Genomic DNA, 57,671 nt, shown 5'->3' with positions numbered 1-57,671 from the left:
CTGATCCTGCCCGAAGACCGCGCCACCGCGCCTTCGCGGCCCTACGATCCCGCCTACGACCCGCTGGTCGCGCCCACCCCTGGCCAGGGGCGCGAGTACGCGCCCACCTACTGGATCGGCACTGCCGGCGAGCCGCCGCCCGACGACGGTCCGATCACCCACGATATCGACGTGGACGTGGCCATCATCGGCTCCGGCTTCACCGGCCTGACCTGCGCGATCTTCCTCGCGCAGGAACACGGCATCAAGGCCACCGTGCTGGAGGCAAACCGCGTGAGCTGGGGCTGCAGCACGCGCAACGGCGGCCAGGCGCAATGCGCCTCGGGCCGGCTCAAGCGCTCGCAGTGGATCCAGCGCTACGGCCTGGACACCGCGCTGCGCCTGCACGAGGAAGTCTGCGACGGCATGGAGACCTTCAAGGGCCTGATCAAGGACATCGACTGCGATCCGCAGCCGGGCGGCCATCTCTATATCGCCCACCGCGCCAAGGTCATGCCCGCGCTGGAGAAGGAAGCCAAGGTGCTGCGCGACGTGTTCAAGTACGACGCGCGCATCCTGGACGCCGACACCGTCAAGCGCGAATACGTCGACGACAAGGAAGCGGCAGGCGCCATGCACGAGCCGGAAGGCATCGGCATCCACGCCGGCAAGCTGGCCTTCGGCTACTTGCGCCGCGCGCGCGCGCTGGGCGCCAGGGTGCATCCGTCCAGCCCGGTGCTGAGCTGGGAGACCCGTGGCGGCGTGCATTACCTGAAGACGCCGGGCGGCATCGTGCGCGCCCGCGCGGTCGKCGTGGCGACCGGCGGCTACACCTCGCCGGACCTGCACGCCCAGCTCAAGAACCGCCTGTTCCCGATCCTCTCGAACTCCATCGTCACCCGCCCGCTGACGCCCTCGGAGCGCGCCGCGTGCAATTTCCGCACGACCCAGGTCATCACCGATACCCGCATCCTGCGGCACTACTACCGGCTGATGCCGGACGGGCGCCTGCAGATCGGCAGCCGCAGCGCCATCACCGGCAACGATGCACCGCAGCACAAATACAAGGACAAGCTGGTCAGCGACCTGCACCGCAAGTTCCCCGCGCTCGAAGGCATCCAGATCGACTATTCTTGGTGGGGCTGGGTGGATGTCAGCCACGACATGATGCCGCGCATCTTCCAGCCCGACCCGGCCCAGACCATCTATTACGCAATGGGCTACGGCGGCAATGGCGTGATGTACTCCGCGCAGGCGGGCAAGCGCATGGCGGCGCTGATCGCGGGCAAGAGCGCCGGGCCGGAGCTGCCGATCTTCCGCTCGGCGCTGCCGTTCCCGAATGTGCGCGAGATGGTGGAGGCGCAGGCGTTCGCGCCGTTCCGCCGCTTCGGGCAGTGGTTCCTGTATCGCTGGTATCACATGAAGGATKAAGTGATCTAGCCGATCACGGGCTGGCACCAAGACCCAAGACCATAAGAAGACGAGGAGACAGGCATGGACCAAAAGCACCATCCCGCACCATCCCGGCCAGGCCGCCGCGGCGCGCTGCGCGCCCTCGGCGCGCTGGGCGCAGGCGCGGCGCTGACCCATCCCGCGCTCGAAGCGCTGGCGGCCGGCGCTGCCGGTGCGCGGGTCGAGATGCCGTTCGAGAATGGCGAGCGCGAGCTMATCGCCTTTCCCCAGAAGCGGCCGCTGATCCTGCTCACCAGCCGGCCGCCGCAGCTCGAAACGCCCTTTGCCGTGTTMAACGACGGCGCGATCACGCCCAACGACGCCTTCTTCGTGCGCTACCACTGGAGCGGCATCCCCACCAGCATCGACCCGCAGGCTTACCGCCTGCGCGTAGGCGGCAAGGTCAACACGCCGCTGGAACTCTCGCTCGACGAGATCAAGCGCCTGTCCACCCCGGTGGACCTGGTGGCGGTCAACCAGTGCTCGGGCAACAGCCGCGGCTTCTTTTCGCCGCGCGCCAACGGCGGCCAGCTGGGCAACGGCGCCATGGGCAACGCGCGCTGGACCGGCATCCCGCTCAAGGTATTGCTGGAGAAGGCCGGAGTGCAGGCCGGCGCCTTGCAGGTGAGCTTCGACGGCATGGACCGCCCACCGCTGGAAGGCGGCCCGGACTTCGTCAAGGCGCTGGCCATCGACCACGCGCTCGACGGCGAGGTGATGCTCGCATGGGCCATGAACGGCGCGGACCTGCCCATGCTCAACGGCTACCCGCTGCGGCTGGTCGTGCCCGGCCACTACGGCACCTACTGGGTCAAGCACCTGGCCAACATCCAGGTGCTCGACAAGCCGTTCGACGGCTTCTGGATGACCGCCGCCTACCGCATCCCCGACAACGCCTGCGCCTGCGTGGCGCCCGGCACCGCGCCCGCCCGCACGGTGCCGATCAACCGCTTCAACGTGCGCTCCTTCATCACCAGCCTGGCCGATGGCGCCAGGCTGCATGCCGGGCGCCAGACCGTGCTGCGCGGCATCGCGTTCGACGGCGGCTTTGGCGTGGACGAGGTCGCCTTGTCCACCGACGGCGGCCGCACCTGGCGCGCGGCGCAACTGGGCAAGGACCTGGGCCGCTACTCCTTTCGCGAATGGACCGCGACGTTCACGCCGCCGAAGAAGGGCGAGTACGAGCTGAAGGTACGCGCCAGCAATCGCATCGGGCAGAGCCAGCCGCTTGCCGCCCTGTGGAACCCGGCCGGCCATATGCGCAACGTGGTGGAAACCACCCGCGTGGTGGCGGCATGAAGGAGGCAGCCATGCAACTCGTCAAACCCGGGCGCCGTGCCGGCTTCATGCTGGCGCTGGGCTGCCTCGCCGGCGTGCCGGCCGCGCACGCGCTGGAGATCACCCTGCCGCCCGAGACGGCGCGCTACACGCCGAGCGAATTGCCCGGCTACCGGCTGGTGCAGCAGAACTGCATGACCTGCCACTCCGCGCAGTACGTGCAGACGCAGCCGCCGTCGTCGCCGCGCGGCTACTGGGATGCCACCGTCAAGAAGATGAAGAAGCCCTTCGGCGCGCCCTTCCCGGATGAAGACATTCCGGCCATGGTCGACTACCTCAGCAAGACATACGGGGCGGAGCGCACGGCCTACGCGGGCACGGCGGCGCCGCAAGGCGCAGGGGCCGCGGCACCGGCTGCCGTCGCCACCGCCGGCAGTCACGATCCCCTKGCCCTGATGGCGGCCAACAACTGCAGCGCCTGCCATGCCGTCGACAAGAAGATCGTAGGACCGGCGTTCAGGGACGTGGCGGCAAAGTACGCGAACCAGCCCGGCGCCGCGGCGCTGGTGGCGCAGAACATTGCCGCCGGCGGCGCGGGCAAGTGGGGCCAGGTTCCGATGCCGCCCTACCCGGGCCTGGCCAAGGAGGACCTGCAGAGCCTGGCGCAGTGGATCCTCGGCCGTTGAGGGGAGCGCAGCGGCCACGCCATCGCTTCTTGCACGCCGCCCGCCGGCCTGCGGGCAACCCGCATATCGCCGGGGCGCGGCATCGCCCATAATCTGCCGCTCGTCACGACGGTCACGACAACTCAGGCAGGAGCGGGAGCGCAAGCGGCATGGCAAGCATGGGCAAGGCGAACACTTTCTGGAACCGGCTGTTGCAGCTATCTCCCGATTCCGGCGTCAGCCTGCAGGCGCAGTTGCGCCAGCGGCTGGTGTCGGCCATCCTGGCCCGGCAGTTGCCGGAAGGCAGCGCCCTTCCCTCCAGCCGCGAACTGGCGGCCACCCTCGGCATCGCGCGCAATACGGTGATCCTGGCCTTCCAGCAACTGGTCGAGGAACACTTCCTGGAGACCCGCCCGCGGCGCGGCTACTTCGTGGTGGAGCAACTGCCCAGCGCGGCCAGGCCGGCAACGGCATCGTCGCAGGCGGCGTCCACCGGCGCCAACGGCGCCTGCGCGGGCGAGACCGCGGACGGCGCCCAGGGCGGCGGCCCCGACTGGACCGCGCGCCTGCCGGACATGACCGGCAGGCGCGCCATCGTCAAGCCCAGCGAGTGGCAGAACTATCCMTACCCCTTCATCTACGGCCAGTTCKATCCCGCCTTGTTCCCCACCGCCGACTGGCGCGAATGCTCGCGCATGGCGCTGGCCGTGCTGGAGATCCGCGGCTGGGCCTCGGACCTGATCGACCGGGACGATCCGCTGCTGATCGAGCAGTTGCAGAAGCACATCCTGCCCCGGCGCGGCGTGTGGGCCAACCCGGACGAGATCATGGTTACGATGGGCGCGCAAAACGCGCTCTACCTGCTGGCCGACCTGCTGATGCAGGGCGCGCGGGTCGGGCTGGAGGAGCCGGGCTACAACGACGCGCGCCACATCTTCGGCATGCGCGCGCGCGAAGTGGTGCCGCTGCCGGTGGACGAGTCCGGCCTGTGTCCGGATGCCGCGCTGGCGCAATGCGACTACGCCTTCATCACGCCCAGCTACCAGTGCMCCACCACCGTCACCATGCCGCTGGAGCGGCGCGAGACGCTGCTGCGCGAGGCGCGCCGCCACGACGTGGTGCTGATCGAGGATGACTACGATACCGAGAACCCGGCGCTGACCCAGCCCGTCCCCGCGCTCAAGAGCCTGGACCGCGACGGCCGCGTCATCTACGTGGGCAGCCTGTCGAAGTCGTTCGTGCCCGGCATCCGGCTCGGCTATATCGTCGCCCCCGCCGCCGTGATCCGGCAGGCGMGCGCGCTGCGGCGCTTCATGCTGCGCCATCCGCCCGCCAACAACCAGCGCGCCACCGCGCTGTTCATCTCTCTGGGCCACCACGATGCGCTGCTGCGCCGCGTGGCGCCGATCTTCCAGCGCCGCGCCGGAATCCTGCGCGAGATGCTGGCACGCCACCTGCCGCAGGCGCGCGCGCACAACTCGCCCGGCGCTTCGTCGTTCTGGGTGGAAGGCCCGCCGGGGCTCGACGCCCGCAAGCTGGCCGCGACCGCGCTGGCGCACGGGGTCATCATCGAGCCAGGTGACGTGTTCTTCTCCACCGATGCGCCCTCCCCGCATTTCCGCATGGGCYACACCGCCATTGCCGACGAGCGCATCGAAGAGGGCGTCAAGCTGCTCGGGCAGCTGGTCGGCCAGGCGGCGGGCCCGGCCGGGCGCTGATGCGGCCCCTGGCCGTGCGGCCCTGCCGCCGGCACGCACACGGCGGGCAAGGAGTAGCATGACGCCCTGCCCCAGCCATCGATCCAGCTCATGCGTTCCACGCGATCCCTGCCGCCCCTCCTGTCATTGCGGGCCTTCGAAGCCGCCGCGCGGCGGCTGAGCTTCAGCCAGGCCGCGCAAGAACTGTTCGTGACGCAAAGCGCCGTCAGCCACCATATCCAGCGGCTGGAGGCCGACCTGGGCGTGGCGCTGTTCGAGCGCCGCACGCGGGCCGTGGCGCTGACCGAGGCCGGCCAGGCCTACTACGCGCAGGTACACGCGGCGTTCGAGCTGCTGCGCCTTGGCACCGAGCAGGTTCGCGCCCCCGCCGCCGCGCGTACCGCGCTGAGCGTCGGGCTGCTGGCGTCGTTTGCCACCCGCTGGCTGGCGCCGCGGCTGCCGGCGTTCACCGCGGCCCGTCCCGACATCGACCTGCATCTGCGTCCCGATATCGCGCTGGCCGACGTCGCCGGCGGCGAGGTGGACATGGCGATCCGCTATGGCCAGGGCGCATGGCCCGGCGTGCGCGCGCAGCTGCTGATGTCCGAGCGCCTGTCGGTGGTATGCGCGCCCGCACTGATCGCCGGTCCCGCCCGCCCGCGCCAGCCGCAGGACCTGCTGCGCTACCCGCTGCTGGCCTCGCATGCGAAGCAACCGTTCGAGTGGAACGCGTGGGCGCATCGCTTCGGCCTGGACCTGAGGCAGGCGCAGACCGTGCAACTGCACKACTACAACATCGTGGTGGAGGCGGCGCTGGCCGGGCAGGGCCTGGCGATGGGCCGCCACCGCCTGATCGCCCCGCAGMTGGCCAGCGGCAAGCTGGTCCAGGCGCTGCCCGGCACCATGCTGGACGACCCCCGCATCGGCTGGTGGCTGGTCATGCCGCGCGGCACGCCGGGCGAGGCCGCGCAGGCCTTCCGCGCCTGGCTGATGGAGGCCGTGGCGCAAGATCCGGCAGGCGCCATGCATTAGCCCTGCTCATGCATGGTGCGCAAGAACTGGTTTGTCACAGGCTCCCGCTGCCCGTAGGATGAGGCTTTCCCGTCCCGGCCGGCCGAAGCTGCGCCAGCCGGGCTAACCAGGCATCCCCGACATGACCCAATCCCTCGGCGCCCGCGTGGCCGATCTCGGCCTCACCCTGGAACCGGCGGCCGCGCCCGCCGCCAACTACGTGCCGTTCGTGCTGGAGGGCAATGTGCTCTACGTCTCCGGCCAGATCTCGCGCAGGGACGGCCAGCCGGCCTATCTCGGCCGCCTCGGCGACAATATCGCCGAGGACGACGGCGTGCAGGCCGCGCGCCTGTGCGCGCTGGGCCTGCTGTCGCAGATCGCCGCCGCCACCGGCGACCGGCTGGACCGCGTGGCGCGCGTGCTGCGCCTGGGCGTGTTTGTCGCCAGCACGCCTGACTTCCACCGCCAGAGCGCCGTCGCCAACGGTGCCTCGGACCTGATGGTGCAGGTTTTCGGCGAAGCCGGCCGCCATGCGCGCAGCGCGGTCGGCGTGGCGGCCCTGCCCAGCGGCGTGGCCGTGGAAGTCGAGGCCGTGATCCTGCTGGCCCAGCCCTGAACCCTGTCGCGCGCCTCCGGAGGTCCCATGCCTGCTCCMCTCACACCCGCCGCCGTGGAGGCGCTGCGCGCCCGCGCGCCCGGCACCCGCACCACCACGCATTTCAACCATGCCGGCGCCTCGCTGCCGTCCGCCGCCACGCTGGAGGCGATACAGGCCCAGCTCTTGCGCGAAGCCACGGCCGGGCCGATGGAAGCCGGCGTGGCCGCGCGCGCGCAGACGGCACGCGCGCGCTCCCTCGCCGCGCAGCTGGTCAACGCCGAGCCCGCCGAGATCGCCCTGACCACCGGCAACTCGCCCGGCTGGGGCGCGGCATTCGCCGCGCTGCCGTCGTGGCGGCCCGGCGACCGCATCCTGGTCGCGCGCCACGAATGGGGMGGCAACCTCGCGGCCATGCGCCTGGGCGCGCAGCGCGCGGGGGCGACGATCGAGGTGATTCCGTCCGACCACAGCGGCGCGGTCGATCCGCGGGCGCTGGAGGCCATGCTCGATGAGCGCGTGCGGCTGGTCTCGCTGACCTGGCTGCCGGCCAATGGCGGCCTGATCAATCCCGCCGCGGCCATCGGCCAGGTGACACGCCGCCATGGCATCCCGTACTTCATCGATGCCGCGCAGGCCGTAGGCCAGCTGCCCATCGACGTGGCCGAGCTGGGCTGCGACGTGCTGACCGGCGCAGGCCGCAAGGCGCTGCGCGGCCCGCGCGGCACCGGGCTGCTGTACGTGCGCAAGGACTTCCTGCCCCGGCTCACGCCCGCCTTCGTCGACACACACTCGGCGCCGCTGGGCGCGGACGGCGAGCCCGTGCTGCGCGGCGACGCCGCCCGCTTCGAGTCGGCCGAAGCCGCGAAGGCAATGCACTGCGGGCTGGCCAATGCCTTGCAGGAAGCCCTGGAAATCGGCCTCGGGCCCATCCGCGCGCGCATCGACGCCACCGCGCAGGCACTGCGCGCGCAACTGGCGGCGATCCCCGGCGTGACGGTGCTGGACCAGGGCCGCGAGCGCTCCGGACTGGTGGCCTTCAACCTGGCCGGCCATGGCGCGGCAGACGTGCAACGCAGCCTCGCGCAGCGCGGCGTGACGATCGGCAGCAATGGCATTGCCTATACGCCGCTGGACATGAACGCGCGGGGGCTCAGCGAGGTTGCGCGCGCTTCGGTCAGCTACCTCACCACCGAGGCGGAGATCGACAAGTTGATCGAAGCGCTGCGCGCGCTGGCCCGCTAGCTAGCCCGCAAGCCCGGTAGCCCGGCAGGAACCGGCTATGCAAGACCGGAGCCGGGCGTCATGTCAGGCCTTGATTTCATTGCTCAGCGCCTGGCCCGACGCGAATTCGGTCACGTTGCGCAAGGTCGTCTCGCAGATCGTCGTCATGGCTTCCCGCGTGAAGAAGGCCTGGTGGCCGGTCACGATGACGTTGGGAAAAGAGACCAGGCGCTGCACCACGTCGTCCGAAATGATGGTGCCGGAGAGATCGCGGAAGAACAGATCGGCCTCCTGCTCGTACACGTCGAGGGCCAGCCCGCCCAGCTGCCCGCTCTTCAGCGCCTCGATCGCGGCCTCGGTATCGACCAGCCCGCCACGGCTGGTATTSACCAGCAACGCGCCGCGCTTTGCGCGGGCCAGCGAGTCGGCATTGATGATGTGATACGTCTGCGGGGTCAGCGGACAGTGCAGGGAAATGATATYGGCGCTGATGCCGATCTCGCCCGGAACGGCATAGCGAGCCCCCAGGGCCTCGAACTCGGGCGAKGGGAAGGCATCGTAGCCGATGACCTCGCATCCGAAACCGATCATGATCCTGGCGAACACACGGCCGATCTTGCCGGTGCCGACCACGGCGACGGTCTTGCCGCAGAAATCGAACCCCATCAGCCCGTCGAGGGAAAAATTGAAGTCCCGCGTGCGGTTGTAGGCCCGGTGGATCTTGCGGTTGACCGCCAGCAGCAGGGCAACGGCATGCTCGGCGACCGCGTTGGGCGAGTAATTGACCACGCGTACCACCTTCATGCCAAGCCCTTGCGCGGCCTTCAGATCAACGTTGTTGAATCCGGTGCAGCGCAGTGCGACCAGGCTCGTTCCGCCACGCTTGAGCGCATCGAGCACCGCGGCATCCGCCGTGTCGTTCACGAAGATACAGACCGCGTCGCAGCCMGCGGCAAGGCCGACCGTGTCCATATCCAGCAGGTCATCGAAGTACTTGAGCTGATGCCCCTCGGCGGCGTTGGCCGCATCGAGATACTCGCGGTCGTAGGGCTTGGCGCTGAATACGGCAATTTTCATCGCGTGTCTCCCAGGAGGATGGAGGTTCGCTGTTCCGGGGAACGTGACGACCTGGCGAGGCTAGCCCCCGGCCAATGCCCCGACGATCTGCACGAACAGGATCTTTGCAATCGTCATCGAAGGAAAAATCATGGCACAGCCGAGGTCGGGCTGGTCCGTGGGGGCCACACGATTGGCAAAGGCCAGGATCGCCGGATTCCCGGTCGCGCCGGAAATGACGCCCACGGTGATGTCGAACGGCAACTTGAAAACCCACAGGCAGATCAACGCCGTGATCAGCACCAGCGCCAGCACGATGGCAATGCTGTAAAGCAGGAAGGAGATCCCCGTCACGCTGATGGTGGCAAAGAACTTCGGCCCCGAGGCGATGCCCACCTGCGCCAGAAAGATGGTCAGGCCGAAATTGCGCAGAACCAGATTGGCCGACAAGGGCATGGTCCACACGAACGGCCCGGACCGGCGGATCTTGCCAAGATAAAGCGCGACCAGCAGCAGCGMGGCCAGCCCGAGGCTCAGCTTGCCGGCGCCCGGAATCGGCAGCGGGATCATGCCAGCGAGCAGCCCCACCGCCGCACCGATGCCGATCGAGATGAAACTCAGCTCGGCGGTGCCCTTGATGGAGTCACCGAAGAACTTGCGCATCGCTTTTACGTGGGCACGATTCACCAGCAGGCCGACGCGGTCGCCGACCTCGAGGACGAGGCCGGGGCCAGGCAGCATGTCGGCATCGCCCCTGCGCAACTGCACGATCGAGCAGACAACCCCCTCGGGAAAGCGGATGTCGCGCAGCGCCAGCCCGACCACCGCGCGGCTCGATGCAAACACGCGGGCATAGTCGAGATCCTCCCGGTGGCTGCTCATCCGCCCCGGCTGCAACTCGCCCAGGAGCGCGGCTGCGTGCTGGAGCACCGCCGGGTCGGTGGCGGTCGCCAGCAGGACATCGTCGGCCCGCAGGACCAGGTCCTCGCTGGGCAACTGGTTATGGTGTTCGCGGCGCACCGCGGCAATTGCCATCCCGGCGGGCAGGCGCGCCTTCAGTTCGGCGAGCTTCAGGCCGATGAACTCTCGGTTCATMAGGGAAATCTCCGCCGTTTCGATGACCTTTTCCGGCGGCGGCTCGATCTTTACCTTGAGCACCGCGCCAAGGACATAAAGGGCCAGGATCGGACCGGCCACGCCGAAGGGATAGGCCACGCTGTAGCCAACCGCGGCGCCGTCRTTCTTCATGACCGCAATGATCGCCTGCAAGGTCGCCGTGCTGGTGCCTGAACCCGCGAACATCCCCAGCGATTCATCCAGCTTGACACCGAACAAGGGCACCAGCGCCAGCGACACGAATCCGGCGCCGACCACGCCCAGGGCGGCGGCGGCATTGGCCTTCAGTCCTCGAGCACTGCTMAGGCCCGCGAAAAACTGGCCGCCGTACTGGATACCAATGCCATAGAGGAACAGCAGCAGGCCGAGAGTCCCGATGAGTGCGGGTGGCGCCGCTTTCGGCGCAAATCCCCCAATCGCCAATCCGACGAACAGCACGGCCCCCGATCCAAGCGAGACCCCCTTTACATTGATCTCGCCGACAACGTAACCCAGGGCCACGGTGAGGAACAAAGTGAACAGCGGCTGGGTCTCGAACAGCGTCCTGACTGCATCCATGGCCGGCTCCTTCTTGTCGGAACAGAGGATCCGCGCATCGGCGCGCGCACGGATCAGCTCAAGCCGTCGCGCGCGACCCGGATTCCCTCAATCGGGTGAGATTCGCTCGGCAGGTAAACCTGGCCATCGTTTCGCGCCCGGTGGCGGAGGGCGGAACGGCATTCAGTGCGGCATCACGTCGATCAGCGACCTGGTATGCCTTGCGATCATCAGTTCCTCGTTGGTCGGGATGACCCACACGGACACCTTGCCGGAGGCCGTGCTGATCCTCGGCCCGCCCGCGGCGTTCGCCGCGTTATCCAGGGCAACGCCAAGCCAGGCCGCCTGCCGGCAGACCTGCTCGCGAATCAGCGCCGCATGCTCGCCGACGCCCGCGGTAAACACCAGCGCGTCCAGGCCTTGCGCCGCGGCGGCAAGCGAGCCCAGCTCCCGCCCGATCCGGTACGTATAGAGCTCGATGGCGAAGCGGGCGAGCGGCGCATCGCTGGCGAGCAGCGCGCGCATGTCGCTGGAGACGCCCGAAACGCCGAGCAGCCCGGACTGGCGGTAGATCAGGTCTTCGATGGCACGCGCATCCATGCCGAGCTCATCCATCAGGTAAAGGATGACACCGGGATCCAGATTGCCGCAGCGCGTGCCCATGGGCAGCCCGTCCACCGCGGTGAATCCCATCGTGCTGGCGACACTCCGGCCAGCCACCAGCGCGCACATGCTGCTGCCGTTGCCCAGATGGGCCACCACCGTCCGGCCCGCCGCGGCGCCAGCGTCGACCGCCGGCAGGACGCTGGCGATGTATTCGTAAGACAGCCCGTGAAAGCCGTAGCGCCGCACGCCGTGCCGCGTGACCGAGGCAGGGAGCGCGAATGCCTGCGCCACTTCCGGCTGCGCCCGGTGAAACGCGGTGTCGAAACAAACCACTTGCAGCAGTTCCGGTCGCCGCTGCGCGAGAATGCGGATCGGCTTGAGGTTGTGCGGCTGGTGCAAAGGCGCCAGCGGGCTCAGGGCCTCGAGCGCCGAGACCACCTCGGGAGTGGCCCTGGTTGCCTGCGTGAACTGCATCCCGCCGTGCACCACGCGGTGCCCCACCGCGACCAGATGATGGCCTTCGCCGTGCCCGCGCAGGAAATCCGCGAGGAATGCGATGGCCCCGCCATGCCCCAGTTCATTCCCGTCGCCCCAGTGCTTGCTCTCCACCTCCGCGCCGGACGCATTGGTGGCGCGAAAGGCGGGCGAGGTGTAGATCCCGTCGAGACTGCCGCGCAGCACCAGTTCCGGCTCGTCGCCGTGCGCACCGAACGCACTGAACTTGATGCTCGACGAGCCTGCGTTGAGTACCAGTATCAAGTCGGCCACAGCGTCACCCCATTGTCTTTCCCGCCTCGCGGCGCGCCTTTGCCACCAGCGCGGCAACCGCGCAGGATGCCAGCCGGGTCGACACGGAGTCTGCCCTGCTGGTGAGAATGATGGGCACCCGCGCGCCGAGCACGACGCCGGCCGCATCGGCGCCAGCGAGAAAGGACAGGCTCTTGGCAAGCATGTTGCCGGCCTCCAGGTCGGGCACCAGCAACACATTGGCGCGACCCGCKACCGGCGAATCGATCTGCTTGATGCGCGCGGCCTCCATGTCGATGGCGTTGTCGAGCGCCAGCGGGCCGTCGACGATCGCGCCGGTGATCTGGTGGCGGTCTACCATCTTGCACAGCGCGGCAGCCTCGATGGTGGACGGGACCTTCGGATTGACGGTCTCCATCGCCGACAGGATCGCCACCCTTACTTCCTTGAATTGCAGCGCATGGGCCAGATCGATGGCGTTCTGGAGGATGTCGGCCTTCTCGGCGAGCGTGGGCGCAATGTTGACAGCCGCGTCGGTGATGATCAGGGCTTCCTCGTGCCMCGGCACGTCCATCACAAAGCAGTGACTGACACGCCGGGCAGTGCGCAAGCCGGTGTCGCCCCTGACCACGGCCGCCATCAGTTCATCGGTGTGCAGGCTGCCCTTCATCAAGGCCTCGGCCTTGCCTTCGCGCACCAGTTGCACGGCAGCGGCGGCGGCCGCCTGGCTGAAGGGCGCATCGACGATCGGGTACAGGCTGATGTCGATACCGCTGGCCCTGGCCGTTTCCTCGATGCGCGCGCGGGGGCCTACCAGTGCGGGGGCGATCAGCCCCAGCTCCGCGGCTTCTACCGCGGCCTCCAGCGAGCTCCGGTCACACGGATGCACCACCGCCGTYGGCGTTGGCGGGATGGACCTGCAAAAATCGATCAGCCGCTGGTACTTCTCGTGCTTGGTGTCCACCCGCAATCCTCCTGCTGTCAACGGCCGTGGCAAGCTGTATCCCGGCGCCCTCAGGCACGCGCAAGGGTGGCCGCGCGGCGCGCGCGCTCTGGCTTGCCTGCCAGGGTTGTCCGGATGCGCGCGAGCATCGCCACCTGCTCGGCCGTGGGCTTGCTGCCAAGCACGCGCGCGTCTGCCGACAGCTTGTCGAGCAGCGCCAGCAGCCGTTCGCGGTCGGCGGGATCCTGGAGCAGGACCGGCAGCGTMTCCAGGGCCTGCTCCGGTGCATACCGCACGGTGATCTCCTGCTGGCCGCGAATCTTGCGCCATTCGTGGGGCGCCAGTTCGGGCAGGTATTCCGCATAGTCGGCGACCATCTCCTTGCGCATCTCCAGGCGCGAGAGCGGCAGCGGCTCCCCGTGGCGCATCAGCAGCAAACCCACCCGGCTGAGCGCCTCCACATAGCCGCCGCTGGCCACCGCGGCCAGGGCCGCCGTGACCTCCGGCAATRCCGCCGGATCGACAGYCGCGGCCGGCGCGGTCCGGGCAGACCCCTTGTCGCCAAAATACAGCGAGAACATATTGGCGTAGATGCCGAAGAAGGACGCCTCCGTCATGGCGTCGCGCATGGCCCTGTAGCCATCGAGCGCCGCACTGACGACCTCGGCCCCGGCCTGCTCGCGCTGGCGCAGCGGATGGTCKGGCTCCATGGCCTGCCGGTTTGCCCTGACGGCGTCGGCGGCGGGGCCCAGCYAGGCAAGCCAGGGATTCATATCCGACAGCGCCCAGTTCTGCACGCGCAGCGGGTGAAACTCCCGCAATAGCCGTGCGGACATATCGCTGGACATTGCCTGCACGAACGGTTGCGCGAACAGTTCATAGGCGCGCTGGTTGAAATCGGACAGCGCAGCCACCGCCTCGAACGGCTTCTCGTCGGCACGCTGGAAGCGATTGAGACGCGCAGCGACGTCTTCGAGGCGATGCTCGCGGAACTCGACGTCATATTCGACCTCGCCGTTTTCTCCTTTTTGCGCGCGCTCGGTAATGACCATGCCATACAGCCCGGGCGGCAGCAACTCGATGCTCTTGAGTACCGAAACGATCTGCGCGTGCTCCTTTTGCGCAACCTTCCCGGAAACGAAGATGCCCAGGTGACCGATATTCTGGTGAACCATGCCGACGATGACCTGGCCTAGCGCCTTGATCTGCTCGGTGCTCTCATACAAATCCACGACCCAGTTGAATGCCTGCTGCGGCGGGGTGATGTTGTCCCCCATCGAGGCGAACAGCACGATGGGGGATTTGATGGCACGCAGGTCGAAACCCTTGCCGCCCGCGCCCTTCACATCGCCGGACCACAGCTTGTTACCGACAAACAGATTGCGGGTGATCCACTCGATCTCCTCGCGGTTCATCAGGTAGTAGCCACCCCACCAGCGCTCGAACTCCAGGAAGCGCGGCGGTTCCGTGTCAGCCTTGTTGTAGAGGTTGAAGTATTTGTCCCACAGGCTGTTGGCGGGATTCAGGTTCTCGAAGTTCTGCACCAGATGGGCGCCATCGAACTTGCCGTTGCCGAGATCCGCGGTGAAAGAGGACAGCCAGGTCCCGCCCAGCAGCCCCCCTGCATAGCGCATCGGGTTATCTCCCTCGTCCTCGCTCMAGGCTCCGCTCCAGTACGACATCGGCGCACCGTTGATCACGATGGGGCCGGTGTCGTCCGGGTCGGACGCGGCCAGCATCATGGCCGCCCAGCCACCCTGGCAATTGCCGATGATGGCCGGCTTGGGGCTGTCCGGATGCAACGCACGGACCTTCCTCACGAACACCTGCTCCGCTTCGCAGACGTCGAGCAAGGTCTGGCCCGGTTCGGGATCGCGGAAGAAAATAACGAAGTAGACCGGATGACCCGCACGCAATGCGACGCCCACCTGCGAATCGTCCTTGAAGCCCCCGATGCCGGGACCATGACCGGCGCGGGGGTCGATGATCAGGTAGGGGCGGCGGTCCTCGCCGACCTGCACGCCCTCGGGAGGCGTGATGCGCAGCAGCGCATAGTTCACCGGCCGCGCGAACTGGCGGCCGTCGAGGACGAATTCGTAGTCGAAGTGCAGCACCGGCTTCAGGCCCTGCACCGCGTTCTCGACAAACTGATTGCCGCGCTGGCGCAGCGTGTCCCAGAAGAGAATGGMGCGCTGCGCCGCATCCCCCCCGTATGCGTAACAACTCAAGGGATCGGCGCCGGCCATCAGCCTGGCGGCGGCCACCGCGCCATCCCCACTGCCATCGCCATCGCCATCGCCATAGGCGGACCTTACCCGACGACCCAAGGCCGCTTGCGCGTTCTTGATGCGTTTCTGGAGCACCAGACCGGTCTTGATTCCGATCTCATGGGCATGCTCAAGTTGCTTTCCGGCATCCATGGTATTGACCTCGACAGCGAGTCCTTCGGGCATCCGGGTCCCAGTACTCTCCGGGCAACCGGCGCAGTGCATCTCGTTCGTCCAAGCTAAAACCCGCCGCCGGCAGAGCGCCTGTTCCTGCGACGCTGCAGGGCTCGCATGAGCGGCTCGCGCCATCGGACGTGCKGCAAAGCGAAAACGCCAACCACTTGCTGCTTGTGTCTCTATCTTCTTCGCTCCACCCGCCGACACATTGACTCGTCGCAAAGAAATGGCTGCCTTGTGACAGGAATACGTCCTGGCGAGCCTGCGGGGCCACGACATTGGGGTGCATAAGACACATCTACAAAACCACGCCGCCATGGAAGCGCCGATTCTGCTGGAAGGCCTGTGTCAAAGGCGGGATGCCGCCTGAAATAAAAAGCCACGATGTGGCCGGCTGGTGGAGTATAGGAAGGGTTGCCGCCGATCGCTAGGTTGCCCCGCTTCAGTTCCTTGGGCCGGGATGCCGGCGCCGTGTGTTCTTCACCGATCCACGGTGGCGCAGCTCGGGATGACCGAGCTGGCGCTCGACGACGCGAAACGGGCGCTCCATGTGGTGCGCCAGCAAGTCCGCCCGACTTCAATCCGTGGGCGTTTTCCCGCCGCCATCGTCAGTGAAATTGTAGAGATGCGTGTTGTCCGGAGTCTCCCCGATCTTTGTACCGCGCGGCTGGAACCGGATATGGCGACGGAAATTCTCGCTGTCCGACCTGGCGCTCTGGGTGGCAAGCTCGACTGCCTCGGGATAAGCCATCGGGCGCTTCTCCTTTTCGATCTCGAGCAGCATCGTCTGTTCGCTCACCCGCACGCTGTATTTGACCAGATTGTAGAGGAGATACATGGCGAAGAGGTTGTCGAAGTCCTGGTAGGCGCCCTCCTCCCTGCGGAAGTCCAGGGACAAGACCGAGGGGAAGCGATTGGGCAGGTCTTTGAAGGCCACCTTCTCCTCCTCGTGCGGATCCACATAGGTCGAGCCGCCGTACTTCTTGTACAGCACCACCTCCATGCCGTACTGGCGCTTGCCCCACTCCTTGATCAGCTTCATCGCCATCTCGGTAGGGACGTTGGCCCTGGCGGCCGCCACCACCCGCCGTCCGGACAGAAACCTGGCGCTGGTCACTTCCAGGTCCTTGTAGCCAGCGCCAAACTTGAATGCGGCGCCGATGGTCTTGGCGCAGTTGAGGCGCAAGTAGTCGTACTTGACCTCGCCGCTGTGATACTCGGTATCCCTGGCCCGCTGGTGATAGTCGTCATTGATGCGTCCGAAGTAAGCCGCCAGGGCCTCCTTGTCGCTGGCCGGTACGCCGTGCACGCGCACGCCGATAACCGAGCGTTTGTAGATCTCGCCGAAGTCGAGGCCAAACGAGGCCGTCTCCCCGACCGAGGAGACAGTCTTGAACAGGTATTCCTTCTTCGGGATGGCAACCATCAGGTCCGTGGTGTAGTAGCCACTTTCGTGCTTGCGCGTACGGTCGGCATAGAAGTTGGCTGAGTAGACCAGATCGTCGCCACGCGCGTCGTCCCGGATCGCCAGCGCGAAATGGCCGGCCGATCCGCCCTTGGAGGTGCCGAAACTGATCAGCAATTCCAGGTCATAGGGATCCTCGCGAAGGAGGTCGGCAATCTGATCGATATTGGCGGGCTCGGGACCGGCCTTGCTACCGAAGTCGGCGGCGGCCGCCMCCGCTGACAAGAGAACGGCTATCACCACGAAACAAAGCGCCAGCCTCGTCTTCATGACTCCCCCTGTGCCCTCGAATACCTCGGATACCGCGGCTCCGCCCGCAGTGGTTCATGGCCCATTATCGGCTGCCGGGGGCCTTGATGCATCGCTGAATATCCGTCGAGGGGCCCGGCGAGTCTTCAGGTTCCGGCCTTGCCCGTTGAATCCGCCCCAGCCAAGGCCGAAGCCAGCTTGCCGGCCCGGTGACGACAAGCTGTGCGGGCGGGCCCTGTCTCTTGCTGCGCTACCGCGACAAGACGCCGTCATGGGCTTGATCGAGCACAATCATTCTGGATGGATTCTTCTTATTTCGACTTCTGAAAAATTTCATGGTGGCGTGCGTGACGGTTGCGCCTAGAGTGGGCACAAAGGACCTACAGAACACAAATGTCCGTCCGGTTTCCCTCTGACTTGTGGCGCGGGCTTCGAGGGAAGCCGGAGCTTGTCTCGCCCTGGTTCCGGAGCAGCCCAGGCTACATAGCCACCGGACCCAAGAATACGGCTCTCCAGATCCGGGCGGGAACGTTCGCCGGTGCGCTTGCCGGACATTGCCGTGTCCCTGAGCGAGCGCGGAGCTGGGGCACGAAGTCCGATAGGGTGTCCGGCTAAACCGGGCCCTGGGAGGATTGGGGATGAACCTTTGGCTGAGGTGTTTGTTCCGTCATGCCGGCGCATGGCTGTTCGCCGCTCTGACGATGATTTCCTTCAACGCTCATGCGCAAGCCGCATCGGACCAGCCGGCCGCCTTCAAGCCGGAAGAACTCGAGGCACTGGTCGCGCCCATCGCGCTCTACCCCGATTCCGTGCTGTCCCAGGTCCTGATGGCATCGACGTATCCGCTCGAGATCGTGCAGGCCGCACGCTGGGTCAAGGCCAACCCGAAAGTAAAAGGCGACGCCGCGCTCAAGGCGGTAGAGAACCAGTCATGGGATGTCAGCGTGAAGTCGCTGGTTGCCTTTCCGCAGGCTCTCGAGCCGATGAACGACAAGCTCGACTGGACGCAAAAGCTGGGCGACGCTTTCCTCGCCCAGGAGAAAGACGTGCTGGCGGCGGTGCAGCGTCTGCGGGCGCGGGCGCAGCAATCGGGCAACCTCAAGTCGAACGAGCAGCAGAAGGTGATCGTGGAGCCGGCCGCGGCGCCGGCTGCGGCGGCGCCGGCGCAGGGACAGCCCGCCAGCCAGACGGTCGTGCGGATCGAGCCGGCGGACCCGCAGGTCATTTACGTGCCTTCCTACAATCCGACCGTTGTCTACGGCGCCTGGAGCGCCCCCGCCTATCCGCCGTACTACTGGCCACCCTATCCTGCCTACTATCCGGGTGCCGCACTGGCCACCGGCTTTGCATGGGGCGTGGGGCTGGCCGCGGCGGGGGCCATCTTCGGCAACTGCAACTGGGGTGGCGGCGACGTGAACATCAACGTCAACAAGGCCGCCAATATCGACCGCAACTTCGACCGCACCAAGGTGCAGGGCGGCGGAAAATGGCAGCACGACGCCGCGCATCGGAAAGGCGTGGCATACCGGGATAACGCTTCGCGCGAGAAGTTCGGCGGCAGGAGCGGGGCCGGTGCCGACAGGCGCGACGATTATCGTGGCCGGGATGGCGGTCGGGGCGCGTCTGACCGGGCGTCCGTGGCCGACCGCCAGGGGCGTGGCGACCGCGGTGGTGCCGGTGACCGTGGTGGTGTCGGCGACCGCGGTGGTGCCGGTGACCGTGGCGGTGCCGGCGACCGCGGTGGTGCCGGCGATCGTGGCGGTGTCGGCGACCGCGGTGGTGCCGGCGACCGTGGCGGTGCCGGCGATCGCGGTGGTGCCGGCAATCGTGCCGGCGTGTCGGATCGTGCCGGGGGCGGTGGCGGAATCGGAGGCGGCGCGGGCGGCGGTCGCGATAACGCCTTCCAGGGCGTAGGCGGGGGTGGCGCCTCGGCCCAGCGTGACTTCGACCGGGGCCGCTCCAGCACGCAGGCTGCCGGACAACACCAAGGCGGCGCGGCCAGAGGTGGCGGTGGCGGATTCAGTGGCGGTGGCGGTGGCGGCGGTGGATTCAGTGGTGGTGGTGGTGGTGGTGGTGGCCGTGGTGGTGGCGGATTCGGAGGTGGTGGCCGTGGCGGCGGTAGGCGCTAACCTGGGGGAAGCGATCATGGACTMGACACAACGACTTCCCCGCTCCCGGTCTTGCGCCTGGGGCAGTGCCATCGCCATGGTGCTGGCGCTGCTTGCCTGGGGTATGGCCCCGGCCCATGCGCAGAAGGATTTCAGCTCTCCCGAGGCTGCGATGAACGCCCTTGGCGACGCAGTGGCCACCAGCGACGATGATGCGATGAAGTCCCTGTTTGGCGCCAACTATCACGACCTGATCCCGCCGGTCGGCGCAGACATTCGCTACCGCTTCCTTGAGGCCTGGAKCCAGTCGCATGCCATTCGCCCGGAAGGKAAAGACCGCGCCCGGATTACGGCCGGCAACGATGGCTGGACCTTGCCCATACCACTGGTGAAGAACGCCAAGGGATGGCATTTCGATATCCGCGCCGGCGCCGAGGAAATGCGTGTGCGCCGCATCGGCCGTAACGAGCTGGCGGTGATGCAGACCTTGCTCGCCGTTTGCGATGCGCAGAACGAGTACGCGCAGATGAGCCAGCAGGCACAGGGCATATCGGTGTATGCCATGAAGCTCGTCAGCACGCCCGGCAAGCGCGATGGCCTGTATTGGCCAACCAAGCCCGGTGAACCGCAAAGCCCGCTGGGACCTGCGTTCCTCGAGGCAGGCATGCGCAGCAAGGCCCAGGGCGGCTACTACGGCTATCACTACAAGCTGCTTACCTCGCAGGGCAGCCATGCCCCGGGCGGCAAGTATGACTATGTCGTCAATGGCAAGCTCTTCGGCGGATTCGCGGTKATCGCGTGGCCGGTTCGCTACGGGGATACAGGGATCAAGAGCTTCATGGTCAGCCATGACGGGCGGGTCTTCGAAAKCGACCTTGGCCCGAACGGCCAGGACAAGGCGCTGGCGACAAGGTCCTATGACCCGGGCCCGGGCTGGAAAGAGGTGACCCCGTGATATCCATCCCGATGCCTGCAAGTATCGGCGCCGATGCCGACGATAAGGAAACAGGCGCCTTCCTGGCCAGCTACGGGTTTCCTGCATCCGACAAGACCGGTTTCTGGAAAGGCAGCAAGGCCGGCGCGCCGGTGCTGCAGGAGCGCTTCAATTAGCACACCGCCCGCCGGGATCGTGGGGCGATTCGCAAAAACACGGAAGGGAGAACAGCATGAAAGGAAAGACACTATTGGCCATGGCCATGCTGATGGCAGCTACCGCATCGGTCCGGGCACAGCCCGAAACGAAAATGGATGTCACGCAGGCCCCCGGGCAGACGAGTGCCACGGCTACGGCCAAGACGACCGCCAAGATCACCAAGATCGACGCGCCGACGCGAACGGTTTCACTAAAGAGGAGCGACGGCAAGGTCGTGGACCTGGTGGTAGGCGAGGAAGCCAGGAACTTTGACCAGCTGAAGGTTGGCGATGTCGTGTCCGTCGAATACCGCGAGGCCTTGAGCCTGAGCCTGAAGAAGGGCAGCGGTCCGCTCTCCCTGCACGAGCGCGAGATTTCTGACCGCTCCGCGCCGGGCGCAAAGCCCGGTGGCACGATTGGCCGGGAAGTGACGGCCACGGCCGATGTGGTTGCGGTGAACACCGCGGCCAAGACCGTCACCCTGAAGGGGCCAAAGGGACGCACCGTCGACCTGATGGTTGACGATCCGGAACGGCTCAAGAATATCAAGAAGGGAGACCGGGTCCAGGCGGTCTATACGGAGGCCCTGGCGGTGTCCGTGGAGCCGGCCGCCGCCAAGTAGCGGCACGGCAKGACCGGCGTTCCCGGGCGTTCATCCTGGCAGCGTTTGCCGTGGCGGCCACACCCCGTCCCGGCAGCCATGACGTGTTGCCGGATGCCGCCACCTGCTTCGAGGAAGTCCATTTTCGCGACGGAGACACGACATGGCTGCGACTGAAGCAATGGCACCCGGGTTCGAGCTCAATCAGTTCTTCTCGGCCTGGGAAGCGCGTATCGACCGCTGGCGCATCCTGAACCGCATCGCCCGGACCCTGGCCGCCCGGCGGGCGCAAGACACCGACGAATTGCGCCAGCAAGCCAGTGCGGTGCTGGAAGAAATACGTCCCATCGAGGAACTGAACGCATACCCTGGACCGAACCTGACCGCACAGGTGAAAGAGCGCCTCGACAAAGGCGATTGGGTCGGCCTCGAACGCCTTGTGCAACGTATCAGCGGCGCCCTGCTTTCCAATAGCTACCGGGATGACAGAGAGGCCTGGATCGCCGAGGACGAAGGCGAGTCGCACCTCCCGGATATCCTGCCACCATCGATCGGCCACGGACAGAGCCGCAAGCCGTATTTCGAGGTGTTGCTGGTGGCCGCCGGCGAGCGCTCGACCTGGCCCGACTTGCGGGAGACATTTCGCAGGCTGCGGCGCAATGACGATCATTTCATTTATGAAACGGTCGTGGTTGGCAGTTTCGAAGATGCGCTGCTTGCGGCAATCTTCAATTGCAACCTGCAGTCGGTGGTGATCGTCGATGGCTTTGGCTTTACCTCGCAATACACGTCGCCGGTGTTGCGAGACATCATCGTGCGCAATACCCCGACGGGGACCGGAGCGGCCATGGAGGACTCGGGTACGGCGCTTGCGCGCCTGCTCCGCGGMCTGCGCCCTGAGCTCGACATGTTCCTGTCCACCGACCGCGACGTCGGTCACCTCGCCGGCTCCGAGGAGGCCGCGCCACTGCGCCGGATCTTCTACGGCGCGGAAGAAACGATGGAAATCCATCTGGCCATTCTCGATGGCATCAAGGATCGCTACGAAACGCCGTACTTCGACAACCTGAAGGACTACGCGGCGCGTCCGGTTGGAACCTTTCACGCCTTGCCGATCGCGCGCGGAAAGTCGATTTTCAAGTCGAACTGGATCCGCGACATGGGTGAATTCTATGGCGCCAACCTCTTTCTCGCGGAATMATGCGCCACCACCGGCGGGCTGGACAGCCTGCTGGAGCCGACCGGCAATATCAAGCTGGCCCAGGACAAGGCCGCGCGCGCCTTCGGCGGCGACCGCTCCTTCTTTGTCACGAATGGCACCTCGACCGCCAACAAGATCGTTCACCAGGCGCTGCTCACCCCGGGCGACATCGTCCTGATCGACCGCGACTGCCACAAGTCGCACCACTACGGCATTGTGCTGGCTGGCGCGCAGCCGCTCTACATCGATGCATACCCGCTCACGCAATACTCGATGTACGGCAGCCTTGCGATCCGCCCCATCAAGCAGGCCCTGCTGGCGCTCAAGGCCGAAGGCAAGCTCCACCGGGCCAAGATGCTGGTGCTTACCAACTGCACGTTCGACGGCCATATCGCCAACGTGGAACGGACCATGCTGGAATGCCTTGCCATCAAGCCCGACCTGGTCTTCCTGTGGGACGAGGCATGGTTCGGCTTTGCGCGCTTCTCGCCATTGCTGCGCATGCGCACCGCGATGGGCGGMGCCGCCAGGTTGCGCGAACTGATGCATGACGCGGCCTATCGCGACAAGTACGAGGCGTTCAGACAATCGATCGATGGCATCGGCGACACCGATCCGCGGCTGCTCGACATCCCATTGCTGCCTGACCCGGACCAGGTCAGGATACGGGTCTACCAGACGGAGTCAATCCACAAGTCGATGTCGGCCCTGCGCCAGGGTTCGATCATTGTCGTGGCCGACCAGCAATTCCACACAGTCGAGCCGCAGTTCAAGGAAGCGTTCTTCACGCACACCTCGACCTGCCCGAACCTGCAGATCATTGCGTCCATCGACCTGGCCAGACGGCAGATGGAACTAGAAGGCTACGAGCTGGTGCAGCGCGCCATACAACTGGCCATCGAGATCCGCAAGGAGATCAACAATCATCCGTTGATCTCGAAGTACTTCCACGCCGCCACGCCGGCGGAAATGATTCCGGCGGAGTRTCGCGTCACCGGATTTGCCGATTACGGCATGCCAGGCAGCACCATCGCGGATGCCACACAAGCCTTGCGCACCGACGAGTTCTTCCTCGATCCGACCCGTATCACGCTGCTTTGCGGCAACGCGGGGTACGACGGCACCMGTTTCAAGGGGCTCCTGGCCGAAAGMTACGACATCCAGATCAACAAGACCTCGCGCAACAGCGTGCTGGTGCAGATCAATATCAACAATACCCGCAGCGACATGGCGCACCTGATCAAGGCGCTTGCCGATATTTCCCGCGCGCTGGATCGCGAACTGGACGAGGGCGACGAAGCCGCGCGCGCCAGTTTCCAGGCTCGCGTGAAGGGATTGGTGGAGGACGTGCCGGAACTGCCGAACTTCAGCCGCTTCCACAACGCGCTGCGCGAGAACAGCGAGAGCGCAACGTCGGAAGGTGACATGCGTGCCGCCTACTACCTGGCCTATGACCCGCAGGCTTGCGAGTGCATCCGCCTGAACGACCCCCGCATCGACGAGCGACTGAAGAATGGCCCCGAGCTGGTGTCCGCCAAGTTCGTGATCCCCTACCCTCCCGGCTTCCCCATCATGGTCCCCGGGCAGGTGATTACGCCGGAAACCATTGCCTTCATGCGCAAGCTGGATGTGAAGGAGATCCACGGATTCAACGCGGCGCGCGGCCTCGAGCTGCTTAAGCCGGAAGCCCTGGACGCCCTGAACAAGGCACGCTGACCCGACGCGCGCTTGCATCCTATCCGTGATCCGCAGGAAGCACTGGATGGACTGAAGCGGAAACGTGTGACTTAACCTATCGAAAAAAAAGCGGGAGAAACGCCATGTCCTGGTTCGTGACAACGCTCAGAGCCTATCCGGAAATCGCCATTTTCCTTGCGCTGGGGATCGGATACTGGATTGGCGGGAAAAGCTTCAAGGGCTTCAGCCTGGGCGCCGTCACCTCGACGCTGCTTGTGTCGATTGTCATTGGCATCCTCGGCGTGAAGATTTCCCCCAACGTGAAGTCCGTCTTCTTCCTGATGTTTCTGTTCGCCGTCGGCTATGGCGTAGGTCCGCAGTTCGTACGCGGCATCGCCAAGGATGGGGTGCCACAAGCCATCTTCGCCTTGGTCATGTGTCTGTTGTGCCTGGCCTCCGCCGTCGGCGCGGCGCTGATGGCCGGATACGACCTGGGCTCCGCCGCGGGGCTTTTTGCCGGATCGCAAACGATCTCCGCATCGATGGGMCTCGCCACCGACGCGATCAATCGCCTTGGCTTGCCACCCGACGAGGCAAAACAACTACTCGACAGCATGCCGATCGCATACGCCGTTACCTATATCTTCGGCACTGTCGGCTCGGCGATCATCCTGGCGCAGATCGGCCCGAAGCTTCTGGGCATTGATCTGGTAGCCGCGTGCAAGGACTACGAAAGAGAACTGGGCGCCGGAGCGCCGGGTGAAGCCGGCACGGAATGGCATGAATTCGAATTGCGCGCCTATGCCCTGGCGCCAAACAGCCCTTATATCGGCAGGTCGGTGGGCGAGCTCGAGGCGGGAACCCAGGAGGGCGTGCGAGCCTTTGTCGAACGCATTCGCCGCGGCGGCAAGATCATGGAGGTGGACCTCAGTACCAGGCTCGAGGCCGGCGACGTTGTCGCGATCGGCGGAAAGCGCAATCAGCTKATCGAGCGCCTCGGCCCAAGCGGACGGGAGGTCGAAGACGCGGAACTGCTCGATGTCCGCACCGAGGGCGTCGATATCTACGTCACCAACAAGGAAGTCGATGGTCGTCCTTTGCAGGACCTGGCCCGCTGGCCGGGCGCGCGCGGCGTGTTCCTCAAGAAGATCAAGCGCGGGCCGACCGAAACCGTGATCCCGGTGCTGCCCAAGACGAAGCTCTATCGGGGCGACGTGATCACGGTKGTCGGTCGCACACAGGATATCAACGCGACCGCGAAGCAACTTGGCTATATCGATCGGCCCACGTCGGTCACGGACGTGGCATTCATGTCACTCGCGATCACGGTTGGCGCGCTGATCGGCGCGGTCGTCCTGAAGATAGCGGGGGTTCCGATCACCCTATCCACGGCGGGTGGCGCGCTGATCGCCGGCATTATCTTCGGGTGGTACAGAGCCATACATCCGACCTTTGGCCGCATCCCGGAGCCGACCGTCTGGTTCATGAACTCCGTCGGGCTCAATGTCTTCATCGCCGTGGTGGGAATCTCCGCCRGCCCCGGCTTTGTCGCCGGCCTGCAAAAGCTTGGGATCAGTCTTTTCCTTTGGGGCATCTTTGCAACGGCGGTGCCGCTGATCATTGGCATGCTGCTCGCCAAGTTCGTGTTCCGCTTTCATCCCGCCATCCTGCTCGGCGCGTGCGCTGGCGCGCGGACCACCACGGCTGCACTGGGCATGATCTGCGAAGCGGCACAGAGCCAGGTTCCGGGTCTTGGCTACACCGTCACCTACGCCGTAGGCAATACGTTCCTGACGATATGGGGCATGGTGATGATCATGATTCTCGCGTGAGCGCACCATGAAGAACCTGCTCGCGACCCTGACGATCGGCGCCATCCTGTCCGTCTCGGGTTGTACCTACTATGGCTATCCGGCCACCACCGCGCCCGCGAACTACGACCGCTCGTTCTTCGCGGMGGCGGACGCCTTGCGTGAACAGGGTGTGGCGATCAACGTGCAGGACCAGGCAAGCGGGACGGTCGCGGGCCTGCGCGATGGCACCAGTGTGAGCGCCAGCGTGCGGCAACAGCCCGACGGCAGCGTGCGGGTGCAGTTCAACGCCAGCGATGCGCGCGATCCCGGACTACTCGACCGCGTCTCGCGCAGCTACGACCGCCGGATGGGCCGCTGATCCCGCGTTTGCATCGATTCGCAAGTCTTTTTTGCCACGTACCATTTTTGGAGGAATGCGCCATGAGCAAGCCAGATCCGTCGAAGTTAGCGAATCTCTCGCCTTTTGAACTCAAGGACGAATTGATCAAGCTGGCTGGAAGCGTCTCGAACCGGTTGATGCTCAACGCCGGACGCGGCAACCCCAATTTCCTTGCAACCGTTCCGCGCCATGGCTTCTGGCAGCTTGGCCTGTTTGCCATGACCGAATCCGAACGGTCCTTCTCTTACCTTTCGGAAGGTGTCGGGGGTTTTCCGCGCAGGGCTGGTATCGAGGAGCGCTTCGATCTCTTCGCGCGATATCACCGCGACACGCCGGGAGTGAAGTTCCTGACCGGCGCCGTCTCGTTCGTGCGAGACCAGCTCGGCCTGGATGGGGGCGACTTCCTCTATGAAATGTGCGAAGGCATCCTGGCCTGCAACTATCCGGTGCCGGACCGGATGCTCAGGATCAGCGAAAAAATCGTCAAGCAATACCTGCGCAAGGAAATGATCGGCGCGCATCCCTTCCTGGGCGATTTCGACTTGTACGCGGTCGAGGGCGGTACTGCCGCCATGACATATCTGTTCAATTCGATGCKGGCCAACCGGCTACTTAAGGCGGGTGACAAGATTGCATTGGGCATGCCCATATTCACGCCATATATCGAAATTCCGGAGCTGAAGGAATATGACCTGACCGAGCTCACGATCGACGCCGATCCGGCGGCTGGCTGGCAATACCCCAAGAAGGAACTGGACAAGCTGCGCGATCCGGACGTAAAGGCTTTTTTCCTGGTGAACCCGAGCAATCCGCCTTCCGTCCGAATGAGCGACGAGGGTCTTGAGCATCTCGCTTCCATCGTCAAGGAGCGGCCGGATCTGATCATCCTGACCGACGACGTGTATGGCACCTTTGCCGACAACTTCGTGTCGCTGTTTGCCATGTGCCCAAAGAACACCATCCTGGTGTACTCCTTCTCGAAATACTTTGGCGCGACCGGCTGGCGACTGGGCGTCATCGCCACCCACAAGTCGAATCTGTTCGACGAGAAGATAGCGGAATTGCCGAAGGCGGAACGCCAGGAGCTGAACCACCGCTATGCCTCCATCACCACGGAACCCGACAAGTTGCTGTTTATCGATCGTATCGTGGCCGACAGCCGCACCGTGGCGCTCAATCACACGGCGGGCCTCTCCACTCCGCAACAAGTGCAGATGGTGCTGTTCTCCCTGTTCTCCCTGATGGATTCGTCGGACAACTACAAGGACGCCATGAAGCGGCTGATCCGCAGCCGCAAGGCCGCCTTGTATCGCGGAATGGGCGTCGCCCCCGAGCCGGTGGATTCGAACGTCGTCGACTATTACACGCTGCTCGATGTCGAGCAGCAAAGCAGGGAAGTCGGCGAGGATTTCGTCAAATGGCTGCTTGATACCGTCGAGCCGCACGAATTGTTGTTCCGGCTAGCCGAGGAAGCCGGCGTGGTGCTGCTGCCCGGAAAGGGATTCGGTACGCGCCACCCATCGGGACGGGTTTCGCTGGCCAACCTGAACCAGGAAGACTATGTGAAGATCGGTCGTTGCGTTCGCAAGCTGCGCGACGAGTACCTGGAGCGCTACAGGAAGTCCGGCGGGAAGGCGGAGAAGGGCAAGAAGAAGTAGACAGACCGGCCGGATGACGTTGATAGCGCCGCGGCCCCCCCGGTGCCGGCCATGTCGGCCGGGCTGCCGGGAACGGCCGCGGCGCGGACATGGTGAGCTGGCACGGGTGTCGCACGAGCCGACGGGTTGCATCCGGCACATCATCCATTCGGCCATGTCGCCCGCGGTGCCCCGCAAAGAACCGGCAGCCCGGTCGTGCGGTCATGCAACGACCAGCGAACACCCGGAGGCAACTCCCGACGGCGGCGCAGCCCGGTACGCCGGCAACCCGCCCGTCAACTTCGTAGCAGGCATCCCCGGTTTGCGCCGCGAGGCAGCGGCAGGCACATGAGACGGGTCGCCGAATGCGGTAGCGAGAACGCACAGTCCATCCGCTTGCGTAAGGCCCGAGCCAAGCGCCTCAGGTTTTCCCTGACTGTCCCAGGATGCAAAATTGATGTCCCGGATCATCAAACCGTGTGCAACTGATCCTAGATACTTGTCATCAGTTGCGACCGGACGCTGGCAGGTGCCGTGGAAGGAAGCGTCGACTCACCGGCCCAGACCGCCGGGAGTGCAGTCAAAGTCTTCCATCAGAGGCATTTATGCTTGGACAACGTTCCACACATTMCATCATGGCAGTAAATCCGGTMAGGCCAGCCGGGACGCATCCCTACTCGTGGGTGGTCTTCGCACTGGGCTTTGGCCTGCTGCTGTCAGACTACATGTCCCGCCAGGTGCTCAATGCAGTATTTCCGCTGCTGAAGAACGAATGGGCACTGACCGACACAGAGCTGGGGGCACTCGGCGGCGTTGTTGCGCTGATKGTGGGCGTGCTGACCTTGCCGCTGTCGGTCCTGGCCGACCGCTGGGGCCGCGTCAAGAGCCTCACGCTGATGGCGGCCCTGTGGAGCCTCGCCACGCTCGGCTGCGCGGTGGCKACAAACTTCGGCGAGATGTTCATCGCCCGCATGTGCGTGGGMATCGGCGAAGMCGCCTACGGCAGCGTGGGCATTGCCATGGTGCTGTCGGTGTTCCCCCGTCGCCTGCGATCCAGCCTGAGCGCCGCGTTCATCGCGGGCGGCCCGTTCGGGTCGGTTTTGGGGATGGCACTGGGCGGCGCCCTCTCCGCCCACCTCGGGTGGCGCTGGGCGTTTGCCAGCATGGCCATCTTCGGCCTGGTGCTGGTCGCACTGTTTCGCGTCGTGGTGACCGAGCCGCGCCTGAAGGCGCAGCGCGAACTGATCGGCGAGGACAAGGGCGACGAGGCGGCACCCAAGCGCCTGGCATTGCGGCCCCTGGTTTCCGCCCTGTTTTCGGCGCCTTCGATTMTTTGTGCCTATGTCGGCAGCGCCATGCAGTTGCTCGTCACAGGTGCGCTGCTTGCGTGGATGCCAAGCTACCTGTCGCGCTACTACGGCATGGCCACGGACCGCGCAAGCCTGACGGCCGCCGCCTTCGTGCTGGCCGCCGGCGCCGGCATGATTGTCTGCGGCGCGCTGACCGACTGGGTTGCCCGCAACGCCCCCACCCGCAAGTGGCTGATGGCCATTGCCTACAGCACCACCAGCTGCGCACTGCTCCTGGCCGCCTTCCACACGCCCCCCGGCGCGGCGCAAATGGTCCTGATCTGTGCCGGCATGTTGCTGGTCGGCGGTACGGCCGGACCGGCAAGCGCCGTGGTGGCCAACCTGACGCATCCAAGCATTCACGCGACAGCCTTCGCCACGCTCACGCTGGCCAACAACCTGCTGGGCCTGGCACCCGGGCCTTTTGTGACGGGCGTCATCGCCGACAGGATCGGTCTGCTCGGCGCCCTGCAGATCATTCCGCTGGCCGGGCTGTGCGCCACCTTGGCATTCGCGATCGGGCGCAAGTACTACGCCAACGACCTGCGTCGCATTCAAAGCCAGCGCGCCGCGCAGGCGCGGCCCTGACCTCTCCACCCCCCACCCTTTCATAATGATTGACCCCAACACCACAATCCTGATGGTGCCTGGTCTGCGCGACCATGTGCCGGAACACTGGCAGACGCTGCTCCAGGCGCAACTGCCGAATGCCCGCTCGGTGCCCCCGCTGGAACACGACAAGCTGAGCTGCGCGGCGCGCGTCGCGGAGCTGGACGCAGCGATTGCCGAGATCGACGGGCCGGTGGTCCTGGTGGCCCACAGCGCAGGCGTGATCATCACCGTGCACTGGGCCGCGCAGCACCAGCGTCCGATCCAGGCTGCGCTGCTGGCGGCGCCACCGGACTTCGATCACCCGCTGCCACCGGGGTACCCGGATCCGGCGGCCCTGGCACAGAACGGCTGGCTGCCTACGCCAGCGCAGCTCCTGCCCTTCCCCAGCATCGTCGGGGCGAGCCGCAATGATCCGCTGGCGAAGTTCGAACGGGTCGCCGGGATGGCCCGCGCGTGGGGCAGCCGGCTGGTTGACCTTGGCCACGTGGGTCACCTCAATCCCGCCGCCGGATACGGGCCGTGGCCACGCGCCACGGAATTGCTGGCGGCGTTGACGCCTGCCAGCTAGAGTGGAAGATAGGTCACGCTCCGGCGCTCGCGTTCGAACGTGGCCGCAAGAGAAAGTAGCACCCAAAGCAAATCCGTCTGTCAACGGAAAAATCGGACGCCGTAACCCGGTGAAAGAAAGAAGAGGAGACCAAATGAAATTGAAGAACATTGCCATCGCATCGCTGCTGGTGTGCTCAGGGGGCGCATATGCGCAGTCCAGCGTCACACTCTATGGCGTCGTCGACGCCAACATCGAATACGTCAACCACGTCGGCGCGGTACCCACGGCGGCCAACCAGTTCAATCGCGGCCCGTCCAATGACGTCTACCGCATGGATTCGGGCGGACTGTCCGGCTCGCGCTGGGGCCTGCGCGGCGTCGAAGACCTTGGCGGTGGCCTCAAGGCAGTGTTCGTCCTGGAAAGCGGCTTCAGCCTGGATACCGGCAATGCGCTGCAGAGCGGCCGCCTGTTCGGCCGCCAGGCCTTCGTGGGCGTGCAAAGCAGTTTTGKCCAGTTCACGCTTGGCCGCCAGTACACCTCGATCTTCGAGGCGCTCGCCAACTACTCGCCGACCGCTTATGCCACGCAGTACGAGCCGGTCGTTCTGCAGTCGGGCGCCAATTTCCGCGAGGACAACACCGTCAAGTACACCGGCCAGTTCGGTCCGGTGAAGGCGCTGGCCCACTGGTCGTTCGGCACGGGCGTGGCCCTGCCCGCGACAGTCGGCGTGGCGACGCCCATCGGCGGCAACGGCGAAGTGCCGGGCCAGTTCCGGCGCGACACCGCCTACGGTGCCGCCGCGGCGTACGAGGCCGGCCCGTTTGGCGTCACCCTCGGCTACGACCAGTGGAATCCGACCATCGGCACCGGCAGCGGCACGCTGAAGAAGGCCGTGGTCGGCGCAAGCTACACCTACGGCACGGCCAGGTTCATGGGCGGGTATCGCTGGGGCCAGAACAAGAATGCGGCAGGCTCCGTGATCCAGCGCGACGACTATTACTGGATCGGGGCGAACTACCAGGTCACGCCTGCCGTGGGGCTCACGCTCGAGTACAACTACGACGACGTCAAGAGCCTGTTCGGCAGTACGCAGACAGCCAACCCCTGGCAGATCGCCTTMGTCGCGAACTATTCGCTGTCCAAGCGTACCGACGTCTACGTGACCACCGCGTTCGCCAAGAACGCCGGCCTGATGCTCGAATCGCTGGCTACCACCTACGCCAACAGCCTTTCACTGGGCAACAGCTATGCGCTGGCCAACGGGCAGAGCACGATGATCGGCGCGGCCGTAGGCCTGCGCCACAAGTTCTGACCGGACCGCATCCGGCGGGAAATGACTGGAAATGGCGGGCGATGGCGGAAAATGGCGGGCCGGCATCCGGCCMGCCATCGCCACGCCAGCCCGCACGAATGGTGCTCGTTACGGCCGCCAGGGGATCACCCTGTGCGGCCGTTTTTTTCGGGCATCGCGCGGGATTGCGGGATCGCGGGCTTTGTCATGGCATTGCAGGATCGGGAGGGGCGGCACGGCACGCGCGGCCCGAAGGCGCTTCTTTCGTGCGGCGGACAAGGGGCAGCGCAGGCAGCGGCCCCTTCAAAGGGGCGCCCGGGAAGCCGGGCACCCGCGGCGTCAGGCTTGAGGCTGACGCAGGAAGCGCAGCACCACCTGTGCCGCTTCACCGACGCGTGTCAGGAGGAAGAGGTGGCCGTCCTCGAATACATGGAGTCCGGCCTGGCGAATGCGCGAAGCAAGGATCCTGGCATTGACYAGGGGCACGATCGGGTCGTCGGAGCCGTGCATGACCAGCGTGGGCTGTTCCAGGGCACCGAGCCACAACAGGCTGCTCCATCCCCAGGCCGCCAGCAACTGGTAGACATAGCCGCGGCCGCGCGGCGGTTGCATATGGCGGCCGTGCTCTTCCAGCAAGCCGGGGTCGTCGCGGAAGGCGCCGCCATAGATATCGGCGCCCACGCGGCGCAGGTAGTCCGGATCAGAGTAGCGGCGTACCCCGATCATCTTCGAGAGGACCGACACGCTTCCCGGCACCATGATCACGCCCGGCGAGGTCGCCGCCAGCACAAGGCGCCGGCAACGCTGCGGATAGAGATGCGCGAACTCCTGCGCAAGCGCCCCGCCCCAGGAGACACCGAGCGTATCGACCTGTCCTTCGTAGCCGAGATGGCTGAGGAGCTTGTCGGCGATCACGCACAGGCTGGAAAGGCGATAGGGAAGCAAGGGCGCGGGGGAACCGCCCGCGCCGGGCACGTCGAAGATGATCACTTCGGTACCGTCGAGCGCGTCCACGAACGGCTCGACGAGTTCGAGGTTGGCGCCGATGCCGTTGAAAATAAGCAGCGGCGGCCCGGCATCGCTGCCGGGCCGCACGCCGACCCGAAGCACCTGTCCATCCAGGTCTACGGTCCGGATTTGCATCTTGTGGCCAGATTCAACGCTGGCACCGTCTATTGTCATCAAGTCATCCTGGAGGCACTTCCCTGAAACGGGCGGGATGGCACGGCCTTGCGAGGCCGTGCCCGGCGAGGCTTACTGCCTGGGGCGCAGGATGCCCTTCACTTCTTCCACGTTCTCCGCGAGGCGCTTGCCGACCACGGCGAAGCTGTMGGCCTGTGTCTTGTACACGGTGTCGGTCAGGCCGCGCAGGCCGCTCACCGCCTTGTTCACGGTGCGCGGCAGCAGCTCGGTCACGCGGACCGCGGAGGCCTCGGCGCCATCGGCCTGCTTCGTCGTGCCGAGCGACTGCAGATCGGCCGCGGTCCCGCACAGGTACTCCGCCTGCAGGCGGACCAGCGACTGCAGGCCYGACAGCACCGTGAGATTGACGCTGGCCAGCGCCTCGATGTCCTTGCGACGGGACTCCAGGATCGCCACCGGGTTGAGGCGGTTCTGCTTGACGAATTCGAGCAGCTTCTTGTGCGGGGCGAACGTGTTCGCGGTGTTGGTCGATTCCATTGTCATGGTCTCCATTCAGGTTGCGTTAAAAAACTCATGGACTGCGGCGTGCCGCGCGTCAGGCTTCCATCACATAGCGTCCGGGCGCTGCGCCGCACGGCGCATGGCGTGCGTTACCCGGCGCCGCGGGTGCCTTGCACTTCGGCCCGGACCGCTGCTTCAGCCACTGGCTCCAGTGGCTCCACCACGAATCGGGCGTGGATTCGGCGCCGGCCAGCCAGGCCTCGGGATCGGTCGTACTGTCGCTGTTCGCGAAGAACTTCGCCTTCGGGTTGCCGGGCGGGTTGATCAGGCTTTGAATGTGGCCGCTCGAACTGAGAACGAATTCGGTCTGTCCGCCGAAGGCGCGCGCCGACCGGAACACGCCCTGCCACGGGGTGATATGGTCGGTTACACCGGCCACCACGAATTTGTCGCACTCGACCTCGGACAGGTCGATGGGGGCGCCCAGCACATTCAGCGCCCCTGGCGTCGCGAGCAGGTTGTCAGAGAGGATGTCGAGCAACTGGCAGTGAAACCCCGCCGGCAGTCGCGTGGTGTCGTTGTTCCAGTACAGGACGTCGAACGCCGGCGKAGCCTTGCCCAGCAGGTAGTTGTTCACCCAGTAGTTCCACACCAGATCGTTKGGCCGCATCCATGCGAACACCCGCCCCAGTTCCTCGCCGTCGAGCACGCCGCTGGCCCGGCTGCTTTGCCGTGCCATCGTGACAGCTTCCGGCGTGGCGAACAGGCCGAGCTGTGACTGCTCGTCCAGGCCGAAGACGGACACCATCAGCGTGGCGGCATTCACCAGTTTCTCGCCACGGCTGGCGCAATAGCCCATCAGCGCCGCCATCGTCATCGCGCCGGCGCAGGCGCCATGCAGGTTCACATCGTCGCTACCGGTGATATCGCGGATCGCATGGATGGCTTCGATCAGCGCCGTCACGTAGGTGTCGAGGTCCCATTCACGCTGCGCCACGGTCGGGTTGCGCCAGCTCACCATGAAGACCTGGAATTCCTGCTTGAGCAGGTACTCGACGATGCTCTTGCCCGGAGCGAGGTCGAACACATAGAACTTGTTGACCTGCGGCGGCACGATGAGCTGCGGGCGCGCGTGCACCTTGGCCGTGACTGGTGTGTACTGGATCAGTTCGAGCACTTCATTGCGAAAGACCACCGTGCCCGGCGTCGTCGCCAGGTCCCGGCCAACACGAAACGCGCTCTTGTCGACCTGGGACGGCATGCCCTGGTTGGTCAGGGTGTCGGTCAGCAGGTTGGTCATGCCGGACAGCAGGCTGAGACCGCCCGACTCGAACGTCTCCCTCAGCGCAGCCGGGTTGCCCAGCACCGTATTGGTCGGCGCCAGCGCGTCGAACACGAGCGACGTGAAGAACTGCGCCCTCTCCTTGCTGCGCGCGTCCATGACGGAGCGGCTGACAAAGCCGGTCATGGCATCGCGCCAGGCAAGATAGCCCTGCAACGGCATACGGTACAGCGGGTTGTCGTGCCATTCCGAATCCGCGAATCGACGGTCGCGCGCTGGCGGGGGAGAAGCCGTGCCGTCCAGCACGCTCAGCAGGTCATGCGCCAGCTGCGTCTGCTGTTCTAGCAGCAGCGCGGGCTCCTGGACGCATTGCGCGCCGATCTGCTGGGCGGTGGAGACCAGGTCCTCCGGGCGCAAGCCCACGAAAGGATTGGGGCTGGCCACAGCCAGGCCGCCGTTGTCGGGCAGGACCTGCGGGGTGACCTTCGCCGGCTTCCTGGCTTTGCTTGTGCGCGCTTTCGTCGTTGTCATCGCATCTCTCCTCAGGCAACCAGCAGTGCCAGCGATTCGGCGACCAGGGCCGGCTTGGCCTGGCCTTCGATCTCCATCGTGTTTTCCGTGCGCAGCATGACGCGGCCCTCGCCTTTGTCCTCCGCCGCCAGCAGCCTCACGCGATTGCGCACGCGGGCACCCGCCTTCACCGGCGCCAGGAAGCGCGTCTTCTCCAGCCCGCAGTTCACCGCGGCCTTGGCATCGCCGGGGACGATACCCATGCGGGTGATCTGGCCGCCCAGCAGGGAGAGCGTGAGGAAGCCGTGCGCGACGGTGCCGCCAAAGGGGCTCTCCCGGCCCGCCCGGTCCACGTCCACGTGAATCCACTGGCGGTCTTCCGTGCAGTCCGCAAATGCATCAATGCGCGCCTGATCCACTTCGACCCACTCCGATACGCCCAACTCCTGGCCGACGAACGCGCCAAGCGTCGCCATGCTGTAACCATCGATTGCCATGTTGTCTCTCTCCACCTTCTCTAAATCTGCCCTGACTTCGTCAGAACGTTGCATCGTTTCGGGGCCACGAATCCATGCCCGCGGGGCGCGCCAGGCGCCAGGACATGGCCGGCAAGGAATTCTGCGGTTGCGACCCTGGCGCCGTAGAACGCCTCGTCTTCGCCGTGCATCTCAACTGCAGCGATGTGCGCCCGCGGCTGGTTGGTTTGCTGCACTGCGACATCGATGGGGTGATCGTAATATCGGGCAGCGCGAAGGCGATTACCGGAACCGGCCCTTTCACTGACAAATCCCGCCGTTTTCAGCCGCAATGCGCGGCGCCCGGGCGCCAGATGCCGCTAGCGCCTCCCGAGGTGGCAGGATTTGTCAGTCGACGGCCAGCCTTGCCAATCGGCGCCAATGGCCGACAGTGGCCGACAGTGGCCGAGAAAGTGGCCGAGAAAGTGGCCGAGAAAGTGACCGAGAAAGTGACCGAAAGTGGCCGGCAATGGGCGGGTCAGAGGGTGCGGCGGTAGGCGTTTGGCGTGCTGCCAGTCCAGTGCCGGAAGGCGCGATGGAAGGCGGTGGGATTGTCGAAGCCTACGTCGTAGGCAATTTCGGCGATGGTGTCTTCGGAGCGCGTCAGGCGCTGGATCGCAATATCGCGCCGCACCTCATCCTTGATGGCCTGGAACGTCGTGCCCTCGGCCGACAGGCGCCGGCACAAGGTGCGCACCGAGTGGTGGAGCGCCTGCGCGACAGCGTCGACGGTGGGCGACGCGGGCAGGCATTCGGCCAGGTGCTGACGCACGCGGTGACAGGTCAGCTGCTCAGCGAAGGCGACGAAAATCCAGTCTTCGGGCGCGCGCGCGAGAAATGTCTCGAGGTCCGGCTTGCGTTGCCTGACCGGCAGGTCAAGGTAAGCCGCATCGAAGCTGATCTGCGTGTGCGCGCAGTCAAAGCGCACCGGGCCCGGAAACAGGTAGAGGTGATCGCTGCTCTGCGGCGGAATCGGAAAAGCGAACTCCGCACCGTTGAGCGGGATCCGCTGGCGGATGAGCCACGAGGCCATTCCATGCACCAGTTTCAGCATCAGTTCGCAGCCAATCACGCTGACGCCGGGGCCAGCCGGGTTCGCCACCAGCTCGACATATCCAGCCGCGCCTTCGCGCCGCGACGCCAGGCGGAATTCGTCCAGGACCAGATGGAGGAACTGGCCAAAGCGATGCAGCGCCACCTCCAGCCTTGGCGCGTCGAGCAGGCTGAGACCGAGAAACTTCAGCACGCCGTTGCGCAGTGGGCGGCTGAAAATGCCCGGCATTTCATCGTCGAGTTCCATCGCCAGCCTGCGATAGAGCGTGGCGAACTGTTCCTGGGTCACCCGTGCGCCGGGTTCGCGCAGCAGCTCGTGCGCGATCCCGGACTGCTCGGCAAGCCGCCCGATAGCGGCCGGATCCGCGCCCGACAGGAAGGCGTTGACGACGGAAATGGGGACGGTAGCGGACAGGCCTGTCAAATGGGGGGCGCAGGCAGTGAATGCCGGTCGGGGATGGTGACGGTACATTCTGGCACAGGTGCGCTGCAATGAGAGCGTGGCCCGGTGCCAGGCCTTCGCCTGCCCGCTGCACCACGCCCGCCATTGCGCGACACCGCGCGAGCCACGAGACCAATCCAGGGCGAAATGGGCGTGCCTGGCCGCCTCAGACCGGCTTCTGGTCGCCCGGCTCGCCGGTATGCGGCTGGTCCTCGACCCATTGCCAGAACAGCTGGTAGCCCACCGCGAGCACCACCGGGCCAATAAACAGGCCGATGATGCCGCCGGTAACCATGCCGCCCAGCGCGCCGATCAGCACCACCGCCATCGGCGCGTCGACGCCGCGGCCCAGCAGCAGGGGCTTGAGCACGTTGTCGACCAGGCCCGCGATGAAGACATAGACKGAGAAGGTAATGGCGGCCACGGTGGGACCCTCGGTGGAAAAAACGTAGAGGATCACGGGGATGGTAATCAGCGTGACCGGCAACTGCATGGTCGCGAGCAGCAGCACCGCCAGGGCCAGCAGGCCGGCGGCGGGAATACCCTTGATCACGAAGGCCACGCCAATCAGCAGCATCTGAACGAAGGCAATGCCTACCACGCCCTGGGCTACCGCGCGAATGGTGGCGGTGCACAGCACGGCGATGCGCGAGCCCCGGTCCGGGCCGAAGATGCGCGAGGCAATCTGCACGGCGCTGCGGCTACCCTGCTCGCCATGCGCCATGAAAATGCCCGCGATGATCAGGGCGAAGACAAAGATCAGGAAACCCTCGCCGAGGCCTGCAAGCATGCCCAGCAGCGCGAGGCTGACGTCCTTGAGCTGAGGCGCGACCTTCTGCAACAGACCGGTCAGGTCGGTGGCGGCGTGCTGCCAGAGGGCATAGAGTCGCTCCCCCACCACCGGCCAGCCCGCGACCGACTCGGCCGGCGGCGGAATATGGAATTTCCCGCTCTTGACGATGTCCATGGCATGGCTCACCGAATCGGCCATGGTCGTGCCCAGCATGTAGGTGGGAACCATGATGATGCCGATGGCAACCAGGACGATCAGCGTGGCGGTGCGGCCGTCTTTGTTGCCGAGCTTGCGCCTGAGGCTTATCTGCAGCGGATAAAGGGTGACCGCCAGGATCAGTGACCAGACGATGAGATTCAGGAACGGGCGGAATATCTGGAAGCAGAAGATCGCCAGAACGGCGATCATCCCGGCACGGATCAGTACATCGAGCAAGCCACGGGACAGGGCCTTCTCGGAAATGGGCGTGGGCAACATCCGCTGTCTCCTTGCAGGTCGCTGCAAAGGTATCGCATGGGTAAGCCGTGCCACGGCTTCTTGTCCGCGCCGCCGGGGCATGTCCAGGCAGCCCGATACGTCCAGGTTCGTGCACCGGGGAGCCACGACGGATCGAGGCATGACGCCCGGACTACGGTGATGTCCATCCACGCAACGCACGCCACGCTCAATCCTGATGCCAGTGCGTTCGCCAGACGATGTTAAAGATAGGTCCTATATTCGGTGAATTCCAGTCTAGGCCAGCAGGAAAGCAGGGACAACCTCGAAGGGTACGCCCCAAAGACATAGCCACGGCCCCATGGCGCCGCTTACCGGCGCCCCCTTGTGGTAGCCGCGGTCCGGGTCCGTGCCGCTCGCCAAGGCTTGCTCCCGGTTCGATGCCACGTCGGCGGGGCGATCACGTGAGAATTCGCGATTAAAGAAATGAACGCGCTCTGGCGCGGTCAACKGCGTTCGTGCCGTAGTCACCAGTGGTGCGATGCGCCGGCGCGACATCGTGGAATGGCTGTTCGAACGCGGCGCGGTTGTGCTTCACGCTATCGCAAACACCTCGCCGGTCGCGAGATTCTCCGGCTGGCACGATTTCACTGAAGTGGCCCGGAAGTAGCGGGCAAGACTGGCACGGCGAAGGGGAGCAGGCCAGCGGATATCGCGTTTTCCCTGACTGTCCCGAGATGTAAATTGAGTGTCCCATATTGTCAAATTGTTCCCGGCCGTTGTCCGATACTTCCGTTACCGAAGGCCATTTCATATGAATCAGTTCCGCCGCTGCGMAGCAGCGCCGGCAGACACCAGATACCAGGAGCACACTCATGCAATTCCTCGACGATTCCCTGCACCCCGAAAACATGGACAAAGTAGTCATCACCGTGGCCCCGTACGGTCCCGAGTGGATGCCGGCGGATTTCCCGGATGACATTCCGGTGACGATGGAAGAACAGGTCCAGAAGGCCGTCGATTGCTACAACGCCGGCGCCACCGTGCTGCACCTGCACGTGCGCGAACTGGACGGCAAGGGCTCCAAGCGCCTGTCCAAGTTCAACGAACTGATCGCCGGCGTGCGCGCCGCGGTGCCCGACATGATCATCCAGGTGGGCGGCTCGATCTCCTTCGCGCCGGAAGACGACGGCCAGGCCGCCAAGTGGCTGTCGGACGACACCCGCCACATGCTGGCTGACCTGGACCCGAAGCCKGACCAGGTGACCGTGGCGATCAACACCACGCAGATGAACATCATGGAGTTGCTGTACCCCGCATACCTGAAGGGTACGTCGCTCGAGCACCCGGCCTACCAGCAGGCCTACCGCGAAATGACGGTGCCGGCCGGCCCGGGCTGGGTGGAAGAGCACCTGCGCCGCCTGAGCGCCTCCGKGATCCAGCCGCACTTCCAGCTCACCGGCATCCACGCCATGGAAACGCTGGAGCGCATGGTGCGCGCMGGCCTCTACAAGGGCCCGCTGAACCTGACCTGGATCGGCATCGGCGGCGGCTTTGACGGCCCCAACCCGTTCAACTTCTTCAACTTCGTCCACCGCGCGCCGGACGGTTGCACCCTGACCGCGGAATCGCTGCTGAAGAACGTGCTGCCGTTCAACATGATGGCCATGAGCATGGGCCTGCATCCGCGTTGCGGCATCGAAGACACCATCATCGACCAGCACGGCAACCGCATGACCTCGGTGCAGCAGATCGAGCAATGCGTGCGCGTGGCCAAGGAGCTGGGCCGCGAGATCGCCTCGGGCAAGGAAGCCCGCGAGATCTATCGCATCGGCACCTGGTACGACAGCGCCGAGGAAACCCTGGCCGCCCACGGCATGGCGCCGAACCGCAAGGCCGGCCAGAAGAACCTGCCCCTGCGCGCGGCCTGACGCGCGAAGCACTGGCCGCAGGCGCAAAGCCTGCGGCCAGTCCGTTGCCCGCGCCCGGCGCGCCCCACCTAGCCTCATCGAAATCATGAACCCGTCCCCATCCGTCGCGAATCCGTGCATCAACATCTGCCGCATGGACCATGCGGGCAGGCACTGCCAGGGTTGCGGCAGGACGCCGCTGGAAATCGGCTGCTGGGAGCGGATGACCGAAGCCCAGCGCGCCGAAGTGATGGCCTTGCTGCCGGCGCGCCTGCCCTGGCGCAGCGGGCAGGCCTTGCCCACCCCCTGATCCTGAACTGCCTGCCGCGGCCTGCATCGGGCACGCCGGCCGGCGTCATCAAGCCGCCGCCATGAACAATCCGTCCACGCTCTCGGTCKAGGCCTATTTCGACCTGATCTGCCCCTGGTGCCTGATCGGAAAAAAGCACCTGGAAAACGCCATTGGCCTGCTCGGGCGTGAGCGCCCGGACGTTACCGTGCACGTGGAATGGCGCTCCTACCCGCTGATCCCCGCCACGCCTCCGGCCGGCTYGCCCTACCGTGATTTCTACGTGAACCGCCTGGGCAGCCCCGAGGCCGTGGCGTCACGGCAGGCGCAGGTCCGTGCCGCCGCGCGCGAGGCCGGCCTCACGCTGGCGCTGGACCGTATCGAGATCTTCCCGAACACCTTGCTGGCCCATCGCCTGGTACGCCTTGCCAGGCAGCAGGCAGGTGCCGAAGCGGCATCCGCCCTGATCGATAACCTGTTCACGCGCTACTTCATCCGCGCGGCGAACATCGGTGATCCCGTCGTGCTGCGACAGGCCGCGACAGAATGCGGCATCCGCATGCCGGACCAGGGCGCTGCCCCCGGGCACCATGACCTGGACTGGCTGCCGTCACTGCACGCCCCGGCGGATCCGCCCTTKCGCAGCGGGCTMGGCGTTCCGCACTTTGTCTTCAACGGCACCCACAGCGTGTCTGGCTCGCGGCTTCCCGACGCGTTGCTGGAAGCCATGCTGCGGGCGCTGGCGCGCGCGAAGCAACGCGCCACCCTGGCTKCCACCTGAACCCCTTCGCGAAGGCGGAATTTCATCCGCCGGCGCCTCGCTTTCCCGCATGATCCCGTGTACCGCCCCCGACAAGGGAAGACTGGCACGGCTTTCCATATTCCATATCCCATATCCATAACGGAGACAGACATGCCCAACCGCCCCGCCCTCTTTCGCGTGCGCCACGCCGCCGTAGCCGCCGTGCTGGCCCTGTCCGTGCCGGCGGCGATGGCGTGGACCAACAAGCCTGTGCGCATGCTGGTGCCGGCCCCGGCCGGCGGCACCATGGACGTGATCGCCCGCCTGCTGGCCGACCAGCTCTCGGCGGACCTGGGCCAGCCCGTGGTGGTCGACAACAAGCCAGGCGCCGGCGGCGGCATCGCCATCAACGCCTTGCTGGCGGCGCCACCCGACGGCCAGACCATCATGGTGACGGCCACCAACGTGCTGACCGAAGTGCCGCATGTGCTCAAGACGCCGTACAACACCATGAAGGACATCCAGCCGCTGGCCGCGGTCGCAAGATCGCGCCTGCTGCTGGTTGGCGCGCCATCCCTGCCTGCCAGGGACTTCAAGAGCCTGGTCGGCTACGTGCATGCCAACCCCGGCAAGCTGAGCTTTGCCTCCTACAGCGCCGGCACGGCGTCTCACTATGCCGGCGTGATCATGAACCAGAAGGCCGGGCTGGACCTGCAGCATGTGCCTTTTGCGGGCTCCGGGCCGGCGCTGGTCCAGGTGATGGGCGGCCAGATCSCGCTCATGTACGACGGCATGGTGACGTCGTTGCCGATGATCAAGGCCGGCAAACTGCAGGCCTATGCGGTTGCCTCCAAGAGCCGCTCGCCACTGCTGCCGCAAGTGCCCACCTTCGCCGAACTGGGTTATCCGGATGTGGAGTTCAGCAACTGGGTGGGCGTGATTGCCTCGGCCCGCGTTCCGGCCGAGATGGCGCAAAAGATCCAGGCAGCCACCTACAAGGCGGCCGCCACGCCAAAGCTGCAGGAACGGATGCAGGCCCTGAGCTATGAGCCGATGGCTGCGCAGACGCTGCCGCAGCTCAGCCAGTCGCTGCATGAAGAGTTCGAGCGCAATGCGGGGATTGTGAAGGCCTTCAATATCCAGCCCTGACTGCGGCAGCCCTCCGGCTCGCTTGTACGACGCGCCTCCTTCGGGAGGCGCTTTGCTTTGCGCCTGTCGTGGTGGCAAGGATGGTCCTTCGCCGGGTAGCGGGAACGATGGAGGTGGTTGCTGCGCATTTCGCGCGGCTCGCCCTTCCGGCAAGAAAAAGCGCCAGCCCCCGCCTGAGGACTGGCGCATAGTTTTCCTTACTTCACTTACTTCCCTTACTTCCCTTACTTCCCTTACTTCCCTTCAGACCGCTTTTTCACGCAGCTGCTTTTTATTGATCTTGCCTACGCTGGTCTTCGGGATCGCCTCGACAAAGACGATGCGTTCCGCCTCGGGCACCGCGTACTTGCTGATGCGGCGGGACGCCACGTGCCCCATCAGCTGATCGCGGATCTGCGCGGGGCCCACTTCCGCCCCTGCCTCGCGCACCACGAAGGCCATCGGGCGTTCGCCCCACTTGGCATCCGGCACACCAATCACCGCGCACTCCAGCACGCCGGGTATCTCCGTGATCAGGTGCTCCACCTCGATGGAGGAAACCCATTCTCCGCCCGTCTTGATCACGTCCTTGATGCGGTCCACGATCTGCACGAAGCCGTCCGCGCCCATCACCGCGACATCCTGGGTATGCAGGTAGCCGCCCGCCCACAGTTCCTCCGAGGCTGCCGGCTTCCMGAAATAGCCCTTGGTCAGGAACGGTGCGCGCAGCACGATCTCGCCGCGGCTCTTGCCGTCGCGCGGCAGGTCCTGCATGTCTTCGCTGACGATACGGTAGTCCACCAGCGTCACCGGGCGGCCTGTCGAGCAGCGCATGCGGACTTCTTCCGCACGGTCGCTCGGCTTGCACCCTGGCGGCAACTGGGCCAGCGAGACGATCKGGCCGGTCTCCGACATGCCATAGCCGGCGAAGATGTCGATGCCTCGCGCCAGTGCCGCTTCGCACAGGACCGGCGGCAGCGCCGAGCCACCGATGATGATCTTCCAGCCCGAAAGATCCTGGGCGCCGTCCTGCGAGGACTGCAGCAGCATCTGCAAGATGGTCGGCACGCAGTGCGAGAAGGTGACCTTCTCCGTCTCACGCAGCTTCAGCAGCATGTCGGGCGCGTAGCGGCCCGGCAACACGGTGCGCAGGCCCAGCATGACGGCGATGTACGGGATGCCCCATGCCAGCACGTGGAACATCGGCGTGATCGGCATGTAGACATCCTCGCGGTGCATGCGCTGGCCCTCGCGGGGCGARCACAGGCTCGCAGAGGTTGCCAGCGTGTGCAGCACGATGTCGCGGTGGCTGTAGCAGACGCCCTTGGGGTCGCCGGTGGTGCCGGTGGTGTAGAAGGTGGCGGCCTTGGTGTTCTCGTCGAAATCCGGGAAGGCGAAATCGGGCGAGGCCGCATCCACCAGGGCCTCGTACTCGCCCGCCAGCGGCAGCGTCAGCGCCGGTGCGGCCTCGCCGTCCGCCATCAGGACCAGGCGCGGGTTGCCTGTGAGCTGCGCGCGGATCTCTTCGAGCACCGGCGCGAAGTCGGGGTGAAACAGGATGACGTCCGCGCCGGCGTCGTTCAGCGTGTACAGGATCTGCTGGGGCGAAAGCCGCACGTTTACCGTAAACAGCGTCGCGCCCATCATCGGCACGCCGAAGTAGCATTCCAGGTAGCGATGGCTGTCCCAGTCCATCACCGCGACCGTGGTGCCGTGCCCGGCGCCGAGCGAGGTCAGCGCCGAGGCCAGCTGGCCGATGCGGCGGCGGAAATCGCGGAAGGTGTAGCGCATCTGGCCGCGGTAGCTGATTTCCTGGTCGCCATGGAGACTCAGGGAATTGATCAGCAGCTGCTTGACCAGCAGCGGGTAGGCGTACGCGGACTGCGTGGGAATAACCAGGTTGTCTTGCATGATTGTGTTGCCTCCACGCGCGCTCAGAACGGCTTGCTGCCGATGATACCCGCGCGCTCCATCTTGCGGTGGCACGGCGCATAGTCCATCACCGCATAGTGCTGGGTAGCACTGTTGTCCCAGATGGCCACGCTGTCGGGTTGCCAGCGCCAGCGCACCTGGTACTMAGGGACATATGCCTGGCTGACGAGGTAGCGCAGCAGATCGGCCGCGCCGGGATTGGCGTCCTGGCCAAAACGTACGCGGGCGGCCGTGTGGTAGTTGGTGAAATGCGTGGTGAAGGCATTCACGTAGAGGATCTTTTCGCCGGTCTCCGGGTGCGTGCGCACCACCGGGTGCTCCGCATCGGGAAACTGGGCCTTGAGCGACAGCCGCTTTTCGATCGGCATGGCCGCGCCGAAGGAGGCCTCGATGCTGTGGCGCGCACGAAGGTCGGCAATCTGCTCCTTGATGTGCGCCGGGAGCCTTTCATAGGCAAGCGCCATGTTTGCCCACATGGTGTCGCCGCCCACCGGCGGGCACTCCACGCAGCGCAGCACGGCGCCGAACTGCGGCGCTTCGCGCCAGGTGGTATCCGAATGCCAGGCGTTCTCGTAACGGTCGTTGGGCTGGTCCGGGGTCTTGTAGATGCGCACCAGGCCCGGGTGCTCGGGATCGCTGCCGGCAACGGGGTGATCCTCGAGCTCGCCAAAGCGGCGCGCAAAGGCGACATGCTCATCACGGCTGAAATGCTGGTTGCGCAGGAACAGCACGCGATGCTTGAGCAGCAGTGAGCGGATTTCGGCGAACAGGCCAGCGTCGCCAACGGCGTCGGCAAGATTGACACCGGCCAGTTCCGCGCCCAGTGCGCAGGTGAGTTGATGGACTTGCATGTGCATCMCTCCTCAGATGACGAAGATCGACGAGCCCGTCGTCTTGCGCGATTCCAGGTCACGATGGGCCTGCACCGCATCCTCCAGGGCGTAGCGCTGGTTGATTTCGATCTTGATACGGCCGGCGCCGACGTGATCGAACAGTTCCGAGGCCAGTGCCGTCTTCTCCGCCGGATCGAAAATGTAGTCGGCCAGTGCCGGCCGGGTCAGGAACACGGACCCCTTCATGGCCAGCAGCACGGGGTCGAACGGCGGGATCGGGCCCGAGGCCGTGCCGACKCACACCATGGTGCCGCGGCGCTTGAGCGAATCCAGCGACGCCATGAAGGTCGTCTTGCCCACGCTGTCGAACACCACGGACACACCCACGCCGTCGGTCAGTTCGCGCACCCGCTTTGCCACGTCCTCATGGCTGTAGTTGATGATGTGGTCGCAGCCGTGGGCGCGGGCCACTTCGGCCTTGGCTTCGGTGGAGACGGTGCCGATCACGGTCAGGCCCAGCAGCTTGGCCCATTGCGAAACGATCAACCCGACGCCGCCGGCCGCGGCATGCAGCAGGATGGTGTCGCCCGCCTTGAAGGGATGGATCCGGCGCATCAGGTAGGCCGAGGTCAGGCCGCGCATGGTCATGGCCGCGGCGGTCTCGAAGCCGATGGTATCCGGCAGGCGGATCAGCGGCGCGGCCGGCACCAGCCGCTCGGTGCTGTAGGCACCCAGCGTGTTGATGAAACCGGTGTAGGTCACGCGATCGCCGACGGCCACGTTGGTCACGCCCGGGCCAATGGCCTGCACCACGCCGGCGGCTTCCACGCCCATGCCCGCGGGCAGCGGTACCGGGTAAGTGCCATTGCGGAAATAGGTGTCGGCGTAGTTCAGGCCGGCCGCCACGTGGCGGATGCGCACCTGGCCGGGGCCGGGATCGCCGACTTCCATGTCCTCGTAGCGAAGAACTTCCGGCGCTCCGGCCTCGTACATGCGGACTACCTTTGCCATGCTTATCTCCTTGATCTGTCGCTGCGGCGCAGAGTGCGCCGCGCATGCAGAGAATGTAGGCCCTGGCTGGCCGCGGCGCTTTGCATTTGCCCCCGCGGACTTTGCATTTCATGCCACGCGCGCCTATCATCCGGCTTGCGAAGACAAGACGGGCAACCCGCCAAGGGCAAACCCGGAGCAGGCAAAAGAGCAAAGAGGAGACTGAATTGGAGACGCTGGTGCGTGCGGCTGCACTGACCAACTTCTTTGAAGTGGCAGGAGACCTTGGCATCAACCCGCAGTCGCTGCTGCGCGCGGCGAAACTGAGCCGTATGCTGCTGGCCGATCCGGACCAGCGCATTCCCGTCAATGCCTGTGCCACGCTGCTGGAGTCCGCCGCGCTGGCGGCCGATTGCCCGACCTTCGGCCTGCGCATGGCCGAATCGCGCCAGTTGTCGGACTTTGGCGTGATGAGCCTGCTGATCAGCCAGCAACCCACGCTGCGGGATGCGCTGGTTACCACCATCCGCTACCGGCACCTGGTCAACGAGTCGGTGGCAATCGTGCTGGAGAACGCTGGCAAGGCCGTCATCATCCGGCAGGAACTCGTGCTGAACGCGCCCTCGCGGCAGGCCACCGAACTTGCCATCGGCGTGGTTTTCCGCATGTGCAGGGCGCTGCTGGGCCCGCACTGGCGACCGCACAGCGTCAACTTCACGCACCCGGCACCCGCCGACCTGGGTGTCCACCGGAGGCTGTTCGGCTGCCCGCTGGAGTTCGACAGCGAGTTCAACGGCATCGTCTGCCTGGCGGCAGACCTGGACGCGCCGAATCCAACCGGGGATCCGGCCATGGCTCGCCATGCGCAGCGCTTCGTCGAGATGCTGCCTCGCGTCAATGAGCCGTCCATCGGCCGTGACGTGCGCAATGCCGTCTACCTGATGTTGCCGATGGGCCGCGCCACCTGCGAGGGCGTCGCCCAAGGCCTGGGCCTGAGCCTGCGAACCATGCAGCGCCAGCTTGATGAAGCGGGCGAGACCTTCACGGACATCCTCAATGAAGTCCGTAGCCAGCTGGCACGACGCTATGTGGGGAACCCGCAGTATTCCMTGCTGCGGGTGTCCGAACTGCTCGGCTACGGCTGCGCTAGCTCGTTCACGCGCTGGTTCTCCGCCCAGTTCGGTGAATCGCCGGTGGCCTGGCGCCGCAGGCATGCCGCCAGCACGCCGGCATCCAGGCAAAGCGAAGGCGCAGCCACAGAGGTGACGCAGAGCGATCCCCCATAGCTGTGTTCCATTGAGCACAGTCGGCGTGTTGCCTTCTTGCATCCCGGACCGGTAAGACGCCACGCTTCAGCTATATTCGAGCAAGTGGGTCAAGCGGCATCCCGCCAGCGGCGCGCCCCGGACTTGCGGGACGCTGGCGAAGACCCGCGCGGCAGAATGCGCTCCTTAAATACGTAGACGGCTTTCCCGAAGTTGCGCAGGTCACCAGGATCGTCAGGGGAGACGGGTGCCATGGTCTTCTACATCTGTGTCTTCGTTGCCGGCATTGCCGACAACGCCGATGACGTGTTCCAGCCCCTGCCGCCTGGACCCGGCGTCGATGCACGCATGGCGAAGACAAGCAGGCCTGATGCGGGCGCGTGCGCCATATGCCGGCCCTGATCCGTCCACGGCGCGCACTGTTGGCCGGCCTGCTCGCGTTGAGCGGCTGCGCGCGMGTGGGTCCGGACTTCCAGGCGCAGCGCGAGAACTGGACCAGCCAGTGGAACAGCCCGGCTGTCGKACAGGCCAGCGAGCAACGGTTGCAACCCGATTTGCGGCAGTGGTGGCAGGTCTTCGCCGACCCGACCCTGGAACGCCTGATCGCCGAAGCCGATGCGCACAATGCCGGCTTGAGGATTGCCGGGCTGCGCGTGCTGGAAGCCCGCGCCCAGTTGGGCATTGCCCTGAGCKGGCGCTATCCGCAACGCCAACAGGTCAGTGCCGACGCCCTGTACATGGATCGCCGGCAGTCCGGCGGCCGCAACGCCCAGAATAGCCGCTTCTGGCAGTACAGCGCGGGCTTCGACATCGGCTGGGAGCTGGATTTCTGGGGACGCTTCAGCCGCGCCATCGAGTCGGCCGATGCCGCTTATTTCGCCGCCATGGCCAACCATGAGGACGTGCTGGTCTTGCTGCATGCGCAGATGGCCGAGACCTACTTCGCCCTGCGCACCGCCGAAGCGCGCCTGCGCATCGCCCGCGAGAACGCCCGCCTGCAKAAGCGCAGCTATGAGATCACCGAGCGCCTGTTCAAGGGCGGCGAAAGTGATGAGCTKGATCTCCAGCAGGCCAAGACGCAGTACCTTGGCACCCTGAGCAGCATCCCCGAACTGGAAAACCAGATCGTGCTTACCCGCAATGCCCTGGCTATCCTGATCGGCCGCCCCCCCGGGCAGTTGCCTGAACTGCCGGAGCTGGCGCAGAGGGAGGGAGTGATCCCGCTGATTGACCGCGCGGTACTGCAAGACGTGCCAGCCAATCTGCTGCTGCGCCGTCCGGATATCCGCGCCGCCGAACTGCAGGTCGCGGCGCAATCGGCGCTCATCGGCGTGGCGAAGGCAGATCTCTATCCTTCGCTGTCGCTGCTCGGCAGCATCTCCTGGTCCGCCAGCTCTCTGGCGGGCACGCCGAATAACCTCGCCCTGATCGGTKGTCCCAGCCTGCGCTGGAACGTGTTCGACTATGGCCGCATCAAGAACAATGTGCGCGTGCAGGATGCGCGTCTGCAGCAACTGATTGTCGCCTACCAGGACAGCGTGCGGCAGGCGGCGCGCGAAGCCGACGATGCCGCCAGCAGCCTGGTCAGGGCACTGGAGCGCGAGGACATCCTGCGCGAGGCGTCGCTGGCCGCCGACCGCTCGCTGACGCTGGCCAGCGCGCTTTTCCGCGAGGGCTACTCGGACTTCCAGCGCGTGCTGGATGCCCAGCGCGCGCTGTTTGCCCAGCAGGACGCCTACCTGGTCAACCGCAGCAATGCCGTGAGCGACCTGATTGCCCTCTACAAGGCACTGGGCGGGGGCTGGTACAGCGGGCAACCGCTGGTCGACCCGGCCACCCGCGAACAAATGCGGCAACGGACCGACTGGGGCGATCTGCTGGATGAGGCGGACCGCCAGCACACCAGCGCGAAGCTCCCCTCGCAGAGGCCCGACTCCGATGAGTGATACCCAGCGACCCCTGGCATCCACCCCGCCCGAAGTGCCGGCCAGTGCGCCAGCCGATGCGCCAGCCAATGCGCCAGCCGATGCGTCGGCCGCGTCGTCGTCCAATACGCCGGCCAGCACACAACCACAGGCCGACCCCGGCAGGAAGGCGCTCAGGCTTGTCATCGGCCTGATTGTGCTGAGCCTGGCCTGGTATCTGCTGGCCGACCGGTTTACCCCTTACACCCAGCAGGCCCGGGTGCAAGCCTTCGTGGTACCGGTCGCCGCGGAAGTGTCCGGGCGKGTGACGCGCGTGCATGTGCGCAACAACCAGGATGTCGCGGCCGGCGCGCTACTGTTTGAAGTCGATCCGGTGCACTACCGGATCGCGGTAGACCGCGCCCGTGCCGACCTCGAATCCACGCKCCGCCAGATCGGCGCCAACACTGCCGGCATCGATTCGGCGCGGGCATCCCTGCGCGCCGCCATCGCCAACGAAACCAAGGCACGCCAGGACAGCGAGCGCCTCGAACGCCTCTACAGCGAGGACCAGGGTACCGTCTCGCTGCGCCGCCTGGAGGTGGCCCGCGCCACCCACGAACAGGCCGCGGGCCAGGTCGCCGCGGCCCGCGCCGAAGTGGAGCGCGCGAAAGAACTGCAGGGCGGCAGCKAGGAAGAGAACGCCAAGCTGCGCAGCGCCGCCACGGCCCTGGAAAAAGCCGAACTGGACCTGGCCAATACCCAGGTACGTGCGCGCACCGCCGGCCTGATCACGGATCTGCGCACCGAAGCCGGGCTGTATGCCGCGGCCGGCGCGCCAGTCATGACACTGATCGCCATCCACGATGTGTGGGTGAGCGCGGACCTGACCGAAAACAACCTGGGCCACGTCGACGTCGGCACACCGGTTGGCATCGTGCTCGATGCCTTTCCAGGCAGGGTCTTCGAAGGCCGCGTGCGCAGCATCGGCTACGGCATCAGCACGGGCCAGAGCACCCCGCCCGGCAGCCTGCCGACAGTACAGAACAGCCGCGACTGGCTGCGCCCGGCCCAGCGCTTCCCGGTGGTTGTCGAGTTCGCGCCCGGCCAACTGGCCGCGCTTCGGGGCATCCGCGTGGGCGGGCAGGCCGAAGTCATGGCCTTTCCCGGCGAGGGCAATCCGCTCCATCCGCCCGGCCGCCTGTTCCTGCGCTTGATGAGCTGGCTTTCCTATGTCTACTGATTGCGTTCATGCCAACGTAGCCGCGCCGCCGTCCCGGGGTCCGCTGCGCCTGGCCAGCGGCACGGCGTTATGCCTGGCAATCAGCTTCGGCCTGGACTTTTCCATCCCCATGGTCGCGCCGGTGCTCGCCGTGTTCCTGCTCGCCACGCTCGACCGCCCGCTCCCGCTCAAGGCAGGGTTGGGGCTGGCCCTGATGGTGACGCTCACCACCGGCAGCGGCCTGCTGCTCATCCCCGTGCTGCGCTATTACCCGTTCAGCGGCGTGTTGCTGGTCGCGCTATGCCTCTACCTGGCCTTTCGCTTCGGCCTGCGCGGCGGAAACAACCTGGTCGCCACCTTCCTGGTGGCTGGCCTCACCATGATCTCCGCCGCCGGATTTGCTGATTTCGGGCTGGCCCTGACGGTCATCGGCGCCCTGGCCAAGGGGCTTCTGCTCGGCGTGCTGGTGCTGGCGCTCAGTCACTGGCTGTTTCCCGAACCCGCCCGCAGGMGTCCCGGGCCCGCCGCCCCGGCCGTGCCGGCCKGCGACGCCGACCGGCTGGCCCTGCGCGCCGCGCTGGTGGTGTTGCCGGCCTTCCTGCTGGCACTGACCGCGCCGGACAGCTACATGCCGATCATCATGAAATCCGTCACCCTCGGCAGGCAAAGCTGCACCACCAAGGCTCACGGTGCCGCCCGCGAGCTGCTGGGATCCACCTTGCTCGGCGGGMTGCTGGCGGTCCTGTTCTGGTGCGCACTCAAACTGTTCGTGCACCTGTGGATGTTTTACCTGTGGATGCTGCTGTTCGGCCTGCTGCTGGGGCGCAAGCTCTATGCGACCAGCCCGACACGCCAGCCGCCCGGCTTCTGGGTGAACACCTTCGTGACCCTGATCATCCTGCTCGGCCAGTCGGTCCAGGACAGCCGTGCCGGCAAGGACGTCTACACGGCCTTTGCGATACGGATGGGGCTTTTCATTGCCGTCACCCTGTATGCCTGCCTGGTGCTCCAGCTCCTCGACCATCGCCGCCGCGATCGACCGCGCGGCGCCTGACCAACATATCGACCATGCTCCTCCAATTCCTGGCTGCAGCCCCCGTCATGTTGCTATGCCTGCCGCTGCAGGCCGTCGTCGTTGCCATCTGCCTGCGCCGTTATGCGCGCTTCAGGCGGACCCGGCAAGGACATGAATCCCTATGGGCGGATATCGTGCTGCTGTCTGGCGTGATGCTGCTGACCTTGCTCTGCAATATCGCGCAGATTGCCATATGGGCTACCTTGTTCCTGATGCTCGGCGAGTTCCGTGATTTCTCCACGGCGCTGTATCACTCTGGGGTCAACTTCTCCACCCTTGGCTATGGCGATATCGTGATGTCCGAACGCTGGCGCCTGCTCGGGCCACTGGAAGCGGCCAACGGCATCCTGATGTTCGGTGTCTCTACCTCGTTGATGACGGCTGCGGTGCTGGATGTGATCAGGTATGGCAAGACCGAGGGCGGATCGCCTTGATCGGGTGCGGTCCGGCCCTGCCTGCCCGGACTGGCGTTGGCGCCGCAGACGCGGGCGCCGCCAGTAGTCATTGCGCGACACCGCGCGCCTTCGGATTTGACATACGTCCGGGCATGACTACGCTTAGTCTGGTCTGCACCTCAGGGCCAGACCAGTCGGTTCGAGCACGCCAGCGTCATCGTCACTCAATGGAGAGCGTATGCGGATGTCCCGGAAATCCATGCTGGCCAGCCTGATGGCGCTGGGAATTGCCACCGCTGGCCTGGCCCAGCCCGCGCCGGGCCAGGGTGCCGCCAATGCCATATCCGAGGCCGTACAGAGCGGCGCCAGTCCCTATCGCCCTCCGTCGGCCGACGCACTGAGTCCGGATGACGCCAGGCGCGCCAGGTGCGAGGAGCTCAAGGAGCAATTCAACGCCACCTCGAGCCAGCGGTCTTACCAGTCATCCGGCCCGGCCACGCAAAACGCGCAGGGGCGCACCATTCCCAAGATCGAGCGCKACCAGACGCGCAAGCAATTGCAGGAGACCTACCGCGCCAACTGCAYGTAGCGAGGCGGCAACGCGGGGCTGCCCTTGTGGGACTGCCTTGCCGCGTGCGAAGCACGACACCGTGTCTCGACCATGTGCGTCAAGGATGTTGCGGTGTTCCGGAGTACCATGAAAACGCGGATTCCCGAGGAGAATGCGATGGCGATGAAACACAAATTACGCGTGGCGATGGCCGTGGGATGCATGACGCTGGCGCTGGTATCGGGTACTCCCCGCGCGGAAGACATCCCGTTGGTCACCGGCAGGCATTGGACCGAGTCATCGGAACAAATGAAAAAGGCTTACCTCGTCGGTATCGCCAATCTGGCCCTGGTCGATATCGCCTATCAGGCTGGCAAGCCGCCGACCGACTCCCAGAGCATCGTCCCACGCCTTGCGAAAGGGCTGAAGGGCCAGACCCTCGACACGGTGCGCGAAGGACTCGACCGCTGGTACGCCGCGCATCCGGACCAGTTGCAGCGACCCGTCCTCGAAACGATTTGGTTCGAAATGGTTGTGCCCGGGCTTCAGCGCACCAAGTAGGAGAATCAGATGAAACGACTCGAACGAATTGGCGTGACGCTCGCCCTCGCCGGCGTTGTTGGCTGCACGAACATGACGCCGCAGCAACAAGGGACGGTKACCGGCGCGGGCGTGGGAGCCCTGGCGGGCGCAGGCATTGCGGCCATCGCGGGAGGCAGTGGCTGGACGGGGGCCGCCATAGGTGCGGTCGCCGGCGGCGTCGCGGGCAATATCAAGGGAAGCAAATAGCGCTGAGAGAGCGAGCCTCGGGGACCTCAACCCGGCTGGGGGGGGTGAAGATGGACGCACCGAAGCAGTCGTCCAGGCTTCAACGCGCCGACTGCCAGGCCCGATGCCCGCCAGCCAGCGAGGCGTGCCAGGATTTGCCTCTCCACTCAGCCATCGGTCTCCTCCCGGTCCACCCAATCCACGGGATAGGTCGCGAGATAGCTGCTGACGGCGGCGCCCAGTGTCGGGAAGAATGCCGTCTCGCCTATCCGCGCGAACAGCCCGAATCGTTTCAGCTTGTCCTTGACGGGATCCTTCATCTCGGCCACGCACAGCTCGATGCCAGCCGCGTGCAAGGTTCCGTCCAGCTCGGCAAGCATGTCCGCGGAGGTGACGTCCACGCTGGTGACCGGCTCCGCCGAAACGACCAGCCAGCGTACCGGCGTGGGCGATGCCGCCACCGCATCCAGCACGCGGTCATGGAACAGTTCGGCGTTGGCAAAGAACAAGGGCGCATCCCAGCGAAACAGGACCAGGCCGGGGATCAGGCGCGCTTCGGGGTAGCGCTTGATGTCATGGTAGCCCTTGACGCCCTCGGCGCGACCCAGCACCGCAGAGTAAGGGCGCCAGCCGTCCCAGAGGAATTCGATGACGGCAATCACGATGGCCAGGCCAATGCCTTGAATCGCACCCAGCACAGCCACGCCGACCGTACAGACGATCGATAGCCAGAACTCCCAGCGCTGGATGCGATAGATCCGTCGCAGGTCGGCGACCTCGATCAGCCCGATGGCCGATGCGATCACCACCGCGGCCAGTGCGCTGGTGGGCAGATCCTGCAGCAGGTCCGGCGCCACCAGCAGCAGCAGGGCAACGGCAAGCGCGCCGACTACGCCGGACAGCTGGGTCCTGGCACCGGCGGCCTCGGCCACGGGCGTACGGGACGAACTGCTGCTGATGGCGAAGCCCTGAAAAAATCCGGCGGCCAGATTGGCGACGCCGAGCCCCACCATCTCCTGGTTCGGGTCGACATAGGTACGAGTCCGCGCCGCATAGACACGAGAGAGCACGCTGGTGTCCGCGAACGAGACAAGGGCAACGGCGAAACCGCCGGTCAGGACGGGGACGATATCGCCGGTGGTGATCCACGGGATGGCGAATGCTGGCAGGCCTTGCGGAAGAGGACCCAGGACCGACACCCCGAAGCGCGCGGCAAGGTCCAGCATGCCGACGGCGACGGTCGCTCCCACCACGGCGACCAGGATGGCCGGCACGCGCTTGTTTCCCTTGAGCAGCAGGATCACCACCAGGGTGGATGCGCCGACCATGAACGCGACCCAGTTGGTCTTTCCATCGATCACCGCTGTGGTGATAGCCCACGAATCTCTCAGCGGTCCGTCGGACTTGATCGAAAAGCCGAAAAGCTTGGGCAACTGGCTGATCAATACCGTCAGCGCGATTCCGTTCATGTACCCATAGCGAATCGGTTTGGAAAGAAGCTCGGTGATGAAGCCAAGGCGCGCTATGCCGGCCAGGATACACACCGCACCCGACACGACCGCCATCATGCCCGCAAGGGCGACCGCGCGATGCGCATCGCCCCCGGACAGTGGCAGGATGACAGCGAGGATGACGGCGGCCAGCGAGGAATCCGGGCCCAGCACCAGAATGCGGCTGGGCCCGAACAAGGCATAGACGAACAGCGGAACAATGGTCGCATAGAGACCATGGATGCCAGGCAGGCCCGACGCCACCGCGTAGGCGATGCCCACGGGTACCATCATCGTGGTGAGCACGAGCCCCGCCACGATATCGTGCCGCAGCCACGCCGCCTGGTACGCGCGGAGCGTGCGCAGTCCCGGCAGCCACCGGCCCCAGCCGGCATGATCGGTGACCCGGCGCGGAATCCGGCCAGGTTCGGGGTGCGGGGGTGGAGAATCCGGAGGGCTCATGAGGCCGCGGCTGTTCAGCCTGTTGTACGGCACAGCAAGGGTCCGACCCGGATCTTGGCGACGGCATCGTCACCGCCAGGAACGGAGCGCTCCCTGGCGCCGGTCCTCGCTAACGCCTGAACGCAGGAACAGGCGGGCCAACCGGCCTGCCAATCATTTCTGCCCGGCCTTGGCGCGTGCGGCAGAGATCGCCGTGTCACGCTMCTTGGCCGCGGCAGATTTCTGCTCGTCGAAGACCTTTTGCGCTTCGCCGACCTTGCGCTTGTATTCCTTCCTGGCGGCGGCGATTTCCTCGCGCATCTTCACGATTTCGTCATTTTGACCTTGCGCGGCCGCGGCCGAAGCGGCGTGGACCCAAGCCGGTGAAGCACTGAACGCCATCGCAAGCATGATGGATGTTGCMATCTTTACCATGATCCTCTMCCGCTTCGTTTATCTTCATCGCGGCAGCATTGAAGCCTGCCGCMACCTCGCCACATCGGCGCCTCAAACCAAGCGCTAATATAGTGCCCGGTTCACGAGAATCAAAGGAGCATCGAGAAGCACCACGCTCACGGTGCCTGGAGCACCAGGCAGGAATCCTTMATGCAACGCCGTTCCACCTGCCGCGCCCCGGTGGCGGTTTCATGGCCGGCTGGCCTGCGCCACGACCGAGGCCTGATAGCTGTCGACTGCCTGCTCCAGATCGAAGAACATCCGTTCGCGCCCCAGTGCAGCGCCCAGGGGCGCGCGCTGCACCAGTGCGAGCACCCMCGGGTTCAGCCCGACCAGCCACAACGCCCCGCCGTCCTCGCGCCACCTCGCCTCCGCCTCCGTCAGCATCTTGAGCGCCGTGTATTCGAGATCGAACACGGCACCGAGATCCAGCGCGATKACCTGCGGCTTCGTGGCGACGATCTGCAGGCGCAGCTTCTGGCCAAGCCGCTCGGCATTGGCGAAGAAGATACGGCCTTCCGGCCGCAGCATCAGCAGGCCCGGGAAGCTTTCATCCTCCGGGTGCTCGGCGCAGGCCGGCCGGAACACGTTGGTGCCCGGCTTGCGCCCGAGCACATGGAGCGGAGGGTCGGACACCTGATGGGCAAGCGCCACGAGCGAGACGACAATGGCGACGACGATCCCTTGCAGCGTGCCCAGCAGCACGACGCCGACCATGGCGATCAGCGCCCACAGGAACTCGGTGCGGCGCACATCGAGGATCGCGCGGAACTCCGCCGGCTGGATCAGGCCGACCGAGTACACGATCACCACCGCGGCGAGGGTGGCTTGCGGCATCTTCCCGATAAACGGCGCAAGCAGCAGCATCGTGCCCAGGGTCATGGCCGCGGTCACCAGCGTCGACAACTGCGTGCGCGCCCCGGCGACCCGGTTCACCGCGGTCTGCGACGTGCCGCCACCGGCCGGCATGGCGCCCGATAACGCGCCTGCGACATTGGCCAGGCCCGTCGCCAGCAGTTCCCGGTTTGCTGTCGGCGTGCGCTCGCCTCGCTGCGCAAACGCGCGGCCTGCCGCGATCGACTCGGTAAAGCTCATCAGCGCGATGCCCGCCGCTGCGGGCCAGAGGTCGGCAACCAGAGCGAAGTCCGGCATGACAAGCGTGGGCAAGCCGGTGGGTACGTGGCCGACCACTTCGACCCCGTGGCCTTGCAAGCCGAGCAGACCAACACCCGCTATCCCGGCGGCCACGGCAATCAGCGGGGCCGGCGCGCGCGGGAACACCCGCTCGATCGCCAGGAGCATGACAACGGTGACGGCCGCCACCGCCACGGTGTACACCGACGTGTGCCCAAGCCCGGTGCCGATGGCCAGCACATTGTGGAAAAACGTGCCCTTCGTAAAATGTATGCCCAGCAGCTTCGGGATCTGGTCCACCACGATCACGATCGCGATCCCCGCCTTGAATCCGGTCAGCACCGGGTCGGAAATGAAGTTGGCGACAAAGCCGAGCCGCAGCAGCGCGGCCAGCACGAGGATGACGCCCACCAGCACGGTCAGGGTCGCGCAAGCGGTCAGCAAKGTGCCAGCGTCGCCGCCAGGGGCCACCCGCCCGAGCGCGGTCGCCGCGAGGATGGCAAGCGTTGCCGTCGAACTCACGCTGAGCGGCCGCGACGTGCCGAGCAGCGCGTACACCACCATCGGCAGGAACGCGGTATAGAGCCCCACCTCGACCGGCAATCCGGCGACGGTCGCGTAGGCCAGCGCCTTGGGAATCACCACTGCGCCCGCCGTCAGGCCGGCCACGACATCCGGCTTGATCCAGTCTTTGCGGTACTCGCGGATCCACTCCGGCACCGGCAAGGGAAAGCCGCCGGACGAGTGCTTCGATGACTCATGTTCCATGCGAACCTTGCCTTCGCGCCCTGGACATCGCTACTTACTTGATCGAATAGCCGCGCCCTTCCATGCAGGCCGCGTAGGCCCGATAGTAGGTATCCATCGCGCCTTGACTCTGGGACTGCGCAGAGGCCTGGGCCGAGCGCTGGTTCTGCCGTGCCCGCGCCCCGCCGGCCATGGTCCCGACGGCAGCACCCGCGGCCGCGCCCTTGCCGGCATCGCCCGCAATGGCCCCGATGGCCGCGCCACCCGCCGCGCCGCGCGCCGCACCCCGCACGCGCTCCCCTCCGCTCCGC

At 65.8% G+C, this 57,671-nt stretch carries 51 protein-coding genes (1 of these 51 running past the window's edge); 32 read left to right on the top strand and 19 right to left on the bottom strand.

The features are described 5' to 3' along the window. The 7 genes from AC1DKV_RS25150 to AC1DKV_RS25120 all read left to right on the top strand — a co-directional run. Nucleotides 1–1,419, top strand: partial view of an NAD(P)/FAD-dependent oxidoreductase gene (locus AC1DKV_RS25150; protein WP_477138241.1) — the 3' portion only. 21 nt of this gene lie to the left of the window's left edge; 1,419 of the gene's 1,440 nt are visible here — the last part of the coding sequence; the start codon falls outside the window, past its left edge; the stop codon is at nt 1,417–1,419. 54 nt (nt 1,420–1,473) lie between these two features. Further along, on the top strand, nt 1,474–2,730 hold the full coding sequence (gene sorA, locus AC1DKV_RS25145) for a SorA family sulfite dehydrogenase catalytic subunit (RefSeq protein ID WP_477138240.1): 1,257 nt from the start codon (nt 1,474–1,476) through the stop codon (nt 2,728–2,730). An 11-nt stretch (nt 2,731–2,741) separates the two neighbouring features. Further along, nucleotides 2,742–3,395 (top strand): SorB family sulfite dehydrogenase c-type cytochrome subunit, encoded by a 654-nt coding sequence (gene sorB, locus AC1DKV_RS25140; RefSeq protein ID WP_441614378.1) that lies wholly within the window; start codon nt 2,742–2,744, stop codon nt 3,393–3,395. A 149-nt stretch (nt 3,396–3,544) separates the two neighbouring features. Continuing rightward, nucleotides 3,545–5,092 (top strand): aminotransferase-like domain-containing protein, encoded by a 1,548-nt coding sequence (locus AC1DKV_RS25135; protein ID WP_477138239.1) that lies wholly within the window; start codon nt 3,545–3,547, stop codon nt 5,090–5,092. Nucleotides 5,093–5,182: 90 nt separating this feature from the next. Next, complete coding sequence (gene gcvA, locus AC1DKV_RS25130; protein WP_477138238.1) at nt 5,183–6,103, top strand: transcriptional regulator GcvA; 921 nt, start codon at nt 5,183–5,185, stop codon at nt 6,101–6,103. A 121-nt stretch (nt 6,104–6,224) separates the two neighbouring features. Next, nucleotides 6,225–6,698 (top strand): RidA family protein, encoded by a 474-nt coding sequence (locus tag AC1DKV_RS25125; protein ID WP_441614384.1) that lies wholly within the window; start codon nt 6,225–6,227, stop codon nt 6,696–6,698. 27 nt (nt 6,699–6,725) lie between these two features. Next, a complete protein-coding gene (locus AC1DKV_RS25120; protein WP_441614386.1) occupies nt 6,726–7,922 on the top strand; it encodes an aminotransferase class V-fold PLP-dependent enzyme in 1,197 nt (398 codons plus the stop codon). 63 nt (nt 7,923–7,985) lie between these two features. Here AC1DKV_RS25120 and AC1DKV_RS25115 read toward each other — a convergent pair whose 3' ends face one another. From AC1DKV_RS25115 to AC1DKV_RS25090, 6 genes are all read right to left on the bottom strand, one after another. After that, nucleotides 7,986–8,978 carry a 2-hydroxyacid dehydrogenase gene (locus tag AC1DKV_RS25115; RefSeq protein ID WP_477138237.1) on the bottom strand — a complete coding sequence of 331 codons (993 nt, stop codon included), beginning with the start codon at nt 8,976–8,978 and terminating at the stop codon, nt 7,986–7,988. Nucleotides 8,979–9,038: 60 nt separating this feature from the next. Continuing rightward, entirely contained in the window at nt 9,039–10,631 is a 1,593-nt protein-coding gene (locus tag AC1DKV_RS25110; RefSeq protein WP_477138236.1) for an aspartate:alanine exchanger family transporter, read from the bottom strand. A gap of 162 nt (nt 10,632–10,793) precedes the next feature. Then, nucleotides 10,794–11,984 carry an acetate/propionate family kinase gene (locus AC1DKV_RS25105; protein WP_441614391.1) on the bottom strand — a complete coding sequence of 397 codons (1,191 nt, stop codon included), beginning with the start codon at nt 11,982–11,984 and terminating at the stop codon, nt 10,794–10,796. 4 nt (nt 11,985–11,988) lie between these two features. After that, entirely contained in the window at nt 11,989–12,927 is a 939-nt protein-coding gene (locus AC1DKV_RS25100; RefSeq protein WP_477138235.1) for a phosphate acetyltransferase, read from the bottom strand. Between the two features lie 50 nt (nt 12,928–12,977). Next, nucleotides 12,978–15,326: a DUF3141 domain-containing protein gene (locus AC1DKV_RS25095; RefSeq protein WP_477138243.1), complete on the bottom strand. Its 2,349-nt coding sequence runs from the start codon at nt 15,324–15,326 to the stop codon at nt 12,978–12,980. 601 nt (nt 15,327–15,927) lie between these two features. Further along, a complete protein-coding gene (locus AC1DKV_RS25090) occupies nt 15,928–17,085 on the bottom strand; it encodes a hypothetical protein (protein WP_477138234.1) in 1,158 nt (385 codons plus the stop codon). A gap of 617 nt (nt 17,086–17,702) precedes the next feature. On the opposite strand from AC1DKV_RS25090, the gene AC1DKV_RS25085 reads away from it, so the two are divergent. From AC1DKV_RS25085 to AC1DKV_RS25035, 11 genes are all read left to right on the top strand, one after another. After that, complete coding sequence (locus AC1DKV_RS25085) at nt 17,703–19,193, top strand: DUF3300 domain-containing protein (RefSeq protein WP_477138233.1); 1,491 nt, start codon at nt 17,703–17,705, stop codon at nt 19,191–19,193. 16 nt (nt 19,194–19,209) lie between these two features. Next, on the top strand, nt 19,210–20,127 hold the full coding sequence (locus AC1DKV_RS25080) for a DUF2950 domain-containing protein (protein WP_477138242.1): 918 nt from the start codon (nt 19,210–19,212) through the stop codon (nt 20,125–20,127). Beyond that, nucleotides 20,124–20,282 carry a hypothetical protein gene (locus tag AC1DKV_RS25075; protein WP_441643529.1) on the top strand — a complete coding sequence of 53 codons (159 nt, stop codon included), beginning with the start codon at nt 20,124–20,126 and terminating at the stop codon, nt 20,280–20,282. The genes AC1DKV_RS25080 and AC1DKV_RS25075 overlap by 4 nt, the downstream gene beginning before the upstream one ends. 56 nt (nt 20,283–20,338) lie before the next feature. Continuing rightward, complete coding sequence (locus AC1DKV_RS25070) at nt 20,339–20,926, top strand: hypothetical protein (RefSeq protein WP_441614401.1); 588 nt, start codon at nt 20,339–20,341, stop codon at nt 20,924–20,926. A gap of 142 nt (nt 20,927–21,068) precedes the next feature. Then, nucleotides 21,069–23,822: a decarboxylase gene (locus AC1DKV_RS25065; protein WP_477138232.1), complete on the top strand. Its 2,754-nt coding sequence runs from the start codon at nt 21,069–21,071 to the stop codon at nt 23,820–23,822. A 104-nt stretch (nt 23,823–23,926) separates the two neighbouring features. Then, the gene (gene aspT / locus AC1DKV_RS25060) at nt 23,927–25,615 is read left to right on the top strand and encodes an aspartate-alanine antiporter (RefSeq protein WP_477138231.1); all 1,689 of its coding nucleotides are present in this window, start codon (nt 23,927–23,929) and stop codon (nt 25,613–25,615) included. A gap of 7 nt (nt 25,616–25,622) precedes the next feature. Further along, nucleotides 25,623–25,955 carry a hypothetical protein gene (locus AC1DKV_RS25055; protein WP_477138230.1) on the top strand — a complete coding sequence of 111 codons (333 nt, stop codon included), beginning with the start codon at nt 25,623–25,625 and terminating at the stop codon, nt 25,953–25,955. 62 nt (nt 25,956–26,017) lie between these two features. Continuing rightward, nucleotides 26,018–27,634, top strand: coding sequence for a bifunctional aspartate transaminase/aspartate 4-decarboxylase (locus tag AC1DKV_RS25050; protein WP_477138229.1), 1,617 nt, complete (start codon nt 26,018–26,020; stop codon nt 27,632–27,634). A gap of 584 nt (nt 27,635–28,218) precedes the next feature. After that, entirely contained in the window at nt 28,219–29,550 is a 1,332-nt protein-coding gene (locus tag AC1DKV_RS25045) for an MFS transporter (RefSeq protein WP_477138228.1), read from the top strand. 25 nt (nt 29,551–29,575) lie between these two features. After that, nucleotides 29,576–30,142 (top strand): RBBP9/YdeN family alpha/beta hydrolase, encoded by a 567-nt coding sequence (locus AC1DKV_RS25040; protein ID WP_441614412.1) that lies wholly within the window; start codon nt 29,576–29,578, stop codon nt 30,140–30,142. Between the two features lie 133 nt (nt 30,143–30,275). Then, nucleotides 30,276–31,436, top strand: a complete 1,161-nt coding sequence (locus tag AC1DKV_RS25035; RefSeq protein WP_477138227.1) for a porin — start codon at nt 30,276–30,278, stop codon at nt 31,434–31,436. A gap of 318 nt (nt 31,437–31,754) precedes the next feature. Here AC1DKV_RS25035 and phaZ read toward each other — a convergent pair whose 3' ends face one another. From phaZ to AC1DKV_RS25015, 4 genes are all read right to left on the bottom strand, one after another. Then, on the bottom strand, nt 31,755–32,597 hold the full coding sequence (phaZ, locus tag AC1DKV_RS25030; RefSeq protein ID WP_441643528.1) for a poly(3-hydroxyalkanoate) depolymerase: 843 nt from the start codon (nt 32,595–32,597) through the stop codon (nt 31,755–31,757). A 72-nt stretch (nt 32,598–32,669) separates the two neighbouring features. Continuing rightward, nucleotides 32,670–33,095: a phasin family protein gene (locus AC1DKV_RS25025; protein WP_477138226.1), complete on the bottom strand. Its 426-nt coding sequence runs from the start codon at nt 33,093–33,095 to the stop codon at nt 32,670–32,672. Nucleotides 33,096–33,153: 58 nt separating this feature from the next. Next, entirely contained in the window at nt 33,154–34,872 is a 1,719-nt protein-coding gene (locus tag AC1DKV_RS25020) for an alpha/beta fold hydrolase (protein ID WP_477138225.1), read from the bottom strand. An 11-nt stretch (nt 34,873–34,883) separates the two neighbouring features. Continuing rightward, the gene (locus AC1DKV_RS25015; RefSeq protein WP_441614737.1) at nt 34,884–35,348 is read right to left on the bottom strand and encodes a MaoC family dehydratase; all 465 of its coding nucleotides are present in this window, start codon (nt 35,346–35,348) and stop codon (nt 34,884–34,886) included. A 104-nt stretch (nt 35,349–35,452) separates the two neighbouring features. On the opposite strand from AC1DKV_RS25015, the gene AC1DKV_RS25010 reads away from it, so the two are divergent. Then, the gene (locus AC1DKV_RS25010) at nt 35,453–35,863 is read left to right on the top strand and encodes a hypothetical protein (RefSeq protein WP_441614418.1); all 411 of its coding nucleotides are present in this window, start codon (nt 35,453–35,455) and stop codon (nt 35,861–35,863) included. Here AC1DKV_RS25010 and AC1DKV_RS25005 read toward each other — a convergent pair. Beyond that, nucleotides 35,845–36,891: an AraC family transcriptional regulator gene (locus AC1DKV_RS25005; RefSeq protein ID WP_441614420.1), complete on the bottom strand. Its 1,047-nt coding sequence runs from the start codon at nt 36,889–36,891 to the stop codon at nt 35,845–35,847. The genes AC1DKV_RS25010 and AC1DKV_RS25005 overlap by 19 nt on opposite strands. 136 nt (nt 36,892–37,027) lie before the next feature. Then, entirely contained in the window at nt 37,028–38,131 is a 1,104-nt protein-coding gene (locus AC1DKV_RS25000) for an AI-2E family transporter (RefSeq protein ID WP_441614422.1), read from the bottom strand. Between the two features lie 833 nt (nt 38,132–38,964). On the opposite strand from AC1DKV_RS25000, the gene AC1DKV_RS24995 reads away from it, so the two are divergent. The 4 genes from AC1DKV_RS24995 to AC1DKV_RS24980 all read left to right on the top strand — a co-directional run bounded on the left by AC1DKV_RS24995 (nt 38,965) and on the right by AC1DKV_RS24980 (nt 42,179). After that, nucleotides 38,965–40,020, top strand: a complete 1,056-nt coding sequence (locus tag AC1DKV_RS24995; RefSeq protein WP_477138224.1) for a beta-keto acid cleavage family enzyme — start codon at nt 38,965–38,967, stop codon at nt 40,018–40,020. 85 nt (nt 40,021–40,105) lie between these two features. Further along, on the top strand, nt 40,106–40,309 hold the full coding sequence (locus AC1DKV_RS24990; RefSeq protein WP_441614426.1) for a DUF1289 domain-containing protein: 204 nt from the start codon (nt 40,106–40,108) through the stop codon (nt 40,307–40,309). 61 nt (nt 40,310–40,370) lie between these two features. Continuing rightward, complete coding sequence (locus AC1DKV_RS24985; protein WP_477138223.1) at nt 40,371–41,069, top strand: DsbA family oxidoreductase; 699 nt, start codon at nt 40,371–40,373, stop codon at nt 41,067–41,069. Nucleotides 41,070–41,201: 132 nt separating this feature from the next. Next, nucleotides 41,202–42,179 carry a Bug family tripartite tricarboxylate transporter substrate binding protein gene (locus AC1DKV_RS24980; protein WP_477138222.1) on the top strand — a complete coding sequence of 326 codons (978 nt, stop codon included), beginning with the start codon at nt 41,202–41,204 and terminating at the stop codon, nt 42,177–42,179. 243 nt (nt 42,180–42,422) lie between these two features. On the opposite strand, the gene AC1DKV_RS24975 is transcribed toward AC1DKV_RS24980, so the two are convergent. From AC1DKV_RS24975 to AC1DKV_RS24965, 3 genes are read right to left on the bottom strand one after another with little or no spacing between them, the layout of a single operon-like run. Then, nucleotides 42,423–44,069 carry a fatty acid--CoA ligase gene (locus tag AC1DKV_RS24975; protein WP_477138221.1) on the bottom strand — a complete coding sequence of 549 codons (1,647 nt, stop codon included), beginning with the start codon at nt 44,067–44,069 and terminating at the stop codon, nt 42,423–42,425. 23 nt (nt 44,070–44,092) lie between these two features. Continuing rightward, nucleotides 44,093–44,941, bottom strand: a complete 849-nt coding sequence (locus AC1DKV_RS24970) for a TauD/TfdA dioxygenase family protein (protein WP_477138220.1) — start codon at nt 44,939–44,941, stop codon at nt 44,093–44,095. 12 nt (nt 44,942–44,953) lie between these two features. Next, on the bottom strand, nt 44,954–45,934 hold the full coding sequence (locus tag AC1DKV_RS24965) for a quinone oxidoreductase family protein (protein ID WP_477138219.1): 981 nt from the start codon (nt 45,932–45,934) through the stop codon (nt 44,954–44,956). A 206-nt stretch (nt 45,935–46,140) separates the two neighbouring features. Here AC1DKV_RS24965 and AC1DKV_RS24960 point away from each other — a divergent pair, with 206 nt between their 5' ends. The 9 genes from AC1DKV_RS24960 (at nt 46,141) to AC1DKV_RS24920 (ending at nt 53,113) form a co-directional block, all read left to right on the top strand. Continuing rightward, entirely contained in the window at nt 46,141–47,199 is a 1,059-nt protein-coding gene (locus tag AC1DKV_RS24960) for an AraC family transcriptional regulator (RefSeq protein ID WP_477138218.1), read from the top strand. Between the two features lie 231 nt (nt 47,200–47,430). Next, nucleotides 47,431–47,580, top strand: coding sequence for a hypothetical protein (locus tag AC1DKV_RS24955; protein ID WP_441614439.1), 150 nt, complete (start codon nt 47,431–47,433; stop codon nt 47,578–47,580). Beyond that, complete coding sequence (locus AC1DKV_RS24950) at nt 47,568–49,124, top strand: efflux transporter outer membrane subunit (RefSeq protein WP_477138217.1); 1,557 nt, start codon at nt 47,568–47,570, stop codon at nt 49,122–49,124. The genes AC1DKV_RS24955 and AC1DKV_RS24950 overlap by 13 nt, the downstream gene beginning before the upstream one ends. Further along, on the top strand, nt 49,117–50,325 hold the full coding sequence (locus AC1DKV_RS24945) for an HlyD family secretion protein (protein WP_477138216.1): 1,209 nt from the start codon (nt 49,117–49,119) through the stop codon (nt 50,323–50,325). Before AC1DKV_RS24950 ends, AC1DKV_RS24945 begins: the two co-directional genes overlap by 8 nt. Continuing rightward, nucleotides 50,315–51,358, top strand: a complete 1,044-nt coding sequence (locus tag AC1DKV_RS24940) for a DUF2955 domain-containing protein (RefSeq protein ID WP_477138215.1) — start codon at nt 50,315–50,317, stop codon at nt 51,356–51,358. Before AC1DKV_RS24945 ends, AC1DKV_RS24940 begins: the two co-directional genes overlap by 11 nt. Before the next feature lie 14 nt (nt 51,359–51,372). Beyond that, the gene (locus tag AC1DKV_RS24935) at nt 51,373–51,813 is read left to right on the top strand and encodes an ion channel (RefSeq protein ID WP_441614447.1); all 441 of its coding nucleotides are present in this window, start codon (nt 51,373–51,375) and stop codon (nt 51,811–51,813) included. A gap of 199 nt (nt 51,814–52,012) precedes the next feature. Then, nucleotides 52,013–52,363, top strand: coding sequence for a hypothetical protein (locus AC1DKV_RS24930; protein ID WP_477138214.1), 351 nt, complete (start codon nt 52,013–52,015; stop codon nt 52,361–52,363). 168 nt (nt 52,364–52,531) lie between these two features. Continuing rightward, complete coding sequence (locus AC1DKV_RS24925) at nt 52,532–52,885, top strand: hypothetical protein (protein ID WP_441614739.1); 354 nt, start codon at nt 52,532–52,534, stop codon at nt 52,883–52,885. 9 nt (nt 52,886–52,894) lie between these two features. Next, a complete protein-coding gene (locus tag AC1DKV_RS24920) occupies nt 52,895–53,113 on the top strand; it encodes a YMGG-like glycine zipper-containing protein (protein WP_441614450.1) in 219 nt (72 codons plus the stop codon). A 146-nt stretch (nt 53,114–53,259) separates the two neighbouring features. Here the strand turns inward: AC1DKV_RS24920 and AC1DKV_RS24915 are convergent, their stop codons facing one another. From AC1DKV_RS24915 to AC1DKV_RS24900, 4 genes are all read right to left on the bottom strand, one after another. Beyond that, nucleotides 53,260–55,044 (bottom strand): SulP family inorganic anion transporter, encoded by a 1,785-nt coding sequence (locus AC1DKV_RS24915; RefSeq protein WP_441614740.1) that lies wholly within the window; start codon nt 55,042–55,044, stop codon nt 53,260–53,262. Nucleotides 55,045–55,197: 153 nt separating this feature from the next. Further along, the gene (locus tag AC1DKV_RS24910; protein WP_477138213.1) at nt 55,198–55,458 is read right to left on the bottom strand and encodes a hypothetical protein; all 261 of its coding nucleotides are present in this window, start codon (nt 55,456–55,458) and stop codon (nt 55,198–55,200) included. Nucleotides 55,459–55,668: 210 nt separating this feature from the next. Then, the gene (locus AC1DKV_RS24905) at nt 55,669–57,381 is read right to left on the bottom strand and encodes a SulP family inorganic anion transporter (protein WP_477138212.1); all 1,713 of its coding nucleotides are present in this window, start codon (nt 57,379–57,381) and stop codon (nt 55,669–55,671) included. Nucleotides 57,382–57,415: 34 nt separating this feature from the next. Continuing rightward, on the bottom strand, nt 57,416–57,671 hold a 256-nt coding region (locus AC1DKV_RS24900; RefSeq protein ID WP_477138211.1), incomplete at its 5' end, for a glycine zipper family protein.

This window comes from Cupriavidus sp. 05T41 (assembly GCF_056396525.1).
The sequence above is the reverse complement of the archived record's forward strand: the minus strand, read 5'-3'. Positions and strand labels throughout refer to the sequence as shown.

Excerpts from the sequence above, each read along its gene's own strand:
- AC1DKV_RS25125 (WP_441614384.1), top strand. The coding sequence starts at position 6,225 with ATGACCCAATCCCTCGGCGCCCGCGTGGCCGATCTCGGCCTCACCCTG.
- AC1DKV_RS25085 (WP_477138233.1), top strand. The coding sequence starts at position 17,703 with ATGAACCTTTGGCTGAGGTGTTTGTTCCGTCATGCCGGCGCATGGCTG.
- AC1DKV_RS25070 (WP_441614401.1), top strand. The coding sequence starts at position 20,339 with ATGAAAGGAAAGACACTATTGGCCATGGCCATGCTGATGGCAGCTACC.
- AC1DKV_RS25040 (WP_441614412.1), top strand. The coding sequence starts at position 29,576 with ATGATTGACCCCAACACCACAATCCTGATGGTGCCTGGTCTGCGCGAC.
- AC1DKV_RS25015 (WP_441614737.1), bottom strand. The coding sequence starts at position 35,348 with ATGGCAATCGATGGTTACAGCATGGCGACGCTTGGCGCGTTCGTCGGC.
- AC1DKV_RS25010 (WP_441614418.1), top strand. The coding sequence starts at position 35,453 with ATGGCCGGCAAGGAATTCTGCGGTTGCGACCCTGGCGCCGTAGAACGC.
- AC1DKV_RS25005 (WP_441614420.1), bottom strand. The coding sequence starts at position 36,891 with ATGTACCGTCACCATCCCCGACCGGCATTCACTGCCTGCGCCCCCCAT.
- AC1DKV_RS24990 (WP_441614426.1), top strand. The coding sequence starts at position 40,106 with ATGAACCCGTCCCCATCCGTCGCGAATCCGTGCATCAACATCTGCCGC.
- AC1DKV_RS24955 (WP_441614439.1), top strand. The coding sequence starts at position 47,431 with ATGGTCTTCTACATCTGTGTCTTCGTTGCCGGCATTGCCGACAACGCC.
- AC1DKV_RS24935 (WP_441614447.1), top strand. The coding sequence starts at position 51,373 with ATGCTCCTCCAATTCCTGGCTGCAGCCCCCGTCATGTTGCTATGCCTG.
- AC1DKV_RS24925 (WP_441614739.1), top strand. The coding sequence starts at position 52,532 with ATGGCCGTGGGATGCATGACGCTGGCGCTGGTATCGGGTACTCCCCGC.
- AC1DKV_RS24915 (WP_441614740.1), bottom strand. The coding sequence starts at position 55,044 with ATGAGCCCTCCGGATTCTCCACCCCCGCACCCCGAACCTGGCCGGATT.